The 55,555-nt window shown below is 71.1% G+C and carries 54 protein-coding genes, 4 pseudogenes and 1 riboswitch (2 of these 59 running past the window's edge); of the genes and pseudogenes, 27 read left to right on the top strand and 31 right to left on the bottom strand.

Features of this window, described 5'->3' with window-relative positions:
• On the bottom strand, window positions 1-1,160 hold the 5' portion of the coding sequence (locus ABZU99_RS04075) for an AMP-binding protein (protein ID WP_356047906.1). Its footprint begins 340 nt before the window's first position; 1,160 of the gene's 1,500 nt are visible here — the first part of the coding sequence; it begins with the start codon at window positions 1,158-1,160; its stop codon lies beyond the left edge, outside the window.
• Between the two features lie 434 nt (window positions 1,161-1,594).
• Here ABZU99_RS04075 and ABZU99_RS04070 point away from each other — a divergent pair, with 434 nt between their 5' ends.
• A complete protein-coding gene (locus tag ABZU99_RS04070; protein ID WP_355950788.1) occupies window positions 1,595-2,116 on the top strand; it encodes an SRPBCC family protein in 522 nt (173 codons plus the stop codon).
• Window positions 2,117-2,145: 29 nt separating this feature from the next.
• Window positions 2,146-4,458, top strand: a complete 2,313-nt coding sequence (locus ABZU99_RS04065; RefSeq protein WP_355950785.1) for an FdhF/YdeP family oxidoreductase — start codon at window positions 2,146-2,148, stop codon at window positions 4,456-4,458.
• Window positions 4,459-4,623: 165 nt separating this feature from the next.
• On the opposite strand, the pseudogene ABZU99_RS04060 reads toward ABZU99_RS04065, so the two are convergent.
• Together ABZU99_RS04060 and ABZU99_RS04055 are read right to left on the bottom strand one after the other, a co-directional pair.
• A pseudogene (locus ABZU99_RS04060) lies at window positions 4,624-4,938 on the bottom strand (SRPBCC family protein); the annotation flags it as partial.
• Window positions 4,939-5,204: 266 nt separating this feature from the next.
• Complete coding sequence (locus ABZU99_RS04055; RefSeq protein ID WP_355951897.1) at window positions 5,205-5,978, bottom strand: FadR/GntR family transcriptional regulator; 774 nt, start codon at window positions 5,976-5,978, stop codon at window positions 5,205-5,207.
• 202 nt (window positions 5,979-6,180) lie between these two features.
• On the opposite strand from ABZU99_RS04055, the gene ABZU99_RS04050 reads away from it, so the two are divergent.
• The 6 genes from ABZU99_RS04050 to ABZU99_RS04025 are packed head-to-tail and all read left to right on the top strand — an operon-like array spanning window position 6,181 to window position 12,063.
• Entirely contained in the window at window positions 6,181-7,920 is a 1,740-nt protein-coding gene (locus ABZU99_RS04050) for an L-lactate permease (protein ID WP_356047903.1), read from the top strand.
• A 35-nt stretch (window positions 7,921-7,955) separates the two neighbouring features.
• Window positions 7,956-8,708, top strand: coding sequence for a (Fe-S)-binding protein (locus ABZU99_RS04045; protein WP_355951906.1), 753 nt, complete (start codon window positions 7,956-7,958; stop codon window positions 8,706-8,708).
• Window positions 8,705-10,147 carry a lactate utilization protein B gene (locus ABZU99_RS04040; protein WP_356047901.1) on the top strand — a complete coding sequence of 481 codons (1,443 nt, stop codon included), beginning with the start codon at window positions 8,705-8,707 and terminating at the stop codon, window positions 10,145-10,147. The genes ABZU99_RS04045 and ABZU99_RS04040 overlap by 4 nt, the downstream gene beginning before the upstream one ends.
• Window positions 10,144-10,824 carry an LUD domain-containing protein gene (locus ABZU99_RS04035; RefSeq protein WP_355951889.1) on the top strand — a complete coding sequence of 227 codons (681 nt, stop codon included), beginning with the start codon at window positions 10,144-10,146 and terminating at the stop codon, window positions 10,822-10,824. Before ABZU99_RS04040 ends, ABZU99_RS04035 begins: the two co-directional genes overlap by 4 nt.
• 2 nt (window positions 10,825-10,826) lie before the next feature.
• Window positions 10,827-11,447, top strand: a complete 621-nt coding sequence (locus ABZU99_RS04030) for an ATP-binding protein (RefSeq protein ID WP_355951886.1) — start codon at window positions 10,827-10,829, stop codon at window positions 11,445-11,447.
• Window positions 11,437-12,063, top strand: coding sequence for a hypothetical protein (locus tag ABZU99_RS04025; protein ID WP_355951883.1), 627 nt, complete (start codon window positions 11,437-11,439; stop codon window positions 12,061-12,063). The genes ABZU99_RS04030 and ABZU99_RS04025 overlap by 11 nt, the downstream gene beginning before the upstream one ends.
• Window positions 12,064-12,080: 17 nt before the next feature.
• On the opposite strand, the gene ABZU99_RS04020 is transcribed toward ABZU99_RS04025, so the two are convergent.
• Window positions 12,081-12,575, bottom strand: a complete 495-nt coding sequence (locus ABZU99_RS04020; protein ID WP_355951881.1) for a DUF5709 domain-containing protein — start codon at window positions 12,573-12,575, stop codon at window positions 12,081-12,083.
• Between the two features lie 166 nt (window positions 12,576-12,741).
• Between ABZU99_RS04020 and ABZU99_RS04015 the strand changes: the two are divergent.
• Window positions 12,742-12,897, top strand: a pseudogene (locus tag ABZU99_RS04015) (short-chain dehydrogenase); the annotation flags it as partial.
• A 453-nt stretch (window positions 12,898-13,350) separates the two neighbouring features.
• Here the strand turns inward: ABZU99_RS04015 and ABZU99_RS04010 are convergent.
• The 3 genes from ABZU99_RS04010 to ABZU99_RS04000 form a co-directional block, all read right to left on the bottom strand.
• Window positions 13,351-14,022, bottom strand: a complete 672-nt coding sequence (locus tag ABZU99_RS04010) for a hypothetical protein (protein ID WP_355951878.1) — start codon at window positions 14,020-14,022, stop codon at window positions 13,351-13,353.
• Window positions 14,023-14,152: 130 nt separating this feature from the next.
• Entirely contained in the window at window positions 14,153-14,662 is a 510-nt protein-coding gene (locus ABZU99_RS04005) for a hemerythrin domain-containing protein (protein WP_355951875.1), read from the bottom strand.
• 218 nt (window positions 14,663-14,880) lie between these two features.
• Entirely contained in the window at window positions 14,881-15,654 is a 774-nt protein-coding gene (locus ABZU99_RS04000; protein ID WP_355951872.1) for a LysR family substrate-binding domain-containing protein, read from the bottom strand.
• A 59-nt stretch (window positions 15,655-15,713) separates the two neighbouring features.
• Between ABZU99_RS04000 and ABZU99_RS03995 the strand changes: the two genes are divergently transcribed.
• Window positions 15,714-16,115, top strand: coding sequence for a DUF5997 family protein (locus tag ABZU99_RS03995; protein ID WP_355951869.1), 402 nt, complete (start codon window positions 15,714-15,716; stop codon window positions 16,113-16,115).
• Window positions 16,116-16,127: 12 nt separating this feature from the next.
• On the opposite strand, the gene ABZU99_RS03990 is transcribed toward ABZU99_RS03995, so the two are convergent.
• Window positions 16,128-16,286 (bottom strand): hypothetical protein, encoded by a 159-nt coding sequence (locus ABZU99_RS03990; protein WP_356048004.1) that lies wholly within the window; start codon window positions 16,284-16,286, stop codon window positions 16,128-16,130.
• Here ABZU99_RS03990 and ABZU99_RS03985 point away from each other — a divergent pair.
• From ABZU99_RS03985 to ABZU99_RS03975, 3 genes and pseudogenes are all read left to right on the top strand, one after another.
• A pseudogene (locus ABZU99_RS03985) lies at window positions 16,252-16,536 on the top strand (alpha/beta hydrolase); the annotation flags it as partial. The gene ABZU99_RS03990 and the pseudogene ABZU99_RS03985 overlap by 35 nt on opposite strands.
• Complete coding sequence (locus ABZU99_RS03980) at window positions 16,533-16,733, top strand: hypothetical protein (protein WP_356048002.1); 201 nt, start codon at window positions 16,533-16,535, stop codon at window positions 16,731-16,733. The pseudogene ABZU99_RS03985 and the gene ABZU99_RS03980, both read left to right, overlap by 4 nt.
• Before the next feature lie 13 nt (window positions 16,734-16,746).
• A complete protein-coding gene (locus ABZU99_RS03975; protein WP_356047897.1) occupies window positions 16,747-17,607 on the top strand; it encodes an alpha/beta hydrolase in 861 nt (286 codons plus the stop codon).
• 18 nt (window positions 17,608-17,625) lie between these two features.
• On the opposite strand, the gene ABZU99_RS03970 is transcribed toward ABZU99_RS03975, so the two are convergent.
• The gene (locus ABZU99_RS03970) at window positions 17,626-18,558 is read right to left on the bottom strand and encodes a Ku protein (RefSeq protein WP_355951861.1); all 933 of its coding nucleotides are present in this window, start codon (window positions 18,556-18,558) and stop codon (window positions 17,626-17,628) included.
• A 102-nt stretch (window positions 18,559-18,660) separates the two neighbouring features.
• Here ABZU99_RS03970 and ABZU99_RS03965 point away from each other — a divergent pair, with 102 nt between their 5' ends.
• Window positions 18,661-19,131 carry a DUF6233 domain-containing protein gene (locus ABZU99_RS03965; RefSeq protein WP_355951858.1) on the top strand — a complete coding sequence of 157 codons (471 nt, stop codon included), beginning with the start codon at window positions 18,661-18,663 and terminating at the stop codon, window positions 19,129-19,131.
• 39 nt (window positions 19,132-19,170) lie between these two features.
• Here ABZU99_RS03965 and ABZU99_RS03960 read toward each other — a convergent pair whose 3' ends face one another.
• The 5 genes from ABZU99_RS03960 to ABZU99_RS03940 all read right to left on the bottom strand — a co-directional run bounded on the left by ABZU99_RS03960 (window position 19,171) and on the right by ABZU99_RS03940 (window position 23,079).
• Window positions 19,171-19,590: a VOC family protein gene (locus tag ABZU99_RS03960; RefSeq protein WP_355951856.1), complete on the bottom strand. Its 420-nt coding sequence runs from the start codon at window positions 19,588-19,590 to the stop codon at window positions 19,171-19,173.
• A gap of 5 nt (window positions 19,591-19,595) precedes the next feature.
• Entirely contained in the window at window positions 19,596-20,456 is an 861-nt protein-coding gene (locus tag ABZU99_RS03955) for a helix-turn-helix domain-containing protein (RefSeq protein WP_356047894.1), read from the bottom strand.
• 37 nt (window positions 20,457-20,493) lie between these two features.
• Window positions 20,494-21,390, bottom strand: a complete 897-nt coding sequence (locus ABZU99_RS03950; RefSeq protein WP_356047892.1) for a glycosyltransferase — start codon at window positions 21,388-21,390, stop codon at window positions 20,494-20,496.
• Window positions 21,391-21,497: 107 nt separating this feature from the next.
• The gene (locus ABZU99_RS03945; protein WP_355951848.1) at window positions 21,498-22,430 is read right to left on the bottom strand and encodes a polysaccharide pyruvyl transferase family protein; all 933 of its coding nucleotides are present in this window, start codon (window positions 22,428-22,430) and stop codon (window positions 21,498-21,500) included.
• Window positions 22,431-22,521: 91 nt separating this feature from the next.
• Entirely contained in the window at window positions 22,522-23,079 is a 558-nt protein-coding gene (locus ABZU99_RS03940) for a DUF6817 domain-containing protein (protein WP_356047890.1), read from the bottom strand.
• 629 nt (window positions 23,080-23,708) lie between these two features.
• Between ABZU99_RS03940 and ABZU99_RS03935 the strand changes: the two genes are divergently transcribed.
• Complete coding sequence (locus ABZU99_RS03935; RefSeq protein WP_355951843.1) at window positions 23,709-25,943, top strand: glycoside hydrolase family 3 N-terminal domain-containing protein; 2,235 nt, start codon at window positions 23,709-23,711, stop codon at window positions 25,941-25,943.
• Between the two features lie 137 nt (window positions 25,944-26,080).
• On the opposite strand, the gene ABZU99_RS03930 is transcribed toward ABZU99_RS03935, so the two are convergent.
• Complete coding sequence (locus tag ABZU99_RS03930) at window positions 26,081-26,428, bottom strand: SAV_915 family protein (RefSeq protein WP_355951841.1); 348 nt, start codon at window positions 26,426-26,428, stop codon at window positions 26,081-26,083.
• Between the two features lie 191 nt (window positions 26,429-26,619).
• On the bottom strand, window positions 26,620-27,612 hold the full coding sequence (locus ABZU99_RS03925) for an alpha/beta hydrolase (protein ID WP_355951839.1): 993 nt from the start codon (window positions 27,610-27,612) through the stop codon (window positions 26,620-26,622).
• A gap of 211 nt (window positions 27,613-27,823) precedes the next feature.
• On the opposite strand from ABZU99_RS03925, the gene ABZU99_RS03920 reads away from it, so the two are divergent.
• Window positions 27,824-28,303, top strand: coding sequence for a hypothetical protein (locus tag ABZU99_RS03920; RefSeq protein ID WP_355951838.1), 480 nt, complete (start codon window positions 27,824-27,826; stop codon window positions 28,301-28,303).
• A 131-nt stretch (window positions 28,304-28,434) separates the two neighbouring features.
• On the opposite strand, the gene ABZU99_RS03915 is transcribed toward ABZU99_RS03920, so the two are convergent.
• Both ABZU99_RS03915 and ABZU99_RS03910 read right to left on the bottom strand, forming a co-directional pair.
• Entirely contained in the window at window positions 28,435-28,893 is a 459-nt protein-coding gene (locus ABZU99_RS03915; protein WP_355951835.1) for an Rrf2 family transcriptional regulator, read from the bottom strand.
• 56 nt (window positions 28,894-28,949) lie between these two features.
• Window positions 28,950-30,161, bottom strand: a complete 1,212-nt coding sequence (locus tag ABZU99_RS03910; RefSeq protein ID WP_355951832.1) for an acyl-CoA dehydrogenase family protein — start codon at window positions 30,159-30,161, stop codon at window positions 28,950-28,952.
• 194 nt (window positions 30,162-30,355) lie between these two features.
• Here ABZU99_RS03910 and ABZU99_RS03905 point away from each other — a divergent pair.
• Window positions 30,356-30,933 (top strand): annotated as a pseudogene (locus ABZU99_RS03905) (iron-containing redox enzyme family protein); the annotation flags it as partial.
• 5 nt (window positions 30,934-30,938) lie between these two features.
• Here the strand turns inward: ABZU99_RS03905 and ABZU99_RS03900 are convergent.
• From ABZU99_RS03900 to ABZU99_RS03890, 3 genes are all read right to left on the bottom strand, one after another.
• Window positions 30,939-31,166, bottom strand: a complete 228-nt coding sequence (locus tag ABZU99_RS03900; protein WP_355951829.1) for a CDGSH iron-sulfur domain-containing protein — start codon at window positions 31,164-31,166, stop codon at window positions 30,939-30,941.
• Complete coding sequence (locus tag ABZU99_RS03895; protein WP_355951826.1) at window positions 31,147-31,839, bottom strand: HemK2/MTQ2 family protein methyltransferase; 693 nt, start codon at window positions 31,837-31,839, stop codon at window positions 31,147-31,149. Before ABZU99_RS03895 ends, ABZU99_RS03900 begins: the two co-directional genes overlap by 20 nt.
• 225 nt (window positions 31,840-32,064) lie before the next feature.
• Entirely contained in the window at window positions 32,065-32,757 is a 693-nt protein-coding gene (locus tag ABZU99_RS03890) for a GAF and ANTAR domain-containing protein (protein WP_356050166.1), read from the bottom strand.
• Between the two features lie 305 nt (window positions 32,758-33,062).
• Here ABZU99_RS03890 and ABZU99_RS03885 point away from each other — a divergent pair, with 305 nt between their 5' ends.
• Window positions 33,063-33,368 (top strand): hypothetical protein, encoded by a 306-nt coding sequence (locus tag ABZU99_RS03885; protein WP_356050165.1) that lies wholly within the window; start codon window positions 33,063-33,065, stop codon window positions 33,366-33,368.
• A gap of 7 nt (window positions 33,369-33,375) precedes the next feature.
• Here the strand turns inward: ABZU99_RS03885 and ABZU99_RS03880 are convergent, their stop codons facing one another.
• The 3 genes from ABZU99_RS03880 to ABZU99_RS03870 form a co-directional block, all read right to left on the bottom strand.
• The gene (locus ABZU99_RS03880) at window positions 33,376-34,464 is read right to left on the bottom strand and encodes a HoxN/HupN/NixA family nickel/cobalt transporter (RefSeq protein WP_356050164.1); all 1,089 of its coding nucleotides are present in this window, start codon (window positions 34,462-34,464) and stop codon (window positions 33,376-33,378) included.
• A 27-nt stretch (window positions 34,465-34,491) separates the two neighbouring features.
• Window positions 34,492-34,719: riboswitch (cobalamin riboswitch) on the bottom strand.
• Window positions 34,720-35,168: 449 nt separating this feature from the next.
• Complete coding sequence (locus ABZU99_RS03875) at window positions 35,169-36,218, bottom strand: enoyl-CoA hydratase/isomerase family protein (RefSeq protein WP_356050162.1); 1,050 nt, start codon at window positions 36,216-36,218, stop codon at window positions 35,169-35,171.
• A 121-nt stretch (window positions 36,219-36,339) separates the two neighbouring features.
• Window positions 36,340-36,675, bottom strand: a complete 336-nt coding sequence (locus tag ABZU99_RS03870; RefSeq protein ID WP_355951808.1) for a YnfA family protein — start codon at window positions 36,673-36,675, stop codon at window positions 36,340-36,342.
• A gap of 279 nt (window positions 36,676-36,954) precedes the next feature.
• On the opposite strand from ABZU99_RS03870, the gene ABZU99_RS03865 reads away from it, so the two are divergent.
• The 3 genes from ABZU99_RS03865 (at window position 36,955) to ABZU99_RS03855 (ending at window position 39,431) form a co-directional block, all read left to right on the top strand.
• Complete coding sequence (locus tag ABZU99_RS03865) at window positions 36,955-37,539, top strand: hypothetical protein (RefSeq protein ID WP_356050161.1); 585 nt, start codon at window positions 36,955-36,957, stop codon at window positions 37,537-37,539.
• 52 nt (window positions 37,540-37,591) lie between these two features.
• Window positions 37,592-39,109, top strand: a complete 1,518-nt coding sequence (locus tag ABZU99_RS03860; RefSeq protein WP_356050160.1) for an FAD-dependent oxidoreductase — start codon at window positions 37,592-37,594, stop codon at window positions 39,107-39,109.
• Window positions 39,110-39,203: 94 nt separating this feature from the next.
• Complete coding sequence (locus tag ABZU99_RS03855) at window positions 39,204-39,431, top strand: DUF5133 domain-containing protein (protein ID WP_355951799.1); 228 nt, start codon at window positions 39,204-39,206, stop codon at window positions 39,429-39,431.
• Between the two features lie 478 nt (window positions 39,432-39,909).
• On the opposite strand, the gene ABZU99_RS03850 is transcribed toward ABZU99_RS03855, so the two are convergent.
• Entirely contained in the window at window positions 39,910-40,290 is a 381-nt protein-coding gene (locus ABZU99_RS03850; RefSeq protein WP_355951797.1) for a helix-turn-helix domain-containing protein, read from the bottom strand.
• Window positions 40,291-40,432: 142 nt separating this feature from the next.
• Here ABZU99_RS03850 and ABZU99_RS03845 point away from each other — a divergent pair, with 142 nt between their 5' ends.
• The gene (locus ABZU99_RS03845; protein ID WP_356050159.1) at window positions 40,433-40,840 is read left to right on the top strand and encodes a RidA family protein; all 408 of its coding nucleotides are present in this window, start codon (window positions 40,433-40,435) and stop codon (window positions 40,838-40,840) included.
• Window positions 40,841-40,851: 11 nt separating this feature from the next.
• On the opposite strand, the gene ABZU99_RS03840 is transcribed toward ABZU99_RS03845, so the two are convergent.
• Window positions 40,852-43,179 (bottom strand): molybdopterin-dependent oxidoreductase, encoded by a 2,328-nt coding sequence (locus ABZU99_RS03840; RefSeq protein ID WP_356050158.1) that lies wholly within the window; start codon window positions 43,177-43,179, stop codon window positions 40,852-40,854.
• A gap of 243 nt (window positions 43,180-43,422) precedes the next feature.
• On the opposite strand from ABZU99_RS03840, the gene ABZU99_RS03835 reads away from it, so the two are divergent.
• On the top strand, window positions 43,423-44,739 hold the full coding sequence (locus tag ABZU99_RS03835; RefSeq protein WP_355951789.1) for a GAF domain-containing protein: 1,317 nt from the start codon (window positions 43,423-43,425) through the stop codon (window positions 44,737-44,739).
• Between the two features lie 375 nt (window positions 44,740-45,114).
• Here the strand turns inward: ABZU99_RS03835 and ABZU99_RS03830 are convergent, their stop codons facing one another.
• The 3 genes from ABZU99_RS03830 to ABZU99_RS03820 form a co-directional block, all read right to left on the bottom strand.
• Entirely contained in the window at window positions 45,115-46,158 is a 1,044-nt protein-coding gene (locus tag ABZU99_RS03830; protein WP_356050168.1) for an asparaginase, read from the bottom strand.
• Window positions 46,159-46,244: 86 nt separating this feature from the next.
• A complete protein-coding gene (locus tag ABZU99_RS03825) occupies window positions 46,245-47,702 on the bottom strand; it encodes an amino acid permease (RefSeq protein ID WP_355951786.1) in 1,458 nt (485 codons plus the stop codon).
• Window positions 47,703-47,735: 33 nt separating this feature from the next.
• The gene (locus ABZU99_RS03820; RefSeq protein WP_355951783.1) at window positions 47,736-48,461 is read right to left on the bottom strand and encodes a FadR/GntR family transcriptional regulator; all 726 of its coding nucleotides are present in this window, start codon (window positions 48,459-48,461) and stop codon (window positions 47,736-47,738) included.
• Between the two features lie 157 nt (window positions 48,462-48,618).
• On the opposite strand from ABZU99_RS03820, the gene ABZU99_RS03815 reads away from it, so the two are divergent.
• Together ABZU99_RS03815 and lnt are read left to right on the top strand one after the other, a co-directional pair.
• On the top strand, window positions 48,619-51,060 hold the full coding sequence (locus ABZU99_RS03815) for a SpoIIE family protein phosphatase (protein ID WP_356050157.1): 2,442 nt from the start codon (window positions 48,619-48,621) through the stop codon (window positions 51,058-51,060).
• An 86-nt stretch (window positions 51,061-51,146) separates the two neighbouring features.
• Window positions 51,147-52,673, top strand: coding sequence for an apolipoprotein N-acyltransferase (lnt, locus tag ABZU99_RS03810; protein WP_356050156.1), 1,527 nt, complete (start codon window positions 51,147-51,149; stop codon window positions 52,671-52,673).
• Here the strand turns inward: lnt and ABZU99_RS03805 are convergent.
• Window positions 52,651-53,568: a Gfo/Idh/MocA family oxidoreductase gene (locus tag ABZU99_RS03805; protein ID WP_355951775.1), complete on the bottom strand. Its 918-nt coding sequence runs from the start codon at window positions 53,566-53,568 to the stop codon at window positions 52,651-52,653. The genes lnt and ABZU99_RS03805 overlap by 23 nt on opposite strands.
• 332 nt (window positions 53,569-53,900) lie before the next feature.
• Between ABZU99_RS03805 and ABZU99_RS03800 the strand changes: the two genes are divergently transcribed.
• Together ABZU99_RS03800 and ABZU99_RS03795 are read left to right on the top strand one after the other, a co-directional pair.
• The gene (locus ABZU99_RS03800; protein ID WP_356050155.1) at window positions 53,901-54,407 is read left to right on the top strand and encodes a DinB family protein; all 507 of its coding nucleotides are present in this window, start codon (window positions 53,901-53,903) and stop codon (window positions 54,405-54,407) included.
• A 345-nt stretch (window positions 54,408-54,752) separates the two neighbouring features.
• On the top strand, window positions 54,753-55,367 hold the full coding sequence (locus ABZU99_RS03795; RefSeq protein ID WP_356050154.1) for a GPP34 family phosphoprotein: 615 nt from the start codon (window positions 54,753-54,755) through the stop codon (window positions 55,365-55,367).
• A 107-nt stretch (window positions 55,368-55,474) separates the two neighbouring features.
• On the opposite strand, the gene ABZU99_RS03790 is transcribed toward ABZU99_RS03795, so the two are convergent.
• Window positions 55,475-55,555: the 3' end of a hypothetical protein gene (locus ABZU99_RS03790; RefSeq protein ID WP_355951768.1), read on the bottom strand. It continues 387 nt past the right edge of the window; the window shows 81 of its 468 coding nt (coding positions 388-468); its start codon lies off the right edge, out of view; its stop codon occupies window positions 55,475-55,477.

The raw sequence follows: 55,555 nt of genomic DNA, 5'->3' as shown, positions 1-55,555 counted from the left end.
TAGCCGTCTTCGTCGAGCCGGCCCAAGTCGCCGGTGTGCAGCCAGCCGTCCCGGATGGTTTTGGCGGTCTCCTCCGGCCTGCCCAGGTAGCCGCGCATCACGGTCGGGCCGCAGATGACAACCTCCCCGACGCCGCCGTCGGTGATCAGCCGACCGTCCTCACCCATGATCGCCACGGTCTGGTTGGGCAGCGGCAGCCCGACCGTGCCGGGCTTGCGCAAGCCGTCCAGCGGGTTGGACGTCGAAGCGCAGGTCGCCTCGGAGAGCCCGTATCCCTCAATCAGCTGCACGCCGAACCGCTGCTCCACCACGTCGATGAGCTGCGGAGGCATGGGAGCCGCGCCGCAGACGACGAAGCGGAGCGAGGAGGTGTCCGGCTGCACCTCGGGGGGCAGGTTCGCCAGCATCGCGTAGATCGCCGGGACACCCGAGAAACAGGTGGGGCGGGCCTTTTCCAATGCCGTGAAGAAGCCTTTGGCGCTGAAGCGTCCCACGATGGTGGCCCGGCCGCCCGCACGCAGCGGCGACAGGATGCCGACGACGATGCCGTTGACGTGGAACAGCGGCAGGATGACGAGGCTGTGCTCGGCCTCGGTCAGCTTCATCGACTCGACCATGGCGGCGGTCATCGCGTCAATGTTGCGATGGAGCAGCGCGACGCCCTTGGGGCGTCCGGTGGTGCCGCTGGTGTAGATCACCAGGGCGAGATCGTCTCCCCCGGTGTCCGGATCAGCGGGCAGCTCGGGCAGGGCGGCCACCTGTGGAGCCGGTCCGGCCAGTTCCGCCGGCGTCAGGACGGTGACGGACTCGGGGACGGCCTCGGAGACACCGGTTGGCGGTTCCTCCGCGACGAGCATCTTGGCTCGGGCATCCTCAAGCTGGTAGCGCGTCTCCGCCGCGGTCAGCGCCGGGTTGACCGGGGTGAGCGCGGCTCCCAGCCGCCAGGCGGCGAACAGGGCCACCACCAGTTCGACCCTGTTGGGGAGCTTGGCCGCGACGATGTCTCCCGGGCCAAGTCCCTGGCCGGCGAAGTGGCGGGCATACCGATCGATCAGGTCCGCGAAGGCGGCATTCGACAGGCTGCCGTGCGCCTCGTCGGCGACGGCCGGCGCGTCAGGGGCCTGTTCGCGGCGCACAGCAGGCAGGCAACTCAAGTTCATGCGGGCTTGCACCTCAGAGGTGAGTCGATGGATGAATCCAGGCGAACGTAGGGCCCGCCGCGTCACGGCGACGACGGGTGCGCGTCACAAGATGTGCGCCGCCTTTCGTATCGCGGGCACAAACGCGGGCGAGAGGTCGGCGGCGTAAAGTCCGTGCATGCCGTGCATGCCGACAGAACACTCGTTGGCCCTCGACCACGGCGCTGCCATGCGTTCCCTGCTCGCTGCCCTGGCATACGCCCGTGTGCCGGCCCAGCGCGACGTTCCTCTTCGTCGACCAGATCCGCGAGCAGGTCGGGCGCGCCTGTGAACAAGGGCGCGAACGGTGGGAACGTATCCGGGGCCTTCCCCTCACTCTTGGACGCGATCCAAATGGCGGCCTCCCGGTCAGACGCCGACACTGAGGGGCAGCAGCACCTGAGGACAGGTGAGCCATGAGCACCATCGACGAGACGATTGAGGTCGCGGTCCCGGTACGTACCGCCTACAACCAGTGGACCCAGTTCAAGAGCTTTCCGCGGTTCATGTACGCGGTGAAGAGGGTCGAGCAGGTCAGACCCACTATCACCCATTGGGTTATCGGGTTCGGCCCGGTGCGTCGCGAGTTCGAGGCGGAAATCGTGGAGCAGCGGCCGGACTCCTTTCTCGCCTGGCGGAGCCTGGATCGGCGCCCCTCCCACTGGGGTGAGGTGTCGTTCCGCTCCATGGCACCGGACCGTGCCGCGGTCACCATGCGCATGGAGCTCAGGCCGCGCGGAGTCGCAGCCTTCCTCACGGCCGCTTCCTCGGGTCTCACGCGCCGTGTGGTCCGAAACGAACTCGGGCACTTCAAAGAGTTCATCGAGGGCCTGGGGGAAGAGAGCGGGGCCTGGCGCGGGGCCATCCACAACGGACACGTACAGCCCGCGGAAGCGGAACCGCCAAGGAGCCGGGTTGCTCGCTGGCCCGTCGGCTGACCCGCGTACGAGAGAGCGAGACTCACCTGATGAAGAAGGCGCCGAGGCAAGAGCCCAAGGAACGGCTTTCCGTGACTCCGCCCAAGAAGTGGGCGGCGGGAGTGCCCGCGGTGACACACGCGCTGGAGTACTCCCTCGACGAGACGACGGCCCGGCGAACGGCAACGACGCTGCTGACCATGAACCAGGTGAACGGCATCGACTGCCCCGGCTGCGCCTGGGCCGACCCCGCCCCCGGCCATAGGCACCGCAACGAGTACTGCGAGAACGGCGCCAAACACATCAACGACGAGGCGACAGCGCGGCGCGTCACCGCCGACTTCTTCCGCACGCATGCGGTCTCCGAGCTGGGCCGGTGTTCCGACCTGTGGCTGAACCAGCAGGGCCGGCTCACCGAACCGATGGTCAAGCGGCCGGATTCGGATCATTACGAGCCGATCAGCTGGCATGACGCCCTGGATCTGCTCGCCGCGGAATTGAAGTCGCTGGACTCCCCCGACGAGGCGGTCTTCTACACCTCGGGCCGGGCCAGCAACGAGTCCGCTTTCGTCCTGCAGCTCTTCGCCAGGGCTTTCGGCACCAACAACTTGCCCGACTGCAGCAATCTGTGCCATGAATCCAGCGGCTTCGCCCTGTACGAGACCTTGGGCACGGGCAAAGGCACGGTGAGCCTGGATGACGTGCACCACGCCGACCTGATCTTCCTGGTGGGGCAGAATCCCGGAAGCAACCATCCGCGCCAGCTCTCCGCGCTGGAGCAGGCCAAACGCAACGGCGGCCGCATCATCGCGGTGAACGCCCTGCCGGAAGCCGGCCTGCTGCGGTTCAAGAACCCGCAGCAGGCACGCGGGGTGATCGGACGCGGTACCCAGATCGCCGATCGGTTCCTCCATATCCGTTGCGGCGGCGACCTGGCGCTGTTCCAGGGCCTGAACCGGCTGCTGCTGGAGGCGGAGGACGCCCGGCCAGGCACCGTACTCGACCACGACTTCATCCGCTCCAGTACCAGCGGCTTCGAGGAGTTCACCCAGCACGTCCGCACCATCGCCTGGGACGACATCCTCACCGCGACCGGACTGACCCGCCAGGAGATCGAGGAGGTCCGGGACGATGTCCTGCGCAGCAAGCGCATCATCGTCTGCTGGGCCATGGGGGTGACGCAGCAGAGGCATGGCGTCCCCACCGTCAGGGAGATGGTGAACTTCCTGTTGCTGCGCGGAAACCTCGGCAGGGCCGGAGCCGGGGCCTGCCCGGTGCGGGGGCACAGCAACGTGCAGGGCGACCGCACGATGGGCGTCTGGGAGCAAATGCCGGACTCCTTCCTGGACGCGCTGCGGCAAGAGTTCGGCTTCGATCCGCCTCGTGCCCACGGGCTGGACTCGGTGAACTCGATCAGGGCCATGCGCGAGGGCCGGATCAAGGTCTTCCTCTCACTCGCGGGCAACTTCGTCCGGGCCGCTCCGGACAGTGAGGTCACCGAGGAGGCCATGCGGCGATGCCGCCTCACCGCGCAGATCTCCACCAAGCTCAACAGGTCGCACACGGTCTGCGGCCGGACCGCACTCATCCTGCCGACCCTGGGCCGCACCGAACGGGACATCCAGTCCAGCGGCGAGCAGTTCGTCACCGTGGAGAACTCGATGAGCGAGGTGCACACCTCCTATGGGCGCCTGGAGCCGGCCTCCAGGCTGCTGCTCAGCGAAGTCGCCATCCTGTGCCGGCTCGCGCGCCACACCCTCGACGGCAAGGCCGGCATCCCGTGGCATCGGTTCGAGGCCGACTACGGGGCGATCCGTCACCGCATCGCCCACGTCGTTCCGGGGTTCCACGACTTCAACCGGCGGGTGGCCCGCCCCGGTGGCATCAGGCTGCCGAACCCGGTCAACGAGGGGGTCTTCGCCACCTCCGTCGGCAAGGCCCTGTTCACCTGCAACGCCTGGGACATGTTGCAAGCCCCCGAAGGGCACCTGGTGCTGCAGACCCTGCGCTCCCACGACCAGTGGAACACCATTCCCTACACGGAGAACGACCGCTACCGGGGCATCCACGGGCGCCGCAGAGTGGTGCTGGTCAACCCGACGGACCTGAACGAACTCGGTCTGGCCAAAGGACAGTTCGTCGACCTGGTGGGAGTGTGGACCGACGATGTGGAGCGCCGCGCGGAGGACTTCGAGGTGGTCCCGTATCCGACCACACGCGGCTGCGCCGCCACGTACTACCCGGAGACCAACGTCCTGGTGCCGCTCGACAGCGTGGCCGAGATCAGCAACCAACCGACGTCAAAGGGGATCGTGGTCCGGCTGGAGCCCACAAGCTCCCGGCCGAGCGTTTCCCTGCCATGAGGGATCGGGCACACACACGTCGTCTCCGTCGGAGCCCCGGCCGGCCGCGCCGGGGATCCGTCACCCGCTAAGGGAGGCGCCCGGCTCCGGGGCCGTCAATCTCGCTCTCCATGACTTTCTTCCTGTGCCTCGACATTGGTGGTGAGGGCGTCACCCGCCGTTGTCGTCGAGGCGATGGAAGGTCACCACGCCGGCCTGCTTCGCTTCCCCGTCCACGGTCGTCCAGGCGACCCGCTCGTCGGGGATCTGCTCGGTGATCTTCGCGTCGAACTCCCGCTGGACGCCGTCGATCTTCGTCACCCAGTGGGTGAGGGTGTCGGTGCGCTGCTCGACGCGCTCCACGCCCTCCATGAACTCGGGGAAGGTCTCGAACTGGGTCCACTGGTTGTAGGTCGTGCGGACCGGGACGTTGACCTCGATGGACTCCTCCACCTGCGACGTGCGGCGCTCTCCTTCGTCTTCGGTTCGTTGCGGGTCCACAGTGAACGGGTCCGGTCGGGGCAGCCGGTCAGCCCACGGACACGGGACGGGCGGCCCGCCTGCCGCGTCAGGGTCCGATCGGCTTCACGCAGTCCCGCCGGCGACCCTATGAACGGCAAGTATCCGAATGTCACCGGCCTACACCCAAGATCACCGATCTGAGCCCCCGTCATACGCCATGAGGGCAAGCCGTCTTGCGCCGCGCCCACATGCCGTCGTCGGCCAGCGGTGCCGCGGCGATGTCCCGGAGGCGCTTCGGCGGAGCGTTACCCCCGACGGGGTGCACGGCCGCCCGGCTTCTCCGATTCCAGGACCGTCATGACCACATCGCGGTGGAAGCCGCGGATGTGTTCCTCCACGAGATCGCCGGCCCGCTCGGGCTGCCGCTCGACGATGGCGTCGTAGATGGCGTGGTGTTCCGCCCGCAGCCGCGCGGCCACCGCTTCCCAGTCGGAAATCTTGTGGAACGCCGTGAGCAGGGTGAGCCGCACGGCATTGCGGACGGCGATCGTCATGTCGGCCATCAGCCGGTTGCCACCCGCCTCGGCGATGGCGACGTGGAACTCGGTGTCGTGGTCGTTGAACTGCTCGCGGGGCATTCCGGCCTCGTCCATGCGGACGAGCGGAGCCCGCATGCGGGCGAGATCGTCCTCGGTGGCGCGTTCGGCGGCGAGCCGAGCACTCGACCGCTCCAGCGTGGCCCGGGCCTCGATGACATCCATGAGCGGGAAGTTCGCCAGTGCCATGTGGAAACGCAGCAGCTGGCTGAGGCCATCGCTCGGCATGGCGGCGATCACGCTGCCGGAGGCAGGCCCCGTGCCCACCCGGGACCTGAGTACGCCTTGTGCTTCCAGGACGCGCAGGGCCTCGCGGACGGCGGCCCGGCTCACTCCCAGGAGTTCGACGAGCTCGCGTTCCGGTGGCAGCCGGTCACCGACGCGCAGGTTGCCCGCCAGAATCTGCTCCTCGATCCGGGCGAGGACGAGCTCGAAGGTCCTGGAGCGCGGCACCGGCTCCCAGGCTGCGGTCATATCAGCCATGGCGGCCCTTTCCCCCTGCATCGGTTGCATCACCAGGCGTGATGACGATCTTCCCTCTCCCATCTGATCCTACTCTTTAGGAGACCGACCTTTGGTCTGACCATAGAAAATTCTGGCGTCGACCCCTGGACAGCCGATCGCCACCGTGCCTAGCGTGGAAGAAACCAAGGCATGGTCTGACCAAACACACACTGAGGGTCCCATGTATCTTCCCGATCTCTCTCCCGTCGCCGACAGCCTCGCGCTCTCATCGCTCGTCGCCGCCCTGCCGCTCTTCACTCTCTTCCTCCTGCTCGGCGGGGTGCGGCTGAAGGCCCACTGGGCCGGTCTCGCCTCCCTGGCCGTGGCCATCGTCATCGCCGTGGCGGCGTACGGGATGCCCACGCGTCTCGCGTTGCTGTCCGCGAGCCAGGGAGCGGCCTTCGGCCTCTTCCCGATCATGTGGATCGTTGTCACCGCCATCTGGATCTATCAACTGACGGTGGTCAGCGGCCGTTTCGAGGATCTGCGCCGGGCTTTCGGCCTGATCAGCGATGACCCACGGATCCAGGCAATGATCATCGCCTTCTGCTTCGGCGGCCTGCTCGAGGCGCTGGCAGGGTTCGGCGCCCCGGTGGCGATCACTGGCGTCATGCTCATGGCGCTGGGCTTCGCCCCCATGCGGGCGGCGATCACCGTGCTGGTGGCCAATACCGCCCCCGTCGCGTTCGGCGCGATCGCGATCCCGATCATCACTGCCGGGGACCTCACCAAGATCCCGTACACCGAGATCGGTGCCTATGTCGGCCGTCAGACCCCCCTGCTCGCGCTCTTCGTGCCGCTTCTGCTGAGCGCGCTCGTCGACGGCCGCCGCGGGATGCGCCAGACCTGGCCGGCCGCCCTCGTGTGCGGCGTGGTCTTCGCGCTGGCCCAGTTCAGCAGCGCCAACTACATCTCCGTGGAGCTCACCGACATCATCGCCTCCCTTGCGGGCCTGGCCGCGCTGGTGCTCTTCCTGCGCGTGTGGCAGCCACAGGGCGGTGAGCAGTCCAGAGCCGATCTGAGGGCAGAGGCCCAGGCCGAGCGCCTGGCGAGTGAGAGCGGCTCCGGACAGACCGGCGCACCCAGGGCCGGAAGGGGTGGCGGGTCCTCGGACACATCCGCCCCCGTCGGCACGGCAACGCGTGCGCGCCCGGCCCCACAGGGTGCGGCGGGCAGCGGCAGCCGCGTGCTCATGGCCTTTCTGCCCTACCTCATCGTGATCGCGGTCTTCTCCATGGCGAAGCTGTGGACGCCCGTCAAGGAGTTCCTCACGAAGACGGACCTCAAGGTCGGCTGGCCCGGGCTCGACGGACAGGTGCTCACCGCGGCGGGCAAGGCGTCGGCCACCACCGTCTACACCTTCCCGTGGCTCTCCTCTCCCGGCACGCTGCTCCTGCTGTCCGGGCTGATCGTGGCCGCCGTATACCGGGTCGGCCCAGCGGTCACCGCCCGCGAGTTCGCGGCAACGGTGCACAAGCTGCGCTGGGCGCTGCTCACGGTCGCCTCCGTCCTCGCCCTCGCCTATGTGATGAACCTGTCGGGACAGACCATCACCGTCGGCACATGGATCGCCGGCACGGGTGCCGCGTTCGCCTTCCTCTCACCGACCCTGGGCTGGCTGGGAACGGCGGTCACCGGTTCCGACACCTCGGCCAACGCCCTGTTCGCCACCCTCCAGCAGACCGCCGCGAACAAGGCCGGGCTGGACCCGACGCTGCTCGTCGCGGCCAACACCTCCGGTGGCGTCGTCGGCAAGATGATCAGCCCGCAGAACCTCACGATCGCCGCCACCGCGGTCGGCCTCGTCGGCCGGGAGTCGACGCTCTTCCGGGGAGCGATCAAGTGGAGTCTGCTGCTCCTGCTGGCCCTGAGCGTGCTGGTCTTCCTCCAGTCCAACGTCCTCGCCTGGATGCTCCCGTGAACGCCACCGCGCCGTCGCCGCGCTCCCCAGAAGCCATGCGCGTCGCCTTGTTCATCACCTGCTTCAACGACAGTTTGTTCCCGGAGACCGGCCGGGCCACGGTGCGGCTGCTGGAGCGGCTGGGCTGCCGGGTGGAGTTCCCCCTGGCACAGACCTGCTGCGGCCAGATGCACTTCAACACCGGTTACCAGCGCGAATGCGTGCCCCTGGTACGACACTTCACCGAGGTCTTCGCCGGTTACGACGCCGTCGTGACCCCTTCCGGGTCGTGCGCCGGGATGGTGCGCGACCACCACGGACGGGTGGCGCGGGTGGCGGGCGACCCGCGGCTGTCCTCCGCCGTGGCGGACATGCCGCCGGTCTACGAGCTGTCGGAGTTCCTCGTCGACGCCCTGGGCGTCACCGACGTCGGGGCCTACTTCCCGCACCGGGTCACCTATCACCCGACGTGCCACTCGCTGCGCATGCTCGGCGTGGCCGAGAAACCGCTGGCCCTGCTGCGGGCCGTACGCGGCATTGATTTGGTGGAGTTGCCCGCGGCCGAGCAGTGCTGCGGCTTCGGAGGCACGTTCGCGCTGAAGAACGCCGACACCTCGGTGGCGATGTGCGCCGACAAGGCGGGGCATGTGCTCGCGACCGGAGCGGAAGTGCTGTCAGCGGGCGACAACTCCTGCCTGATGCACATCGGCGGGGCGCTGTCCCGGCTCCGCACCGGCGTGCGCACCCTGCATCTCGCCGAGATCCTCGCCTCCACCGAGGAGGAACCGGAAAGGATGAAGTCCCCATGAGCGACACGACGTTCCTCGGTATGCCGGCGTTCCCGAACGCGGCGCGAGGCGCTCTCGCCGACGCTCAGCTGCGCCGCAACCTCGCGTACGCCACCGGAACCATCCGTGAGAAGCGGGCGGCCGCCGTAAAGGAGCTGGACGACTGGGAGCAACTGCGCGAAGCCGGTCGTGCCGTCAAAGAGCGCACCCTGCGCCATCTGGACCACTATCTGCCGCAGCTCGAGGAGCGGGTGATCGCGGCAGGCGGACAGGTGCACTGGGCGCGCGACGCCCAGGAAGCCTGCCGCATCGTCGTCGGCCTCGTCCACGACACCGGTGAGCGTGAGGTCGTCAAGGTCAAGTCGATGGCCACGCAGGAGATCGGCCTCAACGCCGCGCTGGCCCGGGCGGGCATCGCCGCGTACGAGACCGACCTCGCCGAACTGATCGTCCAGCTCGGCGAGGACCAGCCCTCGCACCTCCTGGTCCCGGCCATCCACCGCAACCGGGCGGAGATCAGGGAGATCTTCCTGCGCAGGATGGCCGAGCGCGGCACCCCGGCACCCGCCGGTCTCGGTGACGATCCGCACGAGCTGGCGGAAGCGGCCCGGCTGCATCTGCGGGACACGTTCCTGCGGGCCAAGGTCGCCGTCTCCGGCGCCAACTTCCTGGTCGCCGAGACCGGCACCGCCGTGGTGGTGGAGTCCGAGGGCAACGGGCGGATGTGCCTGACGCTCCCCGAGACCCTGATCTCCGTGGTGGGCATCGAGAAGGTGGTGCCGACCTGGCGTGACCTGGAGGTGTTTCTGCAGCTCCTGCCCCGCTCCGCCACCGGCGAGCGGATGAACCCGTACACCTCCACCTGGACCGGCACCACCGACGGCGACGGGCCGCGCGCCTTCCACCTCGTCCTCCTGGACGCCGGAAGGACCGCCACGCTCGCCGACCCCGTCGGCCGGCAGGCGCTCAACTGCATCCGCTGCTCCGCCTGCCTGAACGTCTGCCCGGTGTACGAGCGGGTGGGCGGACACACCTACGGATCCGTCTACTCCGGCCCGATCGGCGCGATCCTCAACCCCCAGCTGCGCGGAACGACCTCGGAGGTGGACCGCTCCCTGCCCTACGCCTCGACCCTGTGCGGTGCCTGTTACGAGGTCTGCCCCGTCAAGATCGACATTCCGGAGGTTCTGGTCCACCTGCGCGCGAGGATGGTCGACGAAAGCCGCTTCCGACCGCTGCCGAAGCCGGAACGACTGGCCATGTCCGCCGCCCGCTGGGTGCTCTCACGCCCGGCGCGGCTCGCCGCGGCCCAGCGAGCGGGCTCAGTGGCCGGACGCCTGATAGGACGCAACGGGCGCATCACCCGTCTGCCCCGTCCCCTGTCCGGCTGGACCGACGCCCGCGACATCCCATCGCCGCCACCGGAAAGCTTCCGAACCTGGTGGAAGAGAAACCGATGACGAACGCACGTAACGAGATACTCGACCGCGTCCGCCGGGCCCTCGGCGACGTACCGAACGAAGAACGCCCCGAGGACGTGCCCGTGCCGCGGCTCTACACCTCGGGCGGTACGCCGGCCGCCGGGTCCCCCGACGCCGTGAAACTGCTGATGGAACGACTGGCCGACTACGGCGCCTCGGTCCGGCCGGTGACCGCCGACCAGGTCGCCGACGCCGTCGCGCAAGCGGTCTCCGCCCGCGGCGCGCCGTGCGTGGTGGTGCCTCGAGGCTTCCCTCCACAGTGGCGAGCCGGGCTCGCTCCGGAGCGAGTACTGAGCGACCAGCCTTGGCTGCCCGTCGCCGAACTGGACCGCGTCGGCGGCGCGGTCACGACCGTCGCCACCGCGATCGCCCACACCGGCACGCTGGTCCTCGACGGGGGCCCGGGACAAGGGCGGCGGGCCCTCACGCTGGTGCCCGACTACCACCTGTGCGTGGTGCGCGCCGAGCAGGTCGTCGCATCCGTGCCGGAGGCACTGGCCAGGCTCGATCCGGCCCGGCCGCTCACCTTCATCTCAGGCCCGTCGGCGACCAGTGACATCGAACTCGACCGGGTCGAAGGGGTGCACGGACCGCGCACGCTGGAGGCCCTCGTCATCTGTGATCCCCTCATCAGTCCCCTTTCTGCAACGGAGTAGTCATGTCCGTCCTGCACCGAGAAACGCGCCGCCGAGCAGCGCCGCCTCAATGCCCGGTGCGACCGGCGCAGCCCCCCTTCGCCCGCCGCGCCATCGCATGCTGCGCGTTGCCTGCCGAGGAGTGGGCGGTGTCCCACGCGCGGCACTTCACCACAGTGCGGCTGGCGAACTGGCAGATCAGCGAGGAGGTGGCGGACGCGGCCAAGCTCGTCGTCACGGAGTTCGTCACCAACACGGTCCGGCACAGTGGCTCCACGGAGGTCGGCCTCCGGCTGGCCCGCTCCGGTTCCTCCGTGTGGATTGAGGTCTTCGACAGCGGACTGTGGCGAGCCCCGGCCGCTTCGGACCCGGACGACGACATCGCGGAGAGCGGCCGGGGGTTCCACCTGGTGGACGCCGTGACCCAGCGCTGCGGAGTGCATTGCACACCTTCCGGTACCTGCGCCTGGGCGATGCTGCCGGAATCGCCGCCATCCGGTCGGCAGGAGACGCCCACCACCTCTTTATCCGCCCGTGCGGGCCGGACCAGGGCCTGCGGCCAGGCCCCTTCCCATGGCGCACCCGGCCCGAACGGCCATGGGCGGCCGACACAGCGGAGGGATGACACAGCCCGTGCCTACTGACCACGCCTGCCAGGCCGCGGCCGAACTCGCCGCTCGCAGTCTCGCCCCCCTCGCGGCCTCGCTGGAAACCGCCCACCACGGCCGACGCCCGGACCGTGCCGATGACCTGTCCGCGGGCATCGCTGCCCTGCTGGCCTTACTGGACGGGCTGTGCGCCAATCTGCGGGGTGAGTTGAGCACGTGGCACGCTGGGGTCGGAGACCGGATCCGCGGCGTCCTCGGGTTTCCCGTAGCCGGGGCCGAGGGCCTTCGCCGGGTGCGGCAGCCCAGCGGATGGAAAGGACTGACGCTGGTCCAGGCCAGAGCGCAGGAGGTGCTCACCGCCCTGGTCAGCCGGCCACGCGGGGGGCCGGTCCGGCCGGACGAACTGTCCGCGCACCTTCACCTCGTGGAGGACGTGCTCGCCGGAGCGCTGCGCCGCACGGCGGTCCGGGAGGGCACGGCGGTACGGTGCGCCGCGGGGCTCGCGGAAGCCACCGGTTCGCTCTTCGGCCTGCGCTGGTCCCCACCTCCGCGGCCCACCCCGCCCCCTGCCGCACCTGAGCCACCACACCCCCCTCGCCCGGCGCCGCCCGTCCCGGAGCAGCCCCCCGGCTGGTGGGGCGGCCTGCCGTAGCCGGCCATCGGACAGCGTCAGCGATCCGGTTCTCCGGCGCCCTCGTCCTCGAGTCGTTCTTCCGGGACGACATGCATGGCGGCTTCCTCCGCCCCGGCGGCGCCCCCGTCGATGCCCTTGTCCGCGACGAGTGCTTCCTTGGTGGTGTCGGTGTGGGCTCCCTCGTCGGGGGCGACGAGACGCCCGGCCCGTTCCGCACCGGCTTCGGGATCGATGGGCTCTCCCTCACCGCCCGGCAGGTCTCCCACACCGTCGCCCGCCCGCTCTCCGGTGTCGGGAACCTCCTCGGCCAGCCGGTCCTCGAGCGTCTGCCGTTCGCGCTGCTCGGCCGCCGTCGTGCCGTGCTTGGTGACACCCAGTGGCTTCTCCGGCGGAGAGTAGCCCTCATCGAGTATCTCGTCGTAGTCACGCTCGTCGACAGCGTCCTCCATGTCCAGGGGACCGGCGTCCTCCTGCTCCTCGTTGCCGCCGGTCGGCTGGTAGACGTCGTCCGCCATGTGTTCGTCACTCATCGTTGCCTCCCGTAGGACGCTGGATCTTCGCCGACACTCCGCGTTTCCATTTTCCGGTGCCGCGACACATCCCGCTTTTGTGTCTCAGGAGTCCCAGCCGGGCCGCGTCCGAGGGTCGTGCGACTGGGCAGTGGTCATCTTGTTCCGGTCCGCATGGCACCAGGGGGCCGCGGTCGTGACCATGGGCAGCTTCGCGGCGAAGTCCGAGTGGCTGGACCTGGACGACCTGCGGCCCCAGCACGACCACCGGCCCAAGCACTCCTACGGATGGTCCAAGCCGGCGCGGATGTACTTCGGGCTCGAACTCGACCGCCGCCGGCGCCCGCAGGCAGCAGGTGGCACGCTCGAGCGGCTGGCGCGGCTGACGGTGCCGCAGCCGTGGGCCACCGCCACCGCCCCGGTCCGGCTGGCTGTGGCCGACCGCCGCCGCCTGCTCGCGGCAGGCGCGCGAGGACACGATGCTCGGCGGGCGCATCCCGATGCGGGCCGGGCAGGCGGCCATCGTGCTCGCCACCATGCTGCACCGCGCCGCGGTGTGGGGCGCCCGGGAGCTGTTCGACCCGTCGCGCTTCGACCCGGAGACCGCGGCGCGGACGCGTTCCGGTGCCGACGGCGCGTACCCCAGCGGCCCCTGGCTCGTACCCCCTGCCGCGCCCACTGCCCCAGTCGGACGTCCGCGCTCGTCTACCCCGGCCGGCCGGGAGCCGGCTGGGGCCGGGGGGCGGGCCGGGCACCCATCACAGGGGTGGGTCCGATTGCTCTGCGGGCGGTGGCCTCACTCGCAGCCGTATCGCCAGTTCCACCCGACGAATGTGTGCCGCAGCGCCACGTCGAAGCGGCAGCTTGGCCTCGCGTCGGCTGTCAACTGGACGTACGAGTGGTGAGTGTTCGCGTACCAGCCGCCGGTCGGGTCAAACACACCTCGGTAGCCGAAGTCGGCGTGCGCCTCGGAGTTCACCGCGACGCAGTCGGTAACACAGTCGTCCTTCGCGGTCCGGGACATGAGCGACCAGCCGGCGTCCCAGGGCTCGCGATTCCACTCCTGGGTCGCCGTGGTGGTGGCCTTGGGGATGCGGCTGTCCGCTGTGTCCCACGCGGACGTGGTGTACAGACCGGTCATCCGGATGTTGCAGCAGTCGTACATCTCGTTCCAGCTGCGCAGCTGCCGGCTGAGGCCGGTGGCGGCCGGGCCGCCCGCCTGCGCCGAGGTGACCGATGCCGGGACATACTGGGCCGGGCCCAGTTTCGGCTTGCAGCCCGGGCCTATGCTGATCTGTCCCGAAACGGCCTGGCCGGGCGCCGGAGCAGGGAGTTCGCCGGTCAGCCGGACGCCTTCACAGGGCTTGGCGGCCGGGTCGGTGTCCTGAGCAGCCGCCGGTGTCGTACCGCTGAAGAGCGCTATCAGGGATGCGGATAACGCGGCAGCGACGGTGACTCGGCTCTTCACTTTTCCATCCCCTTGAACCCGATTGGGCAGCGCGAATCGGTGTAGGCGCGCCGCCGAGAACTCACAGGGGGATCGTAACGGCGGTCATGTCCCGGGGCTCGCCCGGCCGTTGCGCAGCGGCCGCCGGGCGTCAACGGCGGCCGGAGTCGACGATCTTGCGTACGTTGTCGATGCTGCCGCAGTCGGCAGCCAACAGCTCCGCCCGCGCCTCGAAGAACAGCCTCCCCAGCTCCGCGCGGCGCTCCGCGGCGACGTGTTCCCTCGCCTCGTTGAGCAAGGTCCGCTCTTCCTCGTCCGTGTGGTGATTGATCGCCGAGACGAGCTCTTCGAGCTTTTCGTCCCACTCGTCTGAAGCGGTGTCCTCCACCTCCAGCAGGGCGAGCAGGGCCGCGTTGCCCTCTTCGTGCTCGTGCACACCGTGCTCGACATCGTCGTCCGGCACGTTCTTGTAACGCCGCAGCGCGGGGTAGATCTTGGATTCCTCAGCTTCCGCGTGCGCGATGAGCAGTGCCGAGAACTCGGCCAGCGCTGCCGCGCGATCGGCGTCGTTGCTGCGCATCGTCCGGAAGAGATCCTCCATCGTGCGGTGATCCTGCAGGATCAGTTCGACGACGTCGGTGTTCGCGGGGGCGGACAGCATGCTGACTCCTTGCGTCGATAGTGGATGGAGACGTCTTGTACCCCGCTTTCCGCTCGTCAGACCACGACGGTAAGACCGCGGCAGCCGACCGCGGCTACCGCCCGCACCGACGAATCGGCCGCGGGCCGGGCGTCGAGTTCACCGAAGAACCCACGATCGTCCGTAGGCCCGCTTGTCGAAGCGGGCCGACTCGGCCCGGGAATGCGCGATGCCCGAGGCTACGACCGGCGGCGAGGTTTGCCGCGCTTGCCGCCCTTGGATCCGCCGGAACCGCCGGAACCGCTCCGAGGGCCTTTCCCCGCCGACTTGCCGGCTGCGGGCTTCTGCCGTGCGGCGCCTTTACCGGGGCGCTTGCGCTCCGGCTCCGCCGGGACAGAGGAGCGACGACCCCGTGTGCTGTTGACGGTCCGGCCGCGAACGATTCCGATGAAGTCGTCCACCAGGTCGGTGGTCCCGTCCTCCCGCCACGACAGCGCTACCCGCGATTCGGGGGTGCCGGTGACCGGCCGGTAGGTGAGATCCCTGCGGTGATGCAGGCGGGCGAGCGACTGTGGGACAACGAGCAGGCCCACTCCTGCCGCCACCAGCTCGATGGCGTCCGCCGTGGTGGCAGGACGCTCGATCGCGGGCCGTCCCGGCGGATGTTCCCAGTCGAGGGTGTCGTCGAGGGGATGCAGCACGATGTCATCGGCCAGGTCCTCGGCGGGCACTTCGTCCACCATGGCCACGACGTGGTCCTTCGGGATCACGACCACCGTCGTCTCGGTGTAGAGGGGGATCGCGCTGAGGTCCGTCCGGTCGACCGGCAGCCGCAGGAAACCTACGTCGGCCCCACCGTCCCGCAGCACGTCGGATGCTTCCGCGTCGGATACCGGGATGAGGGTCAGCGGGACGTCGGGCAGGCGCTCGTTCCAGATCCGCACCCACTTGGCGGGCGTCACTCCCGGGACATACGCGAGCCGGAACGAAGGGGATGCTTCCGAGCCTGTCACTGGGCCAAGGTTACCGGGCGTGGCGAAAGGGAGCGCACACACTCGATAACCTTGACACCATGAAGTCGCACCAGACTGCCCAGACGATGAAGCCGGCCACCGCGGCGAAGAAGCTGGGCGTGTACCTTGAGGCCACTCCCGCCGAGTTCCAGGAGGGTGTCGTCTCGCGCACCGAACTGAACGCGTTGCAGGCCGATCCGCCCGCGTGGCTCCGGGAGCTGCGGCACAACGGCCCGCACCCCCGGCCGGTGGTCGCGGCGAAGCTGGGCATCTCCATCTCAGGTCTCGCGCGTGGCGGCATCACCGAAGCTCTCACCACTGAGCAGATCGACGCGTTGAAGGCGGAGAACCCTGAGTGGCTGCAGAAGGAACGCGCCACCCAGGCCGAGGTCCGCAAGGAAACGGTGCGTATCAAGAAGAAGCACGCAGAGCGACAAGATCAAGCCCGCCGGGCTTCTTGACCGGTTCGTTCCTCAACGTCCGTTTCGAGGACCGGGTCCGCCTCCGCCCCGGACGGTGACACCGTGACGCGTACGCAGCCGACGCATCAGGATGAGCAGGATCGCGGTCAGGAAGAGGTTGCCGAGGGCGTCGCCGCTGACCGCGTCGTTCCGCGCGACCGATCCGGACATGGCGCGGGTCTTCGCGCGGACCACGTTCCTGTCGGACAGCCGCAAGGATCTCACGTCGGTGGAGGTGCCGACGCTGGTGCTGGAATGCGCACAGGACGTGATCGCCCCGCGCGAGGTGGGCGCCCACGCGCACGCCGCGATACCGGGCAGCCGCCTGGTGACGCCGGACGCGACCGGACACTGACCGCGGCTGAGCGCTCCCGCCCCGACGGCGCGGGCGATCCTCGATTTCCTCCGCGAGGCGCGGTGAGCACGAATCAGATACCGGTGCCGGACGCCGACCAGGACGTGGGCGCCACCGATGCCGTGTTCACCGCACTGCTGGAGGACAGCGTCGAGGAGCTGTACGAGCGGGCGCCGTGCGGCTACCTGTCCACGACACGGCCCGCCGGCTCCCGTGTCCGCACGTCCTTCGCGCGTAACGTGGGGGCCCTGCGGAAGGACTAAGGAGAAGCGGAACGTGTCGGAATCACTCCATGCGACCGCCCCCACGCAGTTCACGGAGGCAGGCGGGGTCCGCTATGCCTATCGCAAGTTCGGGCGGGAGACCGGGACGCCACTGATCTTCCTTCAGCACTTCCGGGGCGGGATGGACCACTGGGATCCCCTGGTGACGGATGGCCTCGCGGCGAAGCGGCCGGTGATTCTGTTCAACAACCGGGGCGTGGCGAGCTCCAGCGGCGAGACGCCGGACACCGTTGAGGCACTCGGCGACGATCTGGCGGCGTTCGTGGAGTCGTTGGATATGCCGCGGGTGGATGTGCTGGGCTTCTCGATCGGCGGGTATGTGGCTCAGGCATTCACTTTGCGCCACCCCGCATTGGTACACCGGCTGGTCCTGGTCGGAACGAAACCCCGTGGCGGAGAGGACGAAGGCAGGCATCCCGACGTCACGGCGGTGGCGACCCGAAACCCCGAGCTCACCCTGGAGGACCTTCTCTTTCTGTTCTTCGAGCAGTCGGAGGACAGTCAGGCCGCGGGGAAGGAGTTCTGGGAGCGCCGGCGTCGGCGCACCGCTGATGTCGACCCGCCGACCTCGGAGCAGACCACTCAGGCGCAGGCCAGGGCTCTCGAGGACTGGCGGGAGGTGCGCGGGGAGCGCTACGCGGAGCTCAAGCGGATCAGCCAGCCGACCCTGGTGGTGAGTGGCCGCCGGGACATCATGGTCCCTACCGTCAACTCCTTCATTCTGGCGCAGAACATTCCTCGCGCTCAGCTGATCATTTACCCGAATTCGGGCCACGGTTCCCATGTCCAGTACCCGCGCTTGTTCGTCGACCATGTCGCCCGGTTCCTGGATGCCGAACCCGCCTTCAGTTGATGCGGCGCCGCGTTGCCCTCAAGAGGCGGGCCGCTTTCTCGCCGCCTTCTTCGCGGGGGCCTTCTTCGCCGCGGTCTTCTTGGCGGTTTTTTTCGCCGCCGTCTTCTTGGCCGCGGCCTTCTTGGCGGGCCGTCGCATCTCATGCACCTCGGCCTCGCCGACCGTCTCGCCACGGGACGCGCGGGCGGCGCGGACGCTGTCCTGCAGTGCGGCCATGAGGTCCACGACCTTGCCCTTCGGCTCGGCCTGCGCCTCCTCCAGTTCGGGCGGCTCCCGGCCCTCGGCCTTCGCCTGGATGACGGCCTCCAGGGCTTCCCGGTAGTGATCGCGGTACTGGCTGACGTCGACGCCGCCCATGGTGTCCATCAGCTCCATGGCCTCGTCGACCTCCGCGTCGGACAGTTCCACCGCACGCGGGCCCAGCCCCTCCGAGCTGCGGATCTCATCCGGCCAGTGCAACGTCTGGAGAACGATCGCGTCCCCGACGACGCGCATTGAGCCCAGCCTCTCCCTTCCGTGCCAGGCGAATTTCCCGATCGCCACCTTGTCGCTGCGCTTGAGCGCTTCCCGGAGCAGGACATACGGCTTGGTCGCCACAGCCCCGTCGGCCTGAAGGTAGTAGGGGGTACCGAACCTGACCGGGTCCAGGCGTTCGGCCTCGACGAATGCCTCGACGGCGATCGCCTTGGCGGTGGGCAGCGGCAACTGCTCGAGGTCCTGATCGGTGATGGGGACGAGCTGGTCCGGCCCCGCCTCGTAGGCGCGTCCGATCTCCTCCGGACTGACCTCTCGGTCCTCGATCTCGCAGATCTTCCGGTTACGGATGAGGCCGCCGTCAGGGAGGTGGATCCGCCGGAATCTGATGCTGTGGTCCTCGGTCGCGGGCAGCATCTTGACCGGGATGGTGACGAGGCCGAAGCTGACGGCTCCGGACCAGACGGGGCGTGGCACGAGAGAGCTCCCTCCTCCACCCCCTGGGCTGTCCAGGCTAGGCCAGGTCCGGTGGACGCGCCCGCGGTCGGAGTCGCGCGGTATTCGAACTAGAATCGAACGGTGAGTGCGGAGGAGTGGCGGCGCAAGGCTGGGCCATGGGCCCGTGCCCGGATGCCCGATCTCCAGGAACTCGACGTGATCATCACCGGTTGGACCCGCACCCGCGACGGCCGGTGGTGGGCCGAATGCGAGGCCGTCCTCCCCGCCCGCCACGAGCTCGCCGACGGTGGCACCCGGACCACCGGGGCACCGACTCCCATCAGTGTCGCCGCCGAGGACATCACCCCCATCCCGGGCGAGGACTACTCCATGGTGCCGACGGACGGGGCGATCGCCGGACGGCAATGGGTTCTGGAGAAGCTCCACCAATTCGTGGACGACGCCCCGCCCCGACGTCTCCACCGCCGCGACTGCTGGCAGGCCCGCGAGAGCCACGAGCGGATCACGACGGAGGACGCGGTCGGGCTGCTCGGCCGGCTGACCGTGACCGTCTGCGATGTCTGCCGCCCGGACCGGGCCCTCCGCCGCTGACCGGCGGACGTCCCGTCTGCCGCGGCTCCCCTCCGGCGGTCAGACGGGTGGGCGGGGCTCCCCGCGGTAGGTGCCGAAGGACCACTTGTTGCCCTCCGGGTCGGCGATCGCGAACTCGCGGCTTCCGTACGGCTGGTCCGCGATCTCTCGGATGACCTTCACTCCGGCCTTCCTGAGCCGCTCGTGGAGGGCGTCGACCTCATCGGTGACGACGTACGCACCGAAGGTGCCCGGCTCCAGACACCATGCCTTGGTGGCCGGGTCGTAGGAGCCGAGCATGACGCCGCCGCCTTCGGGCCAGTCGAGCTGGGCGTGGGCGATCCGGTCACCGTCCTGGTAGACGGCGGTGCGCCGGAAGCCGACCGTGTCGGTCAGGAAGGTGATGAGGGCGGGGGCGTCATGGGCCTGCAGCGTGGGCCAGACGGAGGGTTCGCGCGGTGGGTTCTCTGTGGTGTTCATGCGTCTCACTCTTCGCCATACAGGTGGCCACCGGCTTGGATATTCCGGCACTCCTCGGCCAGCCAGGCGGTCGGGCTCACTCCGGTGTACTGCTGGAAGTCGCGCACCAAGTGGGAGTGGTCGCAGTAGCCGCAATCGGCGGCGATACGTGCCAGCCGTGGCGCGCCGCCCGCGGCGACGGCGCGGGCCACCGCGGTCCTGGCGTGCTGGAAGCGCATCAGCCGGGCGGCCTGTTTGGGGCTCAGCCCCGTCTCGGCCCGGAACAGGGTGGTCAGGCGGCGCGGGCTGAGCGCCACATGTGCGGAGAGGCCGCGCAGGGTGCCGGTGCCGCGGTGGCGGGCCAGCCAGACCCATGCCTCGGCGACCTCGGGACGTACCGGCTCGGCGCGGTCGGCCGCCGCGGCGCGCTGCCGCAGATAGGCGGTCAGGATGGCGAAGCGCTCCTCCCACTCGTCCTGTTCGCGCATCCGCTCATGCACCTCGGCGGCCCGCTTCCCGAGCACCTCCGTCCCGGACGTCACCAGTTGGGGCGCCAGCTCAGCGGCCGGAAGCCCCAGCAGCACACGGGCGGCCAGGGGGTGCACCGCCAGCTGCACACCGGTCTCGTGCCCGGGCTGTACCACAAAAGCGGGACGCTGGTGCAGTCCGCCGACGACGATGTCGGTGCGCACGGCGTCGGCCCCGCGCGCCTGCTCGGGGGTGTGCCCGCTGATGACCGGACCGTCCAGGGAGAAGATCACGGTCAGATACGGGGACGGCAGTCCACGGTGGAGCGCCGAGGGGACCCCGGCAGAGCGATAGCCGACCGCGGACACGACCATCCCGCCGAGCCCGGGAGCGGTCCGCACGAACTCGCGCGTGCTCATATGGCCAGTATGGGCCACCGGGCCGATCGGCACCGTCTCAGCCCACGTACCGTCGAGCCGTCGAGTGGCGCTGGGTTTCGTCCAGCAGCCGCAGCCGGTGCTCGACGTCCGCCGGCACGACGTCCCGGTTCGCCAGGACCCAGGGCAGACCGGCCGCCGCCTGCAGGAAGGCACGCAGGCTCGGTCCGTCCCGGGGTACCGTCCGGACCAGAAAGAGAGTGCGGCGCGTCGCGGTGGACAGCGGTCGGCGCAGCCAGGTGAACCACAACGTGTTGCGCAGCCCACGCACCCGGCGGGCCGTGGAATCGCGGGCGCGGGAGGGCGCGTGATGGACCGTCATTTCCGGGACGTAGGCGAGCCACCAGCCGCGGACGGCGAGGTCGGTGGCGAGCAGTTCCTCCTCGCCGTCGAGCCACAGCCGGGGAGAGAATCCGCCGACGGAGCGGAAGGCGTCCACCCGCATGCACGTCGCGGCGGCGACGAAGGAGCCGAGGGCCGGGCCCGGCAGCCATGGCGGCCCCGGCACGGGTGAGGAGCGCAACTCCTCCACGATGGGGTCCTCGGTGCCCGCGGGCTGGACGAGGACGCGGCCCGTTACGGACGCCAGACCAGGATGGCGGTCGAGCGTGTCCGCGGCGGTCTCCAGCGAACCGGGCTCCCACCAGGTGTCGTCGTCGCAGAAGGCGATGTACGGCGTGCGCACCTCGCGTACCGCCAGGTTTCTGCCCACGGCGCCGAGATTGCGGCCGGGACGCAGCAGCCGTATCCAGGGGTGCAGATGGGACACCGCCTCGGCGGTACCGTCCGTGGAGCCGTTGTCGGCGACGATCACGGGCGGCCGCTCGGGCAGTTCGGCCAGCCGGTCGAGGGTGTGCAGCAGTTCGGTCCGCCGGTTGCGGGTGATGACGACGACGGTCGTCCGGTCGTCGGTCATGGCCCACTCCTCGCCTCACCGCGTGTTCCGCTCTGCGTGTCCGAGTAACCGGCTCTGCGTGTCCGAGTAACCGGCCGGCATACCCCCAAACAGGACTCCGGGTGCCCTCACCGCTGACCTCGCGCGGCCGCCGACAGCGCCCTGACCAGCCCGTCCGTGGCGTCCGCGATGTCGTACGCGGGCGCGCTCAGGAACTCGCCCCGGCGCTGCTGGGCCAGCAGCCGCCCCGATGTCAGGCACCACGACCACCACCGATCCAGTTCGGCGCAGTGGAGTTGCCCGGCGCTCAGGGTGGCGGGCCAGCCGGCAGCCCGGGCCTGGGCGGTCACCTTCGCCCCGCCGTCGACGGGGTCGACGGCCAGGGCCGGGGTGCCCGCTCGCAGGGCGAGGACCAGTCCGTGCAGCCGGTCGGTGACCACGAGATCCAGCCGCTCCAGAACGGACTCGAACTGCTCCGGGGTCGCACACAGACGCCAGTCGTATGCGTCGAGCCGACTGGTCATCTCCAGCCGCGCACAGTCCTTGGACGCCAGCCAGCGGGTCAGGGCGGCCGCCACCTCGTCATGGCGCCGCGCCCGTCCGTACTCGCCCTGGCCGTAGGTGAGAATCACGCCGACGACCGGGGCGGCGGAGCTGGCCGGAGCGCTCGCGGCCAGGTCACGTGCCGCAGTGCCACCGCCAGGGGCGTCACGTGGAAAGACATGGTGGAAACCGGTGACCGCCGGGCCGGCGGCGTCGATCACCGAGGTGCCGATGGCGATACGGACGCAGGACCGGAATCTGTGGTGCAACTCCTCGATCTGCGGGCCGTGGAGCGGCCCGCACAGGAACACCAGATGAGAGTAGGCGTCCACGGCCGCTTCGGGCAGGTGCAGGGCGTCGGGCCGGTAGCCCGGGCTCCACGCCACCTCGTACGGGATTCCCAGGCCGTCCAGAGCGGCCCGCACCCGGCGCAGCGCGAGCACGTCCCCGGCGGTGACCTCGCCTTCCAGGAAGCTGAACCAGCCGGTGAGAAGTACCTTCCGTGGGCTCCTGGCCATAGCCCCGCCGTCACCTCCTGAGAGGGCTACCGCCAAGCCTATTCCCGCCTGGTGCGGCGCGCGTCCGACCGAGGTGGAGCCGGTGCTCCCCTCACCGGGGGGACGGAGCGATCACCGCGTGGCAATCCGTCCAGGCAGGCCGGCTCAGCAGTGGACGGAAGCGGGTGAGCAGGTCGAGGAGCTCGGGTCCGCATTTCGTGCGGAAGGCGGGGTCGATGCGGGCGAGGTCGAGTTCATTGGCAGCGGACAGCTCGGCGAAGTCCCGGCGCAGCTGCGGTTCCGGAGTGTGGGTACGGCCGGTGAACCGGTCGTGGAAGGCCGCGTCGGCGTCCGTGAGGGTCGGGTAGGTGGCCTCGCGGTCGCAGCTCGCGTAGAGGTACACGAGGGCTTCGGCTTCGGCGCCGATCACCGCCGCCAGTTCGGTGCGGCGGTCGAGGGGCAGCAGGGTTACGGGGAAGCCGTCCGTGCCGTAGAACGCGTGGCACAGGCCCGCCAGTTGGAGGTCGGGTCGGGCTCCCCAGGCGGCGAGCCGCGCCCGTACGCGCTGGAGATGGGCGAGGAGAGTGCCGCCGGGGTGGGCGATGCCCGCGGCACCGAGCCGGCGCAATAACGTGACGGCCCCGTCGGCCGCGGCAGGGGGAGCAGGCACAGGTCCGTGTCCTTTCGGTGCGTGGCAGGTCGGCACCCGTGCGGCGCCTTCGGCTGGTCCGGATCCTCGCGAAGGCACCGCACGGGTTGCCGCCTGCCTCTGCCACGATCCTGGCGAGCCGTGAGCACCCTAGTCAATCCTGGGGTTCGCTCACCAACTCAAAGCTGTGGCTTAGGGATTCATGACTGCGGCAGCCGCCCGGTTTCGGCACCACACGTTCCCGCAGCCGGCGAACACCCCGTGGGAAGAATCCTGGTGGAGCGTCACCAGCCGCGAGCCCGGCAACCGCCGGCGGAGCGCGGGTACATGGCCGTCTGCCTTTTTCACGATGCGGTTGGCGGCTTCGCAGGTGTGACTCCGCGCTGTCGAAGGGGCATCCGGGCACAGGAGTCCGGGGTCGCCGTCGTGCAACGAGGCATGGAACAGCCGGTCGCCGCCACGGCCCCGCAACGCCGCACGGCAGCACTCCACCGGCGCCCGCCCTGCCGGCCGGCTCCCAAGGGACCGGATCGGCCCCATTGACACCCGCCACCGGTGATCCAAGACTCAGGTCCAGACCAGCGCGCCGACCCTGAGAGCCACAGCCGCTGGGATCAATGTGATCGATCGTGAGTCGAGGAGGACTCCCCATGCCCCCACGCACGTTCCCTCGTCGCAGACTGAAACGCGCCGTCGCGGCGCTGAGCGCCACGGCGGCGCTGGTCGCCGGACTGGCGGTCACCCCCGGCGCCCAGGCGGCGCCCGCCCGCCCCGGCTATCTGGACGCGTCGCTCCCCGTCGAGCGGCGGGTCGCCGACCTTCTGGGCCGGATGACCCTGGACGAGAAGATCGGCCAGATGACCCAGGCCGAACGCGCCGCGGTCGCCGACGACCCGTCCCGGGTCGCCCGGTGGGGCCTCGGCTCGGTCCTGTCCGGCGGCGGCTCCACCCCGGCGGAGAACACCCCGGCCGGCTGGGTGAAGATGGTCAACGGGTTCCAGAAGCAGGCGCTCTCCACGCGGTTGAAGATCCCGCTGATCTACGGCATCGACGCGGTGCACGGGCACGGCAACGTCCACGGAGCCACCCTCTTCCCGCACAACATCGGCATGGGGGCCACCCGTGACCCCATGCTGGCCGAGCGCGAGGGCGAGGTGACCGCCTCCGAGCTACGGGCGACCGGCATCCCCTGGGACTTCGCGCCCTGCGTGTGCGTCACCCGGGACGAGCGCTGGGGCCGTAGTTACGAGAGCTTCGGTGAGGACCCGGCCCTGGCCACGTCGATGGAGACCGGGATCGACGGCCTGCAGGGCCCCACACCGGACCGCATCGGCCCCCACCACGTACTCGCCACGGCGAAGCACTTCGCCGGGGACGGCGACACCCGGTACGACTCCGCCACCGCCGCCGCCAACGAGGGCAAACCCTCGGACCAGCAGCAGTACACCATCGACCAGGGCACCACGGTGACCAGCCGGGCCGCCTTCGACCGGGTCGACCTGGCCCCTTACGGCCCCGCCGTCAAGCGCCACCGGGTCGGCTCCATCATGCCGTCGTACTCCAGCGTGGACTTCACCGACGACGGAGTCGGCAACCCTGTGAAGATGCATGCGCACCGCGAGCTCCTCACCGGCTGGCTCAAGCAGAGGACGGGCTTCAAAGGCTTCCTCATCTCCGACTACGAGGGCGTCCACAAGATCGTCGATCCGTCCGACCCGTCGAACCCGGGGCTGACCCCGTACAAGGTCCGCACCTCGGTCAACGCGGGCATCGACATGTTCATGGAGCCCAACACCGCTCCGCAGTTCGAGCAGTTGCTGCGGGACGAGGTCACCGCCGGCCGGGTCCGCACGGCCCGGATCGACGACGCCGTCTCCCGCATCCTGCGCCAGAAGTTCGCCCTCGGCCTCTTCGAGCACCCATACGCGTCGGCGGACCACGCCGGCCGCGTGGGCAGCGCGAAGCATCGGGCCGTCGCCCGCGAGGCCGCCGCCGCGTCGCAGGTGCTGCTGAAGAACAGCGGCAATCTGCTGCCGCTCAGCCCGAAGGCCCGGATCTACGTGGCCGGACGCAGCGCCGACAACATCGGCAACCAGTCCGGCGGGTGGACCGCCACCTGGCAGGGTGTGAGCGGCAACAGCGTCCGCGGCACGTCGATCCTCCAGGGCATCCGGCAGGCCGCCCCCAAGGCCCGTGTCACCTACAGCGCCGACGCCTCGGCCCCCGCCAAGGGATCCGATTTCGGCATTGCGGTGGTCGGCGAGACCCCCTACGCCGAGGGCTTCGGCGACATCGGCGGCCCGGAGTGGACCAATGACTCCCCTGCCCAGCAGGAGCCGAAGTCGATGTCGCTGCAAGCGGGTGACAAGGCGGTGGTCGACAAGGTGTGCTCGGCCGTCGAGAAGTGCGTCGTCCTGGTGGTCTCCGGCCGCCCGCAGATCGTCACCGACCAGCTCGCGGCAATCGACGCGCTGGTCGCCTCCTGGCTGCCCGGCTCCGAGGGGGGCGGTGTGGCCGATGTGCTGTTCGGCAAGAAGCCCTTCACCGGGCGGCTGCCGGTGAGTTGGCCGAAAAGTGCCGCCCAGGTGCCGGTGAATGTGGGTGACGCGGACTACCGCCCGCTCTACCCGTTCGGCTGGGGCCTGCGTACCAAGGTCAAGACCGCCGCCCCAGCAAGCCTTACGGCTCTGCGCTCCGCCCGGGCCAAGGACGACACGCGGCTGGTGGACGAGATCGTCGCCCGGGCCAGGGACGCCGCCCAGGCCAACGTGGTGGCCGGCCGGGCACCCGGTGACGCGGCGCGCCTCATCGCCGACGCCGACCACGCCCTGCTCACCGGCGACCCGGTGACGGCGTTCGGGCTGCTTCGCCGCGCCGCCTCCTAGCCCCACCGCAGCCACTCGGCTGCCCGCTCGCCGTCGCGACGGCGAGCGGGCAGCCGAGTGGCTGCTTGAGGCGATACGTGCCGGGTGGGCCGGCCTGCCCCCTCAACGGGGGTCTTACCCACTGACCATGACGCCCCTCAGCCGATCCATACGCTGAGGGCCCCGACGAGGGCGGTGGCCCCCGCCATCCTCAGGGCAGCGTCGCGGGCCGCGAGCTTCGGGTCCACGGTGAGGGCGGTGACACCCAGCGGCTCGGCGAGGGCGCGCACCGCCGGTTCACCGAGCTTGATCCACGGTTGTCGGGGGCCCAGAGCGGTGGCCAGTCGCCGCTCGGTGGTGAAGCCGACGGCGGTACGGCCGCCGAGGGGCGCACGGAACAGACGCACCACGCACCCCGCGGGCCCCGGCTGGACGGGTACGTACAGCGGTCGGGCCGGGATCCGTTCGGAGGGCTCCGGGTCGTCCCCGTACACAAGCTCCGTCATGGCAGTTCTCCTGGAGGAAGGCAAGGGCCCCCGGGCTCCGGGGCACGGTCGTGAGGGCCCCCGGGCTCCGGGGCACGGTCAGAAGGCTCATCCCCCCACGCCGAAGGCAGACCCCGCCCTGACGGAACGATGACGGGAACGGGCACATCCTTGACGCGATACTGACGCGGTCGGTCCCCGGGAGCCGTGGCTCAGGGCCGGCCGGCCCGTCGTCCGCGGGTGACCACGGCCACGCCGAGCCCCGCCCCCACGATCAGCGCCGCGCCGACGGCACCCGCGACGATCGGCGCTGCGGATCCCTTGTCCGCTGACGTCCCGGCCGGTTTCGCGTCGTCGGAGGCACGGGAACCGGCGGCGCGGAGGACGAGGTCGGTGACGGCCTTGGGCTGGGCGACCATCGCGAGGTGCGGCGAGTTGACCTCGACGGTGTGGGAGTGGGCCCGCTTGTACTCGAAGCGCTGGAGGGCCGGGGCGATGGCCTTGTCCTGTCCGGCGACCAGAGCCCATGACGGCACGGCCTTCCAGGCGGCGGGGCCCGCCCTGTCGTCGAACGCGGAGGCGCTGATCGGGCGCTGGGTGGCCGCCAGTACCGCCGTGATGGTCTTGGGGAGTCCGGCGGCGAACACCGGCCGGAACCGGTCCGGCTTGATGAAGAGGTCGGTGCCCGTGCCTCCGCCGGGCTTGGTGTACCGGAACGAGGCCACAGCGGAACTGAGCTCGCTGCCATGGAACTTGTCGGACAGGACCGACAGCACCTCGCCCTGACCGGGAACCAGCGCCGCGATGTAGACCAGCGCCTTGACGTTGGCGTTGCCGACCGCGGCCCCGCTGATCACCGCTCCGGCGTAGGAGTGACCGGCGAGCACGACCGGGCCCCGGATGCTCTTCAGGACACCGGCGATGTACTCCGAGTCGCCCCGCAGACCCCGCAGCGGATTGGCCGGGGCGACGACACGGTAGCCGTCACGCTGCAGCCGATGGATGACCGCGTCCCAGCACGAGCCGTCGGCGAAGGCGCCATGCACCAGCACGATCGTGGGCTTGGCGGCGGCATGCCCCGAGGCGGCCGGATGGGCCTTGGCGGCGGGGACGGCCGCGACGCATGCCGTTGCCGCGAGCGCCGCGGCGAGCGCGCAGCCACGCCGGGGACGCATCGGCACGCCACGAGTGGACGGCATGGCCATGGCTTCTCTCCTCGGTACGGCGGTCAACCCTGCACCAGCGTCGCCAACCCGCACCGGCGCAGCGCGGGCGGAGGAGCATGCGGGTGAAACAGGGCCGCCGGCCGGGTGACGGTCCGCGAACCCGTGCCGGATGGCGGGGGCGAGGGGAAGCAGGTTTGGCGGGGCCTGCTCGGGCCTCCGTCGGCCGTCACGGCATGGAGGGGTCAAGGCGATGAGCCTCATCCGTGGCGCCCTGTGGGGCGCCGCCGCGGGAGCGGCTGGTACCACCGCGCTCGATGTCGTCACCTCCCTCGACATGGTGGTCCGAGCCCGTCCTGCGAGCTCCACTCCCGAAGCCACGGTGGAACGGTTGTCGCAGCGCCTGCACCTTCCGATCCCCGGAACCGAAGAAGCACGCGAGAACCGCATCGCGGGTCTCGCTCCCCTGACGGGCATCGCCGCCGGAGTCGGCATCGGGGCCCTCTACGGGGTCCTGCGCGCCGCCGGATGGCGGCCGGGAGTGACGGTCAGCGGCGTGGCTCTCACCATCGGGGTGTTGATCGGCACCAATGGACCGATGACCGCACTGGGAGTCACGGACCCGCGCAGCTGGACCGCCGAGGACTGGGTGGCCGACCTCCTGCCCCATGTGGCATACGCCGCGCTGACCGTCGCCGTGATGAGAGGACTCGACCGGCAGCCGTCGCGCTGACGCTCCCCCGATTATGGTGACGGCTGGGCCTAAGCGGTTACGGCGAAGTCAAGTGCTGATCCTTCTCGGCGTCCAAGCCCTCGGCCAGGCGGAAACGGCGAGGGATCAGCGGCGAACTTCACCGCATCCGCTCAGGGGTTCGTCCATGCCTCGGGGTCCTCGGCGAGATGAAGGACGTCCTCGGGCAGCCGGGCGCCGGCCACCTCGTCGAGAGTGACCTCCTCAAGGATCTTGCGGACATTGGCGCGCACCGCGATCCACAGCGGCAGCAGCGCCTCCGCGGGACCGGTGTAGGCCAGCTCGGGCGGTCGGACGCCACGGACGGACACCAGGGGTCCGTCCACCACACGGATCACATCCGCGATGGAGATCGATTCGGCCGGACGGGCCAGCCGGTAGCCGCCCTTTCCGCCGCGCTGGCTGGTCACCAGCCCGCCCCGGCGCATGTCCCCCAGGATCCCCTCGAGGAACTTGTGCGGGATGCCCTGCGCCGCGGCGATCACCTCGGCCTTCACCGACATGCCTTCCCCCACCGCGGCCAGTTCCAGGGCCGCTCGTACCGCATAGTCCGCCTTCGCTGGGATCCGCATGCGGTGATTATCCGCCACCGGGGCGTGGCTCCCTCACCGGACGGGCGAGCCCGTGATCAGGCGGGGAGAGCGAAGGTGGGGTGCGCACCGTGGAGGAAGTAGTCTCCGACCTCGCGCAGCCTGTGCGCCACCGGATCGTGCAGCGTGTGGGCCCGGGCGTTGCGCCAGAAGCGGTCGAATCCATGCCGGGACGAGGCCGAGCGGGGGCCGATGACCTCCAGGGCCCGGGCGGTGATCTCCTGCGCGGCCCGGGAGGCGGCGGCCTCGGCCGCGGCGGCGAGCACCGCGGTCTCGGCGCACTGGTCGTCGGTGAGCGCTTCGCCGCGGGCCAGCCCGTCGGTGAGGGCGTCCACTGCCTGGTCGGCGAGGGCGGCGGCGCCGCGGGCGGCCACCATGAGTTCGCCATAGGTGACCAGCACATAGGGGTCCTGCCGGGAGCCGTCCGGCCAGGACGGCTGCCAGGGCGGGTGCGCGACCCTGGCGTACTCGCGGGCCTCGACGAGCACGCCCTCGGCGATGCCCAGACAGAGCTGGGCGGAGACGAGACGTGCAGTCGACGCGGCCAGGCCGGCGAACGGCGGCAGGACGCTCTCGTCCGAGGAGAGCGAGCCCAGCACCTCGTCGGCCGCCACGGGCACGGCGTCGAACTCCACGAGCCCGCCTGCCGCCAGCCGCTGGCCGAAGGCATCGCCGTCGTCGCACACGGCGCCGGGGTGAGCGGGATCGACGAGAACGGCCACCGGTTCACCGGTGTCGTACCGGTGGGCGCGGACCGCCAGCCGGTCGGCGACCCGGACCCCGGTGGGGTAGCTCTGGCTGCCGTCCAGCCGATAGCCCCTCGGCGCCGGACGCAGCGTCAAAGGGGGTTCATACGGCGCGAAACCGCCGCCCCAGCACCACTGTCCTGCTGCCGATTCCCGCTCGACGCGTGCGGCAAGGGCGGGCCGGGCGAAGAACCGGGCGCACGACGACAGGAAGTAGTGGCAGCCGAGGAGTTGGCCGATCGCCCCGTCAGCCGTGGCGATCTCCCGGATCACGGCATAGGCCGTGGGCCAGTCCGCGCCTCCTCCCGCGTTGCCGGCCGGTATCAGCAGCGTCAGCAGCCCTGCCTCACGCAACCGGGCGACCTCGTCGAACGGGGGCTTGCCGGCCTGCTCGCGGGCGACGGCGTCCGTGGCCAGGTCTTCCGCCACCTCGCGGGCGATGCGCAGCCAGTACGCACGGCCGGGCCCCGCCGACACTTCGGACGGAACTACGGCTGTGACCACGGAGTCTCCTCGGGACAGTCCGCTGAACGCGGACGCGGGGGGGCGGAGCGTGTTCCTCATCCTCCTCACCCGGTCAGCCGGCGTCAATGAATTCCTATGAGATTGGTAGGAAAACAGCCACCGCGTGACATGCTCGAGCCCGAGCCCCGTGGTAACCGATTGCCCAGCGTGAAGTCGCCCCCAAGGAGCACCGGATGACGTTTCCGGGAGAGCGCGGGGAGCTGTCCGCCGGGGTGCTCGACGCCCTTGTGCGCGAACCCGGCCGCACGCGGCTGTCCGAAGGGCCGTCCCTGCGGCAGGCGGATCCGTACGGCGATGACCTCCAACTCGCTCCGTACCTCTGCTACGAGCTCCACTGCGGCGGCTTGGACGGGGTGGGGACGGCTGGGAGTGGGAACCGGATCTGCTCCGTATGCGACAGGCGCTGGAGCGGCTCTTCCTCGACGCGCCGCGCGGCTGCGGGGGCGGGCCAAGGCGGCCATGGCGGCGGTGGAGTACGACGAGTTCGGCGCGGGGCGCGGAGAGCGTGTGCACGCGCGGCTGTTCGCCGGTCCAATGGGCGGACCTCGGCCTGCATTCGTCACCCGACCACTATCTGGACGCCGCGTCGGCCCGGATGCCCGCGGTGGTCAATTTGATGTCGCTGTTGGGCTTGCACCGCAGGCTGCGCGGCGCGCTGGTCGGGCACTTCGCGACCGCCCAGATCACCTCGTCGCCCTCCTCCGACCGGCTGGCTCAGGCGCTGCGGCGGATGGGGGCGGGCGAGGCGGCCGCACCTCACCGCGCGTTCCGCTCCCGCCGTGAGCGCGGCGGACGGCGGCGGTGACTGGTGTCGCACCACGGGTAGCGCGCGCTGCGGCCGCACAGACACAGGGCGACGGTGAAGCGGTCCGACCGTACGACGCTGCCGTCCGGCAGGGTCACCTCGACCGGCCCCTCGATCAGCAGCGGGCCGTCCGTCGCCATCGTCACCCGCACGGGCGGGTCACCAGGGTCGTTCGGCACGGATCACCACCAGCTCTTCCTTCTCCTCGCCGGGTTCGATGAGCCCCCGGGACTCCAGCCAGCCTGCCCGCTCCCGGAGCACCGGCCCGAACGGTATGAGGCGGCGGTCGGTGACGGCGGCCGCGAGGCCCGCCCGTTCCAGCCGCGCAAGGGTGCGGTCGACGCCGCACAGCGCGGAGTGCACCAGGAGCAGCACACCGCCGGGACGCAGTCGGGGCGGCCCGTCCGCGCAGATCTGGTCGAGCAGCGCCCGCCCGTCGGCACCGGCGTCCCAGGCCAGCGCCCGCCCGGAACACCCGGAACGCCCGAGACGCCCGCGACGCCCGCTGCCCCCGCTACGCCGCTCCGCCGAGGGCACATACGGGGGGTTGGCGATGATGAGATCGAATCGGCGGTCGGCGACGGGGGTCAGCAGATGGCCGCGCACCACGCGGACCCGCAGCCCGTTGAGGCGGGCGTGCAGGCGCGCGGAGGCCACCGCCCGGGCGGAGATGTCGACGGCGGTCACCTGCGCCGCGCCACACCGCGCCGCCTCAAGGGCCAGGGCCCCGCTGCCGGTACCGACGTCCAGGACGGTGGTGCCGGCGGTGATGGGCTCCCGGTGGAGCGCCTCGGCCAGCAGCCATGTGTCGTCCTGTGGCGTGTACACGCCCGGAGCAGACAAGAGCATCATGGGGCGCGAGTACCCCGATCAGGCACGATGAACAGTCGACGACGTCCACGGGGTCGTGCGGGAGCCGCAGGTGAATCAATGGCCGACGGCATACGTTACGGCGGGCGGTTTCGGGTACCCGCCGCGCAAGCTGCCGACGCAACCCCCGGGGGAACGCGACAGCCAGGCCCTTCCGGTCCAGACCACGGGCCGGGAGAGCCGCCCCCTACCTCACGTCCGGGCGGCTCAGTCGTCGAGGCCACCGCTCTCGCAGATCTGCCGGGCGATGTCTCTGAGTTTGATGTTCCGCTCCTGGGACACCCGCCGCATCACGGCGAAGGCCTCATCCTCGGAGATCTTGAGGCGCTCCATGAGGATGCCCATGGCCTCGCCGATGATGTGCCGGGTCTCGACCGCCCGCTTGAGCTGATCGGCGGTGCGGGCGCTGGAGAAGGCCACCGCGGCGTGGGAGGCGAGCAGCCAGCCGGCCGTCTCGCTGGCTCTGGTGAAGACGGCCGGGCGCCACGCATACATGTTCAGGGCACCGAGGTTCTCGTTCTCGGTGTAGAGCAGGAAGCCCATCATGCTGCCCAGACCGAGCGCGCGGGCCTCGCGGGCGTATTTCGGCCAGCGGTCCTGGGGTTCGTTGAAGTCCTTGATCCGGAACACCCGGTCACTACCCCGGCGGAGGGCGACGTCGAAGCAGGGGCCCTCGCCCAGCTTCTCCTGCAGCTGATCGGACCGGATCACCACCCCGTCGGTGGGTGCCAGGGTCTCCACCCGCTTTCCCTGGAAGATCAGGATGCCTGCCGCGTCACAGCCCTCGACGTTCTCCACGGCGGACTCGGTGATCCGCTCCAGTGTCGCGTCCACCGACGTCTGCGCCAGCAGGTCCCGCGCCATCTGGGCCATGCGCTCGGCGAAGCTCTCCCAGTCCATGACCACCAGCTTTCTCTCCGACCTCAAGTGTCACCCGGGCGCACCCACCCTGCCCAGAACGTATCGGGACGAGCCCGGACGCACATGGTTGCCGCGGGCAAACGATGCCCTCAGGCGGGGCGCGGCCGCCAGCTCTGCGGGTCGAGGATGCCCAGGAATACGCCCGGCCGATCAGCGCGAGGCGGGTGGGGGCATCGAGCAACTGCCGCAGCCGGCCAAGGTGATAGTCCAGGGTCTGCCGGGAGAGCCGGAGCGAGGCGGCGATCTCATGGTTCGCGTGCCCGGGGATCACCCTCGGCGGCCCGGTGGCGGCCGTGGGCCTGCTCTGCCTGTTCTCGGTGGTCACCGGTTTCGCGTACCCGATCCAGCGCGCACTGGTGAACACCGCCGTTCCGCCCGGCGCCCCGCGCGCCACGCTGCTCTCGGTCGAGAGCATCATCGACCGGGCCGTATGCGCCCTGGCCGCGGTGGCCGCCGGCGCGTATCTCTCGGCGGGCCGGATCGACGCCCTGCTGGGGCACAGCGCCGCCGTCACCGCCGCGGTGATGCTCGCGGTGCATCTGGTGGCGCGGAGGATCAGCGGGAAGCGCGGGGCCACCGGAGCCGTCTGATCCGGGCTCAGCCGCCGTCGGTTCCGGCCGTCCGGGCGGACCAGCGCTGTTCCACCTTGGCGAGCCGCCAGTAGGCCAGGGCCGCCGCCCACACCACCACGAACAGCCCGACGATGATGAACCCGACGTTGTCCAGGTCGAGCGCGGCGATCCGGCCGGTGACGGCGTCTTGCAGCTCGAGCTTGTCGTGGAGCACGCTCACCAGCTCGATGGTGCCGATGAGGAAGGCCACCGCGATCGACAGCCCGGTGATGGCGAGGTTGTAGAAAACCTTGCGCACCGGGTTGGAGAACGCCCAGTGGTAGGCGAAGTTCATAAAGGTGCCGTCGAGCGTGTCGAACAGGCTCATCCCGGCGGCGAACAACAGCGGCAGGCACAGGATCGCGTACCAGGGCAGCCCGGCGGCGGCTCCGCTTCCGGCCATCACCATCAGCGTCACCTCGGTGGCGGTGTCGAAGCCGAGCCCGAAGAGGAAGCCGAGCGGGTACATCTGCCCGGGGCGGGTGATGGACCGCGTGAAGCGGCCGAGGGCCCGGTTCATGAAGCCGCGGCTGTCCAGATGCGCCTCCAGCCGGGCCTCGTCGTACTGTCCGGCGCGCATCGCCCGGAAGACCCGCAGGATGCCGACGAGCGCCACCAGGTTGAGCGCGGCGATGAGATAGAGGAAGGAGCCGGAGACCGTCGTGCCGACGACGCCGAGGGTCTGGTGGGTGCCGGACCTCTCGTCGGCCAGGGTGCCGGCCAGCTGAGTACCCCCGGCGACCAGCGCGGCCATGATGACGACGACGCTGGAGTGGCCGAGGGCGAACCAGAAGCCGACCGACACCGGCCGCTTTCCGTCGGCCATCAGCTTGCGGGTGGTGTTGTCGATGGCGGCGATGTGGTCGGCGTCGAAGGCGTGCCGCATGCCGAGGGTGTACGCGGTGATCCCGAGGCCGATGCCGAAGGTCCTGGAGCCGACCTCGTAGTGCTGGGGCGCGACGACCAGGAAGAGCACGCCGAACGCGACGATGTGCAGGGCGACGATCACCGCCAGCAGCCCCGCGGTCCGTACGGTGTCCTCGCGCCGCCAGCGCAGTGCGGTGGGCAGGGTCATGCGGTCACGCTCCAGCACCTCGTGGATCACTTCGTGAGATGCCGCGGCCGGTCTCCTGGCTGACGGGTCGAACGCGCCCGCCCCTGCCTTCCCGGCCGCTCAGCGCTGCCAGTGGCTCCACAGCCTTGTCCTTCAGGCCGTGGAGCGGGACGGATACTCCCCGATCACAGTGGCGAGGGCCGCTCCGGTTTCTCACCGGTCTTCCCGAAACACCACGGCCCGCCAACTCTAGGAGCCGCGGGTCGAAAGCGGCAAGTTTCCGGATCCGCTCCCGCTTCGTCCCCGCGGTCGCGGTGCGGGCGGGGCGAGTGGCGGGCGGGGGCGGCCCGGCAGGATGACGCCATGCCCGCCCCTGGGGCGGCAGTCCACCGGTGTCGCTCCCGCGCCTGCGATACCGCGCCACCGAAAACCGCGGCCGTGAGCGGCACGAACGCGAGGCCGACGCCGAACCCAGCCGGGCGAGGCAGCCGCCCGAGGTCCAAGTGGAGTGGGCCGTCGACCAGATGGCCGATCCCGCCGGAGGCGGCGGTCAGCAGCACCCGCCGGACCACCCCCGCCCCGCCGATCGCGACGGCGATCCACCCGGCGCTCTTATCGGCCGGCACCGGCCGCAGTAGCTCCCGGTCGAGCTCCACCACGGTGATCAGCGGCGCGAGACCGGCCAGGGCGAGGCGCCGACCGCTTGGCACACTATTTTTGGTGTATCAGGCGCAGGCCAGGCGGAGTTCGCGGTCGCCGAGGGGAGCGAAGAAACGGGCCACGTCCTGCTCGGTGACCTCGGCGAGGGCGGCCGGGGACCACCGGGGGGCGCGATCCTTGTCGATCACCTGGGCGCGGATTCCCTCCACCAGGTCCGGGCAGCTCAGAGCGGCTGCCGAGACGCGGAACTCCTGTTCCAGGACGCGCTCCAGCGAACCCAGCCGCCGGGCCCGGCGCACGGCGGTCAGCGTGACCTTGAGCGCGGTGGGCGACTTGGCGAGGAGGGACTCGGCGGTCTCCTTGGCCGCCGGCACGCCACTGGCGAGCAGCCGGTCCACGATCTCCTCGACGGTGTCCGCCGCATAGCAGTGATCGATCCACTCCCGGTGGCCGTCCAGCTCACCCGCCGGCGCCTCGCGGGCGTACCGGGGCAGGACGTCCGTCACGGGGGCCATGGCGAGGTCCTTGCCGAGCACCGGCAGCAGATCGGACGGTACGAAGTGGTCGGCGAGCCCGCACAGCAGGGCATCGGCGGCGCCCACCGGTGCCCCCGTGAGCGCGAGATGGGTGCCGAGCTCGCCGGGAGCGCGGCCCAGCAGGTAGGTGCCGCCGACGTCCGGGACGAAGCCGATGCCGGTCTCGGGCATGGCGACCCGGGAGCGCTCGGTGACGATCCGTACGCCGCCATGGGCCGAGACCCCGACGCCGCCGCCCATCACGATGCCGTCCATCAGGGCGACATACGGCTTGGGGTAGCGGGCGATACGGGCGTTGAGCCGGTATTCGTCGCGCCAGAAAGCCAGCGACGCGTCACCCCCTCCCGTCCTCACCTCCTCGTGGATCAAGCGGATGTCGCCGCCCGCGCACAGCCCGCGCTCCCCCGCCCCGCTGATCACGACGGTCCCGACCGCCGGATCCCGCTCCCAGGCGGTGAGCGCCTCGGCGATCCGGGTCACCATCGGGTGGTTGAGGGCGTTGATGGCGCGCGGCCGGTTGAGGGTGAGGTAGCCGGCGCGTCCCTCGGTGCGCAGCAGGACGGGGTCGTTGTCGGTCACCGGAGAACTCCTGTCCGTCCGGGGGCCACGATGAGATACATGATCGCGTTCGTTCCTTCCTGGTGCCGATGCACGCGTCGATCGCAAAGGATCGTCTCGTCGCACGGTAGTGGCCGGTCGATCAGTGGCCGCGCGGGGCATACATGATCACGGCCATCCCCGCGAGACAGATCAGCGCCCCGATGACATCCGACCGGTCGGGGCGGTAGCCGTCGGCCACCATGCCCCAGGCGAGCGATCCGGCGACGAAGACCCCGCCGTACGCGGCAAGGACGCGCCCGAAGTCGGCGTTCGGCTGGAGGGTGGCCACGAACCCGTACAGGCCAAGCGCGATCACCCCGGCGCCGATCCAGACCCAGCCCTTGTGTTCCCGCACCCCCTGCCAGACCAGCCAGGCACCGCCGATCTCGAACAGGGCGGCGACGACGAACAGGGCGACGGAGCGGGCGACAAGCACAGCGGGACTCATCCTCGGTCGGCGGCGGGGTGAACAGCTCGACGGTAGACCGTCGGCACGATGCCCCAGGTCACCGCGGGCCCGTAGCCACCGGCCGGGTCCCTGCGGCATGCCGCCGCCCGCCGGACGGGGCGGGCCTCGGGGCGCCGACCCGCCGGACATCGGCGAAAATGGCTGAGCGGCGAGGCGCCGCGGCCACGGGCCCGGCCCGCGTGCCGCGGGGGTGCTCGCCACCGGCGTGACAGCGATCCTCGGGGCCCGGCGTTCAGGAGGACGATCATGGCTGTACCGGCATCGGCACGCTCCGGTGGTGCCCCCGCCCCGCGGATGCTCGGGATCTATCTCAACGACCATCTGGCCGGATCGACCGCCGGGGTCAGGCTGGCCCGGCGGATGGCGCGGGAGCACCGGCACTCGGCCTTCAGCGGCGAGCTCGCGAAGCTCGCGGTGGAGATCGCGGAGGACCGCAGGGCGCTGCTGTGGTGCATGGCCTCGATCGACGTCCCCGTGCGCCGTTACAAGATCTACGGCGGGCTGGCGGGCGAGCTGGTCTCCCGGGTGAAGCCCAACGGCCGGCTGCGGCGCCGTTCCGGGCTGAGCACGGTCCTGGAGCTTGAGGCGCTCCGACTGGGGGTGGAGGGCAAGGCACTGCTGTGGCGGACGCTGCTCGCCACGGCCGTCCACGAGCCCCGGCTGGACACCGGCCGGCTCGCCGAGCTGCTGGACCGGGCCGGGCAGCAGCTCACCACCCTGGACTCGCTGCACTCCCGGGCCGTCTCGGCGCTGGTGTCGCCCGGCCACCGCCCCGGGGTGCCGGGGTCGGAGGCCGGGGCCGCCACGTCCGGGCGCCGTCACCCATCGTGACGGGCCCGTGTCTGCGGTGCATCACCCGGCGGGCAGGGGGCACCCTGCAGCCATGAACGGACTCCCTGGCACACCCGAGTCGTACTGGATGGGCTCCGCGCCGAGCACCCCCCACCCGGCCCTCACGACGGACCTGCGGGTCGACGCCGCGGTCATCGGCGGCGGTATCGCGGGCCTGAGCACCGCGTGGGAGCTGGCCCGCACCGGCCGGAGCGTGGCAGTCCTGGAGGCCGGGCAGATCGCCGCGGGTGTCACCGGCTGTACGACAGCCAAGCTCAGCGCACTGCACACCCTCGTGTACGACAAGGTGCGCAGGACCCGCGGCGCGGAGGGGGCGCGACTGTACGCGCGATCGCAGACGGATGCCGTGGAGCGGGCCGCGGCCATCGTGGACGAGCTCGGCGTGGACTGCGAGCTGGAGCGCGTCCCGGCGTTCACCTATGTCCTGGATCCGGCGCGCACCCCTGAGATCCGGGCCGAGGCGGACGCGGCCCGTGAAGCCGGGCTGCCCGCCTCGTATGTCACGGAGACCGGGCTCCCGTTCCCCGTCGCGGGCGCGGTCCGGGCCGAGAACCAGGCCCAGTTCCACCCCCGCAAGTACCTGCTCGCGCTCGCCGAGGACCTGCGGGCGCGCGGCGGGCTGATCCATGAGCGCACGCGTGCCATCGGGCTGGACGAGGGCACCCCCTGCCGTGTCACCACCGAGAACGGGCCGGTGGTCACGGCCCGGGACGTCGTCATCGCCACCCACTACCCGGTCTTCGACCGGGCGCTGCTGTTCACCCGGCTCGCCCCGCACCGCGAGCTCGTCGTCGCCGGCCCGATCGCCGCCGACCGGGACCCGCACGGCGCGTACATCACCCCGGAGCAGAACAAGCGCTCCGTGCGCACCGCCCCGTACGGCGACGGGCAGCGGCTGCTGATCGTCACCGGCGAGTCCTTCAAGCCCGGCGCCGCGGACACCCCCGAGCGGTTCGCGCGACTGGCCGACTGGGCCCGGGAACATTTCCCCGGCGTCGACGTCACCCACCGCTGGGCCGCTCAGGACAACGACCCCACCGACACGGTTCCGCTGGTCGGCCCCTTCCACCCGGGCGCGCGCCACACCTATGTCGCCACCGGCTTCGGCGGCTGGGGCATGAGCGGCGGCATCATGGCGGGCCGGCTGCTCACCGCCCTCATCACCGGCGAGGAGCCGCCGTGGGCCGGGCTGTACGACCCACGGCGGCTGCGGACCGCCCTGCGCGAGGCACCGGCGCTGCTCAAGCACCAGGCCGAGGTCGGACGGCACTTCATCGGCGACCGGTTGCGGACCACGCATGCCGACTCCGTCACCGACGTCGCCCCCGGCACGGGAGCCGTCGTCCGCGTCGGCGGGCGCCACCGCGCCGTGTACCGCGACGAGGACGGCACCACCCACACCCTCTCCGCCCGCTGCACCCATCTCGGCTGCCTCGTCGCGTTCAACACCGCGGAGCGGGCGTGGGAGTGCCCCTGCCACGGGTCGCGCTTCGGAACCGACGGCCGCGTGCTGCAGGGTCCGGCCCTTCGTCCCCTCAAGGAGTTGTGACCTCGGCCACGAGGCGCACATGGCCCTGCGCCGTCCGGGTAGGCGGCTTCATGTCGTTGCCCCTCACCAGGTTGACTGTCGAAAGGACCACGCCGTGCTGATGGCCCACCCGGTCGTACTCCGCAACCTCATCGAGCAATACGAGACCCTCCAGGTGCTGCGCGCCGAATCCGGCGGTGCCGAGGTACGCCAGCGGATGGACGACCTCGCCTACACACTGTGTGTGTCCACCGGCACCCGCGATGTGGACGCGGCCCTCATCGCCGCCCGGCACCGGCTGCCCGGCGCCCGCGTGGAGGACGACTCGGCACTGACCGCCTGAGCGCGCCTGCGCTCCTCCCCCTCCCCACCGGCCCGGCCGGAGACCCAGCGCCCCGCGCTGGGTCTCCGGCCGGGCCGCTCTGTGCTGACCCAACCCGGCACCGGCGGGCCGCTGTTCACAACCGGCCTCAGCGCCGTCCGACCGATACCCGCCCTGGGCGGTCTGGCGGTGGCCGAGGTCCGGCTGCCGGACCGCACCGGGCGGGGGCCGCAGGACCAGCGGGACCCGGCGCCGGAACAGCAGCGGCGGCGACGCCACGTAAGGCCGCTGAAGCCACCAGCCGTGCTGGACCGCTTGGCTTCGCGGCCGGTGTCCGGTGTACGACCCCGAGCTCCGCACCCTGTCCGTCCACCACCGGTGGCGCTCGCCGCCCTTGTCACCGCTCACGGGCACGACGGAGCACAACAAACGCTCACGGTCCTCGGCCTCGTACGACTCGTACGCCCTGCCCCCTCGGCTCAGCGAACCGCTCCACCCGTCAGGCGCCGAAGCGGCGGCGTGATGCCTCGATGTGACCGAGGTACTGGTGGGTCCAGTCGCACATGCCATGGACTGTCTCTCGTAGGGCTCGGCCCGGCTCGGTGAGGGTGTACTCGACGCGCGGCGGCACGGTGGGGTGCACGCTCCGCTCGACCAGGCCGTTGCGCTCCAGCATGCGCAGGTTCTGGGTGAGCATCTTGTGGCTGATGCCCTCGACTTCCTTCCGCACCTCGCCGAAGCGCAGGGTGCGTGCGCCCAAAGCGTCGATGATCAGAAGCGCCCACTTATTGGCGACGTCCGAGAAGATTTCCCGCGCCAAAGAGTCCGCGCGCGTCAGGTCCGCTTCCTCGGGCGAGCCTCTGAACTGCTTGGTCACCATAAGGTTCCCCAGTCACTGAAAAGTGCGTTCTTCCACGTCAGCCGCCACTCTCCTACGGTTCTTGAGTAACCACAAGGGACCATGAGCGTCTTGGTTCGGTGGAGGCGAGCCCACGGGCTCTCATGACAAGGAGGAAGGCAGTATGGCCGTCACCCTGGTAAACCCCAGCGGATTGCCGAAAATCGATGCCTACCGGCAGGTGTCGATCGCGACTGGGTCGAAGCTGGTCTTCATCGCCGGGCAGGTCGCCTGGGATGCCGACGGGGTCACGGTAGGCGAAGGTGACCTCGCCGCTCAGGTCGAGCAGTGCTACCTCAACATCGGCACCGCCCTGGCCGAAGTCGGCGGTTCCTTCGACGACGTGGCGAAACTGACCGTCTACGTCGTCGACTGGACCCCCGACAAGATGCCCCTGTTCCTGGAGGGGGTCACTCGGGCGGCCGCGAAGCTGGGGGTCACCCCGGTACCGCCGGGCACGCTGCTGGGCGTTGCGGCACTGGACGTACCCGACCATCTGGTGGAGGTCGAAGCCACCGCGATCATCGACTGAACAGGTGTTCGTCATTCCGGCCGGCCGTGCGCCCGCACCGGCGGCAACGGGCCGCCGTAGCGTTCGAGGGTGACGCGGGTGAGTTGGCCGGTGCAGCCCTGGGCGAGGCGGGAGGTGCCGGTGTCGGGGGTGAGGGCGTTGGGGTTGCCATGGACGCAGGTGGCGATGTCGGAGGCCGAGGGGTCGTACCAGGCGCCGGTGGAGAGTTGGACCACGCCGGGGCGCAGGGCGTCGCTGATCACGACGCCGGCGAGGCAGCTGCCGACGGAGCTGCGGATCCGGACGACGTCGCCGTCACGGAGGCCGTGGGCGGCGGCGTCGGTGGGGTGGACGCGGACGGGTTCGCGGTCGGCGACCTTCGAGGCGGCGCTGAGCTCGCCGTGGTCGAGCTGGCTGTGCAGCCGGGTCGCGGGGTTGTTGGCGATGAGGTGGAGCGGGTATGCCCCGTCCTGGTCGTCTTCGGGCGGCAGCCACGCCGGATGGCCGGGGCAGTCGTCGTAGCCGTACGAGGCGACGGTGGACGAGTACAGCTCGATCCGGCCGCTGGGGGTGGCCAGCGGATGGGCGGTGGGGTCGGCGCGGAAACCGGCGTAGAGGGTGTGGCGTTCGCGCAGTCCCCGCAGCGGGATGCGGCCCGCCTTCCAGAAGGTGGCGAAGTCCTCCTCGGGGGCGTACCGCGGCTCGAGGCCCTGGCGCCAGGTCTTATAGAGGTGTTCGAGCCAGCCACGCTCGTCGCGGCCCTTGGTGAAGGCGTGGCCGGCGCCGAGTTCGGTGGCGAGGTCGGACAGGATCCGGTAGTCGTCGCGGGCCTTGCCCACCGGTTCGGCGACGCGGTGCATGGCGATGAGCGCCGCGTCCTGCTTGGCGCCGCCGATGTCGTTCCGTTCGAGGGTGGTGGTGGCGGGCAGGACGATGTCGGCGTGCCGGGCGGTGGCCGTCCAGTGGGGCTCATGGACGACGACGGTGTCCGGACGGCCGAAGGCCCGGCGCAGCCGGGCGAGGTTCTGGTGGTGGTGGAAGGGGTTGCCGCCGGCCCAGTGGACGAGGCGGATGTCGGGATAGGTGAGACGCTTGCCGTCGTAGTCGTACTCCTCCCCGGGGTGCAGCAGCAGATCCGCGATCCGGGCGCAGGGGATGAAGTCGGGGACGGGGTTGCTGCCCTGGTCCAGTGTGGGCAGCTTGTACGGCAGGTTTCCGGCGCCGGTCCCGGCGGTGGCCCCGTAGCCGTGGCCGAAGCCGCCGCCGGGCAGTCCGATCTGGCCGAGCAGACAGGCCAGGGCGATCCCGGCCCACACCGGCTGTTCGCCGCGGTGGGCGCGCTGGAGGGACCAGCTCAGGGTGATCATGGTGCGGTGCCGGGTCAGCTCATGGGCCAGTGCGGCGATGCGGGCGGCCGGGATGCCGCAGATCTCCTCGGCCCAGTGGGGGGTCTTGGGGGCGGAGCCGTCCTTGCCGAGGACATGGCAGGCGAAGGTGTCGAAGCCCTCGCAGTGGCGGCGGCAGAAGTCGGCATCGTAGCGCCCCTCGTCGATGAGGACGTGGCACAGCGCGAGCATCAGCGCGGTGTCGGTGCCGGGGACGGGGGCCAGCCACTCGGCGTCGAGTTCGGCGGCGAGATCGTCGCGCACCGGGCCAACCAGGATGAAGCGGGCGCCACGGGCGCGGGCGGCGCGCAATCGCCCGGCGGTCCGGTGGAGGCTGATGCCACCGGCGTTGACGTGGGAGTTCTTGGCGGGCATGCCGCCGAAGCAGAGAAACAGGCCGGTGTGCTCGGCCAGGACGGGCAGGGTGGTGGGGGCGCTGATCGGGGCGTCGTCGCCGACGATGTGGCGCAGCAGGGTGCGGGAGGCGCCGATGCTGTAGGTGCCGACCGACCGCGTATAGCCGCCGATGCAGTTGAGGAACCGGTGGATCTGGCTCTGCGCGTGGTGGAAGCGGCCCGCGCTGCTCCAGCCGTACGAGCCGCCGAAGATGGCGCGGTTCCCGTGGTGGGTGCGGACCCGGTCGAGCTCATGGGCCAGGAGGGGGATCACCTCTTCCCATGACACCGGCACATAGTCGTCGTCGCCGCGGGCCGGGTCGGGGCCGGGGCCGTGTTCGAGCCAGCCGCGGCGGATGTGCGGGGTGAGGACGCGGCCGCGCGGACCGAGCGCGGCGGGGACGTTGCGCAGCAGGGGCGACGGGGCGGGGTCGCCGGGGTCGGGGGTCACATCGAGGCCGCCGTCGGGGCGGGTGGCGGCGTGGAAGGCGCCCCAGTGCGAGCTGTGCGGGCGGCCGGGCGGCGGGGCCTGCGGCGGGTGTGGCCCGCGTCCGGTCCCGTTACTCGCTGCCCCATCCATCCTGACCTCGCCCTTTCCCTGACGTCTCTCCTTTCCCGGGTTCCTCGCTCTGTCGTTCTTACTCTTCCTCGACCGGTCCTGCTCGGCAGAAAGCCGATCACGGTCGGCGGCTTCACTACAATCGCGGGGCAGCGAAGCCCTGTGCAGCAGAGGCTGAGGGCTGCACGATGGGCACTCGGCGTCAGGCGGACACCGCGGCCGGCCGCCGTGGCGGCCCGCGGTGGAACGAAAGGCCGCAATCCGATGCGTACCCAGCACCCGCGCGACGCCGATCCCCTGGCCGCGCTCAGCCCCGCCGAGTCGGCCCGTCTCATGGCGGTCATGCGGGATACGGCGCTGAGCCGCGGGCACCTCCCGCTGCCCGCGCGCCCGGTGATCGGCGCTTCCTGGGACCGGATGCTGCGGCTCGGGCTCGACCCGGACCACGGGCGCGCCCCGGTCCCGCTTCGGCTGGACGAACTGGAGCGGCGGCGGAAGGAGACCCGGCTGGCCGATGTGCTGCCCACCCTGCACAGCGGGCTGCTGGAGGCGGCGGAGGCGGCCGGCCACATCATGATCATCGCTGATGCCGACGGCCGGATCCTGTGGATCGACGGCCACCGCGGGGTCCGCCGGCACGCCGCCGACGGCATCGCGCTGATCGAGGGCTCCCACTGGGCCGAGGACGTCGCCGGGACCAGCGGGATCGGTACCGCGCTCGCTGTCAGGTCCCCCGTACGGGTGCATTCGGCGGAGCACTTCGTCCGCGCCTTCCACACCTGGAGCTGTGCGGCCGCCCCGGTGCGCGACGCCCGGGACGGACGGCTGCTGGGCGTCATCGACATCAGCGGTCCGGCCGCCACTGCCCATCCGACGGTGCTCTCCCTGGTCACCGCGACCGCCCGGTGGGCCGAGGGTGAACTGCGGCTGGCCCACACCCGCGAGCTCGAGGCGGTGCGCGCCGTCGCCGCCCCCGTACTGGCGCGCCTTCGCGGCAAGGCGGTGGCGGTCGACCGGCACGGCTGGGTCGCCGGGGTGACCGGGGTGACCCCCCGTAACCGTCGGCTGCTGCTGCCCAAGGCGGCGCAGGACGGGCCGGTCTGGCTGCCCGCGCTCGGGATGTGCACGGTGGAGACGCTGCCCGGCGGCCATCTGGTGCGGGTGCTGGACGGGGAGGACGACGAGCACGGCGCCCCGGCCCGCGAGGGCCGCCTGGTGCTGGACGTACGCCATGCGCACCACTGGTCGCTGACCTTCTCGGGCCCCTCCGGCACCTGGACGCACCAGCTCAGTGCCCGCCACGCCGAGGTGCTGCTGGTGCTCGCCGCGCACCCGGAAGGGCGTACGGCGGCCCAGCTCGCCCAGGATCTGTTCGGGGATCCGACGCGGACGGTCACGGCACGGGCCGCGATGTCACGGCTGCGCGGACGGCTGGGGGCGGTGCTCGCGCACCGCCCCTACAGGATCGCGGACGGGATTCGCATGGACGTCACCAGGCCGGACCGCCCCCACCAGCTGCTCCCTTTCAGCGCCGCCCCGGCGATCGGCCGGCTGCGGAGGGACGAGGGCGCCCCCGGGTGACAGCCGGAGCGGGAGAGCAGGACATCACCGCTTGACGCGGGCGTCAGCGCCGCCCCGCGATCTCCTCCGGGCGCGGCACCTCGGCCAGCCGCTCGGCGGGCAGCAGCCCCTTCTCCAGGACGAGTTCGGCGACTCCGCGCCCGGTGGCGAGCGCCCGCCGGAGCGGAAGAAGGCCCTGGGGTGTGTCCGCGAAGTCGCGTCGGATCAGCCCGCGACCTCTGGTGAGGGGGTGCGGGGGGCACCTCCCAGCGGTAGCCGGGGGAACATCGCGAGGCGGAGGGCCGTCCTCGCGGTGGGGCGGCTTGGACGCGCCCGACGACGCGGCGAGGAGTGGTGCCAGGCGTCGCGGGCCGGGCGGGACTTCGCGGACACGCCCTACGTGGCGGGCGGGGTGAGGGTGAGGGCGCCGGTGGTGTGCAGGGAGCCGACCGTGGTGCCGCCGCCGTGGACGGGGCTGGTGGCGAACTCGGCCAGGACGCCGGGGTCGATCCCGCAGTGGGCGAGCGCCGCCGCGGTCACCGGCATCCGGGCGCGGTCCGCGCCGTCGGCGATCTTCACGGCGACGGCCCGGCCGTCGGGCAGCGCGGCGACCTGGACGCCCTCGAAGCCGTCCTTGGCGATCAGCCCCGGCACGGCGCGCATCAGCCGGGCGACGTCCCGGTCGGTACCGGATGCCATCTCCGGGTACGCGCGCAGGGCGGACGCGACCCGGCCCTCGGGGGTGTCCATGGGGGCCGAGGCGATCCGGGCGAGGGCTCGCGCGAGGCCGTGCGGGGAGACGGAGAACAGCGGGGCGCCGCAGCCGTCGACCGTGACCTGGGCGACGCGCTGCCCGGTCAGGTCCTCCACGGTTTCGGCGATCAGCCGCTGCAGCGGATGGGCCGGGTCGAGGTAGTCCTCCAGCGGCCAGCCGCGCAGCCGCGCCGTGAGCAGCATGGCGGCGTGCTTGCCCGAGCAGTTCTGGGCGAGCCGGGTGGGCACGCCGCCGTCGCGCAGCCAGGCGTCACGCTGGGCCGCCCCGTACGGCAGATCGGGGACGTTGCGCAGCTCCTCCTCGGTGAGGCCGGCCTGGTCGAGGATGCGCCGCGCCCCGGCCAGGTGCCGCTCCTGGCCGGAGTGGCTGGCGGCGGCGAGGGACAGCAGCTCTCCGTCGAGCGGCAGTCCGGCGCGCAGCAGCGCGACGGCCTGGAGGGGCTTGAGCGCGGAGCGCGGATAGAACGCCACTTCGATGTCGCCGGCCTGGAACGCCACCCGGCCGTCGGCGGCCAGCACGACGGCCGTGCCGTGGTGGACGCCTTCGATGACGCCGGCCCGCACGACGTGGGCGAGCGGCACATGGCGGGGTTCGCGGACGGCGGGGGGCTCGGCCGGGGTACGGCGGGTCGCGTCGTCGGTCCGTCCGAGGGGGATGCTGCTCATGGTGGTGCTCTCGTGGTCGGGGGTGGTCACGGGATGGTGCGGGCCCAGGGGTGCCTGGTCGGTGAGGCGCGAGGAGAAACGGTTCATCAGGAGGCGTTCATCCGGCCATCGGCGGTGTTCATCCGGCCGCGTACGCAGAACCAGCCGACGACCAGGGCCACCATGATCGCCGGAAGCGCCATGACGGTGAGCCGGCTGGGCCCGCCGTCGGCCCACATCAGGGCCAGGACCGAGGCGAGGAAGCCCAGGGTGACGATCTCGGTGTACGGGGAGCCGGGGAGCCGGTAGCCCGGCCGGGAGACCTCGCCGGCCTGGGCGCGCTGCCAGAAGCGCAGATGACAGAGCATGATCACGCCCCAGGTGGACAGGATGCCGAGGGCCGCGAAGTTGAGGACGATCTCGAACGCCTCGCTCGGCACCACATAGTTGAGGGCCACGCCCAGCACACAGAAGAAGGCGGTGAGGAAGATGCCGCCGTAGGGGACGTGGGTGCGGCTCATCGTGCCGGTGAACTTGGGCGCGGAGCCGGACATCGCCATCGAGCGCAGGATCCGCCCGGTGGAGTAGAGGCCCGAGTTGAGGCTGGACATCGCGGCGGTCAGCACGACGAGGTTCATCACCCCGCCGGCCGCCGGCACCCCGATCTTGGACAGCACGGTGACGAAGGGGCTCTGGTCGCCCGAGTAGGAGCCGGAAGGCAGCAGCATCGAGAGCAGCACCACGGAGCCGACATAGAAGACGGCGACCCGCCACATGATGGAGTTGATCGCCTTGGGCATGATCTTCTCGGGCTGCTCGGTCTCGCCCGCGGTGACGCCGACGAGCTCCACGGAGGCGTAGGCGAAGACGACACCCTGGATGACCAGCAGCATCGGCAGCGCGCCGTGCGGGAACACCCCGCCGTGGTCCGTGAGGAGGCTGGGCCCGGTGGCGTGGCCTGCCACCGGCTCGCGGCTGACCAGCAGGAAGATGCCGATCGCCATGAAGACGACGAGGGCGCCGACCTTGATGATCGCGAACCAGAACTCCAGCTCGCCGAAGATCTTCACGGAGATGAGATTGACCGAGAGCACGACGGCGAGCGCGATGAGGGCGATCACCCACTGCGGGATCTCGGTGAACATCCCCCAGTAGTGCGTATAGGTCGCGACCGCCGTGATGTCGGCGATACCGGTGGTGGCCCAGTTGAGGAAGTACATCCAGCCGGCGACGAAGGCGCCCTTCTCGCCGAGGAACTCACGGGCGTAGCTGACGAAGGCGCCGGAGGACGGCCGGTGCAGCACCAGCTCGCCGAGGGCCCGCACCACCAGGAAGGCGAAGACACCGCAGATCGCGTACGCCAGGGCCAGCGAGGGCCCGGCATCCTTCAGCCGCCCGCCGGCGCCGAGGAAGAGACCGGTGCCGATCGCGCCGCCGATGGCGATCATGTTGACATGCCGGGCCTTGAGGGACTTGCTGTAGCCGGCGTCGCCCGCGTCCACATGCCGGTGCCGCTCGGCCTGGGGCTGCTGACGTATTTCTTGCCGGAGGGACTGCTCGCTCACGCCTGCTGTCCGCCTCACTTGGTTATGTCCGTCTTACTTCGGTATGTCAGTACGAACGTCCGCCGGGGCAGGCCGCACGATGGAGGTCAAGGTGGCCTCGACACGTTCGAGGTGGTGCGTCATCGCCTCCACCGCGTCGTGTTCGGACCCGTCGGCGAGCGCCTCGACGATCGTCCGGTGTTCCCGGTTCGACTGCTCACGGCGGCCACCGAGTTCATTGAGGAAGGCCGACTGCCGGGCCAGGGCATCGCGGATCTCCTCGATGACCCTGCGGAAGACCGGATTCTGCGCGGCCTGGGCGACGGCGAGATGGAACAGCGTGTCCATCGCCACCCATGCCGTGGTGTCGGCCTCCTGCTCCATCCGCACCAGCAGATGGTTGAGGTGGTCAAGGTCCTCGGCCGAGCGGCGCAGCGCCGCGTAGCCGGCCACCGGGATCTCGATGTGCCTGCGCACCTCCATCAGGTCACTGGCCGCGTAGTCGCCGAAGGTGGGGTCCTCCACCGGCCCGCTGGAGATGACGAATGTGCCCTTTCCGGTGCGCGAGGCGGTCAGCCCCATGGTCTGCAGGGCTCGCAGGGCCTCGCGGAGCACCGGCCGGCTCACCTCCAGCCGACGGCACAGCTCCGCCTCGGAGGGGAGTTTGTCCCCCACCGCGTAGTCACCGCGCTCGATCGCGCTCCGGAGGTGGGTGAGAACCGCTTCCATCGCGCTGACGCGCCGGGGGTAACCACCTGTCTGGCTGTCTGACAAGTTCACGCGCCGATCCTCAGCCGTCCACCGGAGCTCTGTCAAGGGTCCAAATGCCTAGGTCAGCGGAGCGCGCCCCGCCCCTGGTGCCGATGTGCCTCACCACCTCGGAGGCCCGGGAGTCATATGATGAACGGGGAATGTATCCGCGGATGGGACGGGTGCGATGGCCATCTCCGAGGGAATCGCGCCGACCGAGGCGCACGTCCCATTCGACATGGCCGATGCGGCAACGGCGCTGATCGACGCCACGGGGACCATCGTGGGCTGGACGGCCGCGGCGGAGAGCCTGCTCGGCTATCCGGCGGCCGAGGTGATGAAGCGGCCGGCCTCGATCCTGCTGGCGTCACCCGACGACGCGGCGAAGGCGGCGGTCATCGCGGAAGAGTGCCGGGTGCACGGCAGTTGGGGCGGGCATCAGGCGATCCGGCACCGGGACGGCCACCGGGTGGAGGCGAGGCTGCGGATCTCCTCGGCGCGAGAGCCGGGCGGCGACGTCGGCTGGCTGGTCTCCGGGGTCGACATGGAGGCCATCCCGAGCTGGGTGCTCAGCGGCTCGCTGCTCAAGGCGTTCCTCACCCGGTCGCCGATCGGCATCGCCGTACTGAGCCCGGATCTGCGGTACGTATGGATCAATGACACGCTGGAGCGCTACAGCGGCGTGCCGCGCGAGCGGCGGCTGGGGCGCCGGATGGCGGACTGCCTGCCCGGCCTGGACACCGAGGCGCTCGAAGCGCGGATGCGGCGGGTCCTGAAGACCGGCAAGCCGTTGATCGACTACGAGTACCGGGGCTGGACCCCGGCAGACCCCCACCATGAGCACGCGTACTCGACCTCCTTCTTCCGCCTGGACAGCGCCGAGGGCCACGCCGTGGGCGTGTGCTACATGGCCATGGACGTCACCGACCGGTGGCGGGCGCGGGAGCGGCTGGCCCTGCTCAGCGAGTCCAGCGAGCAGATCGGCTCCACTTTGGACGTCATGCGCACCGCACAGGAACTGGCCGAGTTCGGGGTGCCGCGGCTGGCCGACTTCGTCACCGTCGACCTGCTGGAGTCCATCCTGCGCGGCGAGGAGCCGTCGACGCCGCGGACCCGGACCCTCCCACCGTTCCGGCGCGCGGGTCAGGCATCCATCCACGAGGGCTGCCCGGAGTCCATCGCGGCCGCCGGCGACCGGGTCGCCGTCTCCCCCGGGTCGCCCTTCTCGTGCAGCTTCCTCGGCGGGGAGGCCGTGCTCGACCCGGAGCTGGACGCCTCCATGGCCGCCTGGAGCGGCGACGACCCGGCCCGGACGCGGAAGGTGCACGAATTCGGGATGCGCTCCTTGATGGTGGTCCCGATCTGCGCGCGCGGCGCCATCCTGGGCGTGGCCTCGTTCGTCCGCTCCCGCCATCCGGACCCGTTCGAGGAGGACGATCTGCTGCTCGCCGAGGAGCTGGTCGCGCGGGCCGCGCTGTGCGTGGACAACGCACGCCGTTACACCCGGGAGCACACCGCGGCGCTGACGCTCCAGCGCAGTCTGCTCCCCCACACCCTGACCGGCGGCCAGGCCCTCGATGTGGCCTCGCGCTACCTGCCCACGGACACGCGGAACGGGGTCGGCGGCGACTGGTTCGATGTGATCCCGCTGTCCGGGGCCCGGGTGGCGCTGGTGGTCGGCGATGTCGTGGGACGCGGCATCCACGCGGCGGCCACCATGGGGCGGCTGCGGACCGCCGTCCACACCCTCGCCGATCTGGATCTGCCCCCCGAGGAGTTGCTGGCCCACCTGGACGACCTGGTCATCCGGCTCACCGAGGAGGAGGCCGGCCAGGAGGGCGCGACCGCGGCGGTGCCGGGCGCCACCTGTCTGTACGCGGTCTACGACCCGGTCACCCGGCGGTGCACGATGGCCCGGGCGGGGCATCCCGCCCCCGCGATCACGCACCCCGACGGCGACGTCTTCTTCCCTCCGCTGCCCGCCGGGCCCCCGCTCGGCCTCGGGTCGCTGCCGTTCGAGTCGGCGGAGCTGGAGCTGCCCGCCGGAAGCCTGATCGCCCTCTACACCAACGGGCTGATCGAGACCTGCGACCAGGACATCGACGTCGGGCTCGGGCGGCTCAGCCGCGCCCTCGCGCAGGCCGTCCTTCCGCTCGAGGAGCTGTGCTCCAGCATCATCGACACCCTGCTGACCGCGCCGCAGTCCGACGATGTGGCCCTGCTGCTGGCACGTACGCACGCACTGGGCACCGGCCATGTGGCCTCGTGGGACCTGCCCTTCGACCCGGCGGTCGTGGCCCACGCCCGGTCCCTGGCGGTCCACCAGCTCGCCGAGTGGGGCCTTGACGAGCTGGTGATGACCACGGAGCTGATCGTCAGCGAGCTGATCACCAATGCCATCCGCCACGGCACGGGCCCGATCCGGCTGCGGCTGATCCGGCACTCCATGCTGATCTGTGAGGTCAGCGACGCCAGCAGCACCTCTCCGCGGCTGCGCCACGCCCGTACCACCGACGAGGGCGGACGCGGGCTGTTCCTGGTCGCGCAGCTGACCCGCCGCTGGGGGACCCGCTACACCGAGGGCGGCAAGCTCATCTGGGCCGAGCAAGACCTTCCGGCACCGGTATGAGACACACTGCGGCGCGTCCGCGCCCTGTTCATGATCGCCTCACTCCCCCACACTGGTCATATGCCAAGAGGAGGGGGGCATCCGGCGTGCGGAGGTCGGTCGGCGGCGGGGACCGGTGGCGGATTCGGCTCGCCTCCCCGTGGTGGCGCGGCGGTGTCGCGGTGCTGGCGGGCGCGCTGCCCGCGCTCGCGTTTCCCGAGCCGTCGCTGTGGTGGTGGGCCTACGGCGCCCTGGTGCCATGGCTGCTGCTGGCGCGCTCGGCGCCCACCGGCCGCCGGGCCGCGCTGGACGGCTGGCTGGGCGGAGCCGGATTTCTGCTGGCGGTGCACCACTGGCTGATGCCGAGCCTGCATGTGTTCATCGTGGTCCTGGCCGCGCTGCTGGGGCTGGTGTGGGTGCCGTGGGGCTGGCTGACGCACCGGCTGCTGCACGGGCGGCCGGGGCCGGGCCGGGTCGCCGCGGCGCTGGTGCTGCTGCCGTCCGCCTGGCTGCTCGCCGAGCTCGTACGGTCCTGGCAGTACCTGGGCGGGCCCTGGGGGCTCCTCGGCGCGAGCCAGTGGCAGGTGGAGCCGGCGCTGCGGCTGGCGTCGGTGGGCGGCGTCTGGCTGCTGGGCGCGCTGCTGGTGATGGTGAACGTCGCGCTGGCCGTGCTGATCGCGGTGGACGGGGCCCGTACGGTGGCGCTCGCCGGGATCACGGCCGTCGCCGCCGCGGCGGCCGGGGTGTGGGCGTGGGTGCCGGTCGCGAAGGAGACCGGTACGGCGCGGATCGCGGTGGTGCAGCCGGGGGTGATCCAGGGTCCCGGACCCCGCCTCGAGCGCAGTGCGGAGCTCACCCGGCAGCTGGCCGGGCGCCACCTGGACCTCGTGGTGTGGGGCGAGAGCAGCGTCGGCGCGGATCTGACCGCGAAGCCCGCGCTGAGCCGCCGGCTGGCCGAGCTGTCCCGGACGGTGGGCGCCGATCTGCTGGTGAACGTGGACGCGCGGCGCGGCGAACGGCCGGGGATCTACAAGAGCTCGGTACTGATCAGCCCGCACGGCCCGACCGGCCAGCGCTACGACAAGATGCGGCTGGTGCCCTTCGGCGAGTACATCCCGGCCCGGCCGCTGCTGGGCTGGGCCACCTCGGTGGGCAAGGCGGCGGGCGAGGACCGCCACCGCGGCACGGAGCAGGTGGTGATGCGGCTGCCGGGCGGGCTTCGGGTCGGGCCGCTGGTGTGCTTCGAGTCCGCCTTCCCGGACATGAGCCGCGCGCTGACCCGGGACGGGGCGCAGGTGCTGGTCGTCCAGTCCGCGACCTCGACGTTCCAGGACAGCTGGGCGCCCACGCAGCACGCCTCGCTGGCCGCGCTGCGCGCCGCCGAGACCTGGCGGCCGATGGTGCACGCCACGCTGACCGGGGTGAGCGCCGTCCACGGGCCGCGCGGCGAGCCGGTGGGCCCCCGGATGTCCACCGACACCAGCGCGGCCACCGTCTATACGGTGCCGCTGGGCGAGGGCACGAGCCCATACGTCCGGCTGGGGCCCTGGCCCGTCTACGGGGCGCTGGCCGCGCTCGCCGCCTTCTGTGCGGCCTGGGGCGTCCGCGTGCTCAGACGGCCGTCGGGCCGCTGAACTCCAGCGCGTCCTTGATGACCCGCTCGCACAGCTCGTGCGTGCGCAGCGCGTCCTCGGCGCTGAGCCGGGTGCCGGAGCGCACGGCGTCCAGGAAGGCGTCGGTGATCTGCTCCATCCCGCGCTGCCGGGCGACCGGGACCCAGTCGCCGCGCCGCCGCACGCTCGGCTGTCCCTTGTGGTCGACGACCTCGGCGAGATTCACCACCTGCCGCTTGGTGTCCTGCCCCGAGACCTCCAGCACCTCCTCGGCGGAGCCGCTCATCCGGTTCATCACACCGAGCGCGGTGAACCCGTCGCCGGACAGCTGAAGGACGACGTGGTGCACGAGGCCGTCGCGGATCCGGGCGCGGACGTCGATGTGGTCGACCGGACCGGGCGCGAGGAAGCGCAGCGTGTCGACGACATGGATGAAGTCGTCCAGGACGAGCGTGCGCGGATCCTCGGCGAGGCCGACGCGATTCTTCTGTATGAGGATCAGATCGCGCGGATGGTCCAGACACTGCGCGTACCCGGGGGCGTAACGCCGGTTGAAGCCGACCATCAGCCCCACCCCCCGCTCCTCGGCCAGCCGCACGATCCGCTCACTGTCGCCGAGGTGGTACGAGAGCGGCTTGTCCACATACGTCGGCACCCCGGCCTCGATCAGCCGGGTGACGAGCTCGGCGTGAACGGCGGTGGGGGCGTGCACGAAGGCGGCGTCGAGACCGGCGGCCAGCAGCGAGTCGAGGTCGGCGTGGCGCTGGGCGCCTGGGAGGCGGTAGGTGTCGGCGACCCGCTGGAGGGTGGCGGGGCGGCGGGTGAGCAGATGCGGCTCAAGACCCGGCCGGGCCATGAGTACGGGCAGATACGCCTTCTGCGCGATGTCGCCGAGACCGATGCAGCCGACCCTCACGATGATGCCTCCCGATTCGCTTCGCCCGCGTGGATGGGTGCCGATCCTACGACCGGGGCGCGGCGCCTGAGCCGCTCCCCCTGCCTGCCCCGGGCCCGCCTCGGCGGAGTGGCTGTGCGGGCCGGTTCGGCCGCGCGGTGAGGGGCCCGGTGGGCGGCTGCCAGTCGGCCATGCCGTCGAAGCCCCGGAGAACCAGGCCGGGGCCGAAGCGGCTGAAGACGGCGATCGCCGCGGTGCGCTGCGCTGCGCACCGGATTCGGGGAGCTGCTGCGCGATATGCCGGGCGGTTAATGCCTGGCGGGCCCGGTGGCCGGACGGCCATGATGACCGCCATGACGACAACAGAACGCCGCGAAGTGTCCCGCACCGCCGATGAGCGCACCAGCCTGGAGGAGTGGCTTGACTTCCACCGCGCGACCCTGGCCGTCAAGTGCGAGGGGCTCGACGACAAGCAGCTGCGCGAGGCCTCCGCGCCCCCGTCCGAGCTGACCCTGCTCGGGCTGGTACGGCATATGGCCGAGGTCGAGCGCGCCTGGTTCCGGCGGGTGCTCGCCCAGGAGGACGTACCGCCGATCTGGTACAGCGACGAGGACCCGGACGGGGATTTCCACGTCACCGACGGGGACACCATGGAAAGCTCGTACGCCCTCTGGCGCGCCGAGATCGCCAAGGCCAAGGAGGCGGCGGCGGGCCGCTCCCTGGACGACATCGTCACCCGCCCCGGCCGTGGCGACTACAACCTGCGCTGGATATACCTCCACATGATCGAGGAGTACGCCCGCCACAACGGCCACGCCGACCTCATCCGCGAGCGGATCGACGGCGTCACGGGCGACTAAGCGGATACGGTGAAGTTGGCCGCTGATCCCTCGCCGTTCGGCCTGGCCGAGGGCTTGGACGCCGAGAAGGATCAGCACTTGACTTCGCCGTAACCGCTTAGGACCGCCGGACCGGCCGCGAGAGCCTCACCGCCCTCCTCGAACGGCCCGGCCGCGCCGTCGTCGGAGGGCGGCGAGGCCGCGCGGCCCCGTCCGGGCGCGGCGGGGCCCGGCCCGTTCCGGATGCGCGCGCCCGGCCGACGCCGCACGCTGAACATAGGGCCCGCGCACCCGGCTCGTCGTCTCCGCCCGCCCTCCTCTCTCCCCTGTCCGGCGGGCGGCGGGTCCTTCGACATGGAGCCAGGCATGACCACACCGCGAGATCTGTTGATCATCGCCATGGATATGGCGTCCACACGCCCGGTCGAGCGAGGCGATCTGTCGCTCGCCCTCGCGGGAGCCGAGGCGGTCGACCTCCTGCGTGCCGAAGTCATCGGCCTGGAGGGCGATCGGATCCTGCCCGGCCCCCAGCCGACGCTCGCCGATCACCTGTTGGAGGAAGCCGCGTCGTCGTTCGTCCGGGAAGCGCCGTACGAGTCGGTCGGCGACTGGCTGTGGCGCAGAGGCCGCGGCCTGCCCGCGACGTATCTGTCCGACCTCGAGGCGGAGGGGCAGCTCGTCCGGCAGCACCACCGCCGCTGGGTGGTCTTCCGCACCACGGAGCTGGTGCTGGTCGATACGCCCGCCCGCCGCCAGGCGGCGAACCGCTGGGCCTCCGATGAGCCCGTCCTCTCCACCCTCGCCGCGGAGGTCGGCATCAGCGACAAACCGGCCGAGGACGCCCCGCAGGTGGCCGACGAGGCGGCGGCGACGGTGCTCACCGCCGTCGATGGCGCGTTGCTGGAATTGGCGGTGGAACGGCAACGGCGGGCCCACAGGCGCGACGAGGCGGCCCTGAACAACGTGCGACGCGGATACTGAGACGCTCTAAGCGGTTACGGCGAAGTCAAGTGCTGATCCTTCTCGACGTCCATCCCCTCGGCCAGGCCGAACGGCGAGGGATCAGCGGCGAACCTCACCGCATCCGCTCAGTAGCCCTCGGCTCCCTCCAGACGCAGCGTCAGCCGCCCGATGGCGGCCCGCACCCCGTCGCCGTACGGATCGTCGCC

This window comes from Streptomyces sp. NPDC005266 (assembly GCF_040607655.1).
Lineage (GTDB): Bacteria > Actinomycetota > Actinomycetes > Streptomycetales > Streptomycetaceae > Streptomyces.
This window is presented reverse-complemented; position numbering and strand designations above follow the sequence as displayed.

Bases quoted from the DNA above. Each gene is read 5' to 3' on its own strand.
- ABZU99_RS03865 (WP_356050161.1), top strand. From the start codon at position 36,955: ATGGCTGTACCGGCATCGGCACGCTCCGGTGGTGCCCCCGCCCCGCGG.
- ABZU99_RS03990 (WP_356048004.1), bottom strand. From the start codon at position 16,286: ATGTCCGGATCGGTCGCGCGGAACGACGCGGTCAGCGGCGACGCCCTC.
- ABZU99_RS03795 (WP_356050154.1), top strand. From the start codon at position 54,753: ATGACCACACCGCGAGATCTGTTGATCATCGCCATGGATATGGCGTCC.
- ABZU99_RS03915 (WP_355951835.1), bottom strand. From the start codon at position 28,893: ATGCGGATCCCAGCGAAGGCGGACTATGCGGTACGAGCGGCCCTGGAA.
- ABZU99_RS04055 (WP_355951897.1), bottom strand. From the start codon at position 5,978: ATGGCTGATATGACCGCAGCCTGGGAGCCGGTGCCGCGCTCCAGGACC.
- ABZU99_RS04065 (WP_355950785.1), top strand. From the start codon at position 2,146: ATGAAGAAGGCGCCGAGGCAAGAGCCCAAGGAACGGCTTTCCGTGACT.
- ABZU99_RS03930 (WP_355951841.1), bottom strand. From the start codon at position 26,428: ATGACGGAGCTTGTGTACGGGGACGACCCGGAGCCCTCCGAACGGATC.
- ABZU99_RS03955 (WP_356047894.1), bottom strand. From the start codon at position 20,456: ATGAGCACGCGCGAGTTCGTGCGGACCGCTCCCGGGCTCGGCGGGATG.
- ABZU99_RS03845 (WP_356050159.1), top strand. From the start codon at position 40,433: ATGGCCGTCACCCTGGTAAACCCCAGCGGATTGCCGAAAATCGATGCC.
- ABZU99_RS03800 (WP_356050155.1), top strand. From the start codon at position 53,901: ATGACGACAACAGAACGCCGCGAAGTGTCCCGCACCGCCGATGAGCGC.
- ABZU99_RS03850 (WP_355951797.1), bottom strand. From the start codon at position 40,290: ATGGTGACCAAGCAGTTCAGAGGCTCGCCCGAGGAAGCGGACCTGACG.
- ABZU99_RS03935 (WP_355951843.1), top strand. From the start codon at position 23,709: ATGCCCCCACGCACGTTCCCTCGTCGCAGACTGAAACGCGCCGTCGCG.
- ABZU99_RS03830 (WP_356050168.1), bottom strand. From the start codon at position 46,158: ATGAGCAGCATCCCCCTCGGACGGACCGACGACGCGACCCGCCGTACC.
- ABZU99_RS03835 (WP_355951789.1), top strand. From the start codon at position 43,423: ATGCGTACCCAGCACCCGCGCGACGCCGATCCCCTGGCCGCGCTCAGC.
- ABZU99_RS04020 (WP_355951881.1), bottom strand. From the start codon at position 12,575: ATGAGTGACGAACACATGGCGGACGACGTCTACCAGCCGACCGGCGGC.
- ABZU99_RS03895 (WP_355951826.1), bottom strand. From the start codon at position 31,839: ATGATGCTCTTGTCTGCTCCGGGCGTGTACACGCCACAGGACGACACA.
- ABZU99_RS03950 (WP_356047892.1), bottom strand. From the start codon at position 21,390: ATGACCGACGACCGGACGACCGTCGTCGTCATCACCCGCAACCGGCGG.
- ABZU99_RS03945 (WP_355951848.1), bottom strand. From the start codon at position 22,430: ATGGCCAGGAGCCCACGGAAGGTACTTCTCACCGGCTGGTTCAGCTTC.
- ABZU99_RS04045 (WP_355951906.1), top strand. From the start codon at position 7,956: ATGCGCGTCGCCTTGTTCATCACCTGCTTCAACGACAGTTTGTTCCCG.
- ABZU99_RS04030 (WP_355951886.1), top strand. From the start codon at position 10,827: ATGTCCGTCCTGCACCGAGAAACGCGCCGCCGAGCAGCGCCGCCTCAA.
- ABZU99_RS03890 (WP_356050166.1), bottom strand. From the start codon at position 32,757: ATGGACTGGGAGAGCTTCGCCGAGCGCATGGCCCAGATGGCGCGGGAC.
- ABZU99_RS03920 (WP_355951838.1), top strand. From the start codon at position 27,824: ATGAGCCTCATCCGTGGCGCCCTGTGGGGCGCCGCCGCGGGAGCGGCT.
- ABZU99_RS03925 (WP_355951839.1), bottom strand. From the start codon at position 27,612: ATGGCCATGCCGTCCACTCGTGGCGTGCCGATGCGTCCCCGGCGTGGC.
- ABZU99_RS04040 (WP_356047901.1), top strand. From the start codon at position 8,705: ATGAGCGACACGACGTTCCTCGGTATGCCGGCGTTCCCGAACGCGGCG.
- ABZU99_RS04050 (WP_356047903.1), top strand. From the start codon at position 6,181: ATGTATCTTCCCGATCTCTCTCCCGTCGCCGACAGCCTCGCGCTCTCA.
- ABZU99_RS03840 (WP_356050158.1), bottom strand. From the start codon at position 43,179: ATGGATGGGGCAGCGAGTAACGGGACCGGACGCGGGCCACACCCGCCG.
- ABZU99_RS04070 (WP_355950788.1), top strand. From the start codon at position 1,595: ATGAGCACCATCGACGAGACGATTGAGGTCGCGGTCCCGGTACGTACC.
- ABZU99_RS03880 (WP_356050164.1), bottom strand. From the start codon at position 34,464: ATGACCCTGCCCACCGCACTGCGCTGGCGGCGCGAGGACACCGTACGG.
- ABZU99_RS04035 (WP_355951889.1), top strand. From the start codon at position 10,144: ATGACGAACGCACGTAACGAGATACTCGACCGCGTCCGCCGGGCCCTC.
- ABZU99_RS03815 (WP_356050157.1), top strand. From the start codon at position 48,619: ATGGCCATCTCCGAGGGAATCGCGCCGACCGAGGCGCACGTCCCATTC.
- ABZU99_RS03995 (WP_355951869.1), top strand. From the start codon at position 15,714: ATGAAGTCGCACCAGACTGCCCAGACGATGAAGCCGGCCACCGCGGCG.
- ABZU99_RS03960 (WP_355951856.1), bottom strand. From the start codon at position 19,590: ATGAACACCACAGAGAACCCACCGCGCGAACCCTCCGTCTGGCCCACG.
- ABZU99_RS03860 (WP_356050160.1), top strand. From the start codon at position 37,592: ATGAACGGACTCCCTGGCACACCCGAGTCGTACTGGATGGGCTCCGCG.
- ABZU99_RS04005 (WP_355951875.1), bottom strand. From the start codon at position 14,662: ATGCTGTCCGCCCCCGCGAACACCGACGTCGTCGAACTGATCCTGCAG.